At 44.4% G+C, this 50390-nt stretch carries 36 protein-coding genes, 1 pseudogene and 1 riboswitch (1 of these 38 cut by a window edge); of the genes and pseudogenes, 16 read left to right on the forward strand and 21 right to left on the reverse strand.

Going from position 1 to position 50390, the window contains the following annotated elements; all coding sequences use genetic code 11:
• The 5 genes from tmk to AB6E30_RS02175 form a co-directional block, all read left to right on the forward strand.
• Positions 1 to 208: the 3' portion of a dTMP kinase gene (tmk, locus tag AB6E30_RS02155; protein WP_017062148.1), read on the forward strand. The gene continues 425 nt to the left of window position 1, outside the view; the window shows 208 of its 633 coding nt (coding positions 426–633); its start codon lies off the left edge, out of view; it ends in the stop codon at positions 206 to 208.
• 6 nt (positions 209 to 214) lie between these two features.
• Positions 215 to 1180 (forward strand): DNA polymerase III subunit delta', encoded by a 966-nt coding sequence (locus AB6E30_RS02160; RefSeq protein ID WP_017062147.1) that lies wholly within the window; start codon positions 215 to 217, stop codon positions 1178 to 1180.
• The gene (locus tag AB6E30_RS02165; RefSeq protein ID WP_136978354.1) at positions 1171 to 1938 is read left to right on the forward strand and encodes a TatD family hydrolase; all 768 of its coding nucleotides are present in this window, start codon (positions 1171 to 1173) and stop codon (positions 1936 to 1938) included. Before AB6E30_RS02160 ends, AB6E30_RS02165 begins: the two co-directional genes overlap by 10 nt.
• 445 nt (positions 1939 to 2383) lie before the next feature.
• The gene (gene ptsG, locus AB6E30_RS02170; protein ID WP_017062145.1) at positions 2384 to 3814 is read left to right on the forward strand and encodes a PTS glucose transporter subunit IIBC; all 1431 of its coding nucleotides are present in this window, start codon (positions 2384 to 2386) and stop codon (positions 3812 to 3814) included.
• Positions 3815 to 4043: 229 nt separating this feature from the next.
• Positions 4044 to 4448, forward strand: a complete 405-nt coding sequence (locus AB6E30_RS02175) for a hypothetical protein (protein WP_017070535.1) — start codon at positions 4044 to 4046, stop codon at positions 4446 to 4448.
• Positions 4449 to 4540: 92 nt separating this feature from the next.
• On the opposite strand, the gene AB6E30_RS02180 is transcribed toward AB6E30_RS02175, so the two are convergent.
• On the reverse strand, positions 4541 to 5134 hold the full coding sequence (locus AB6E30_RS02180) for an outer membrane beta-barrel protein (RefSeq protein WP_017067207.1): 594 nt from the start codon (positions 5132 to 5134) through the stop codon (positions 4541 to 4543).
• Between the two features lie 145 nt (positions 5135 to 5279).
• Between AB6E30_RS02180 and AB6E30_RS02185 the strand changes: the two genes are divergently transcribed.
• A complete protein-coding gene (locus AB6E30_RS02185) occupies positions 5280 to 5369 on the forward strand; it encodes a YnhF family membrane protein (protein WP_100214626.1) in 90 nt (29 codons plus the stop codon).
• 41 nt (positions 5370 to 5410) lie between these two features.
• Positions 5411 to 6625, forward strand: coding sequence for a patatin family protein (locus AB6E30_RS02190; RefSeq protein WP_136982864.1), 1215 nt, complete (start codon positions 5411 to 5413; stop codon positions 6623 to 6625).
• 159 nt (positions 6626 to 6784) lie between these two features.
• Here AB6E30_RS02190 and pyk read toward each other — a convergent pair whose 3' ends face one another.
• The gene (pyk, locus tag AB6E30_RS02195) at positions 6785 to 8233 is read right to left on the reverse strand and encodes a pyruvate kinase (protein WP_017062141.1); all 1449 of its coding nucleotides are present in this window, start codon (positions 8231 to 8233) and stop codon (positions 6785 to 6787) included.
• Positions 8234 to 8552: 319 nt separating this feature from the next.
• Between pyk and AB6E30_RS02200 the strand changes: the two genes are divergently transcribed.
• Complete coding sequence (locus tag AB6E30_RS02200) at positions 8553 to 9770, forward strand: ROK family protein (RefSeq protein ID WP_372102507.1); 1218 nt, start codon at positions 8553 to 8555, stop codon at positions 9768 to 9770.
• A 168-nt stretch (positions 9771 to 9938) separates the two neighbouring features.
• Positions 9939 to 10880, forward strand: coding sequence for a chemotaxis protein CheV (locus AB6E30_RS02205; protein ID WP_017062139.1), 942 nt, complete (start codon positions 9939 to 9941; stop codon positions 10878 to 10880).
• 333 nt (positions 10881 to 11213) lie between these two features.
• Here the strand turns inward: AB6E30_RS02205 and AB6E30_RS02210 are convergent, their stop codons facing one another.
• The 4 genes from AB6E30_RS02210 to AB6E30_RS02225 form a co-directional block, all read right to left on the reverse strand.
• Positions 11214 to 14306 (reverse strand): error-prone DNA polymerase, encoded by a 3093-nt coding sequence (locus AB6E30_RS02210; protein WP_372102509.1) that lies wholly within the window; start codon positions 14304 to 14306, stop codon positions 11214 to 11216.
• Positions 14307 to 14379: 73 nt separating this feature from the next.
• Positions 14380 to 15849, reverse strand: a complete 1470-nt coding sequence (locus AB6E30_RS02215; protein WP_136978350.1) for a DNA polymerase Y family protein — start codon at positions 15847 to 15849, stop codon at positions 14380 to 14382.
• A 3-nt stretch (positions 15850 to 15852) separates the two neighbouring features.
• Positions 15853 to 16560 carry a translesion DNA synthesis-associated protein ImuA gene (imuA, locus tag AB6E30_RS02220; protein WP_136978349.1) on the reverse strand — a complete coding sequence of 236 codons (708 nt, stop codon included), beginning with the start codon at positions 16558 to 16560 and terminating at the stop codon, positions 15853 to 15855.
• A 317-nt stretch (positions 16561 to 16877) separates the two neighbouring features.
• The gene (locus AB6E30_RS02225; protein WP_017062135.1) at positions 16878 to 17618 is read right to left on the reverse strand and encodes a YciK family oxidoreductase; all 741 of its coding nucleotides are present in this window, start codon (positions 17616 to 17618) and stop codon (positions 16878 to 16880) included.
• Positions 17619 to 17761: 143 nt separating this feature from the next.
• Between AB6E30_RS02225 and sohB the strand changes: the two genes are divergently transcribed.
• Positions 17762 to 18823: a protease SohB gene (gene sohB, locus AB6E30_RS02230; RefSeq protein WP_004737399.1), complete on the forward strand. Its 1062-nt coding sequence runs from the start codon at positions 17762 to 17764 to the stop codon at positions 18821 to 18823.
• Between the two features lie 197 nt (positions 18824 to 19020).
• Here the strand turns inward: sohB and AB6E30_RS02235 are convergent, their stop codons facing one another.
• The 3 genes from AB6E30_RS02235 to AB6E30_RS02245 all read right to left on the reverse strand — a co-directional run bounded on the left by AB6E30_RS02235 (position 19021) and on the right by AB6E30_RS02245 (position 23928).
• The gene (locus tag AB6E30_RS02235) at positions 19021 to 20583 is read right to left on the reverse strand and encodes a SpoVR family protein (protein WP_017062134.1); all 1563 of its coding nucleotides are present in this window, start codon (positions 20581 to 20583) and stop codon (positions 19021 to 19023) included.
• Between the two features lie 11 nt (positions 20584 to 20594).
• Entirely contained in the window at positions 20595 to 21866 is a 1272-nt protein-coding gene (locus AB6E30_RS02240) for a YeaH/YhbH family protein (RefSeq protein WP_017062133.1), read from the reverse strand.
• Positions 21867 to 21993: 127 nt separating this feature from the next.
• Positions 21994 to 23928: a PrkA family serine protein kinase gene (locus AB6E30_RS02245; protein ID WP_017062132.1), complete on the reverse strand. Its 1935-nt coding sequence runs from the start codon at positions 23926 to 23928 to the stop codon at positions 21994 to 21996.
• Positions 23929 to 24307: 379 nt separating this feature from the next.
• Between AB6E30_RS02245 and AB6E30_RS02250 the strand changes: the two are divergent.
• A pseudogene (locus tag AB6E30_RS02250) lies at positions 24308 to 24448 on the forward strand (MipA/OmpV family protein); the annotation flags it as partial.
• A gap of 108 nt (positions 24449 to 24556) precedes the next feature.
• Here the strand turns inward: AB6E30_RS02250 and AB6E30_RS02255 are convergent.
• From AB6E30_RS02255 to AB6E30_RS02275, 5 genes are all read right to left on the reverse strand, one after another.
• The gene (locus tag AB6E30_RS02255) at positions 24557 to 25057 is read right to left on the reverse strand and encodes a YfbU family protein (RefSeq protein ID WP_017070032.1); all 501 of its coding nucleotides are present in this window, start codon (positions 25055 to 25057) and stop codon (positions 24557 to 24559) included.
• Positions 25058 to 25281: 224 nt separating this feature from the next.
• Positions 25282 to 26022, reverse strand: a complete 741-nt coding sequence (gene pflA, locus AB6E30_RS02260) for a pyruvate formate lyase 1-activating protein (RefSeq protein ID WP_010437353.1) — start codon at positions 26020 to 26022, stop codon at positions 25282 to 25284.
• Positions 26023 to 26186: 164 nt separating this feature from the next.
• Complete coding sequence (locus tag AB6E30_RS02265; RefSeq protein ID WP_372102510.1) at positions 26187 to 27188, reverse strand: lipid A deacylase LpxR family protein; 1002 nt, start codon at positions 27186 to 27188, stop codon at positions 26187 to 26189.
• Positions 27189 to 27388: 200 nt separating this feature from the next.
• Positions 27389 to 29665: a formate C-acetyltransferase gene (gene pflB / locus AB6E30_RS02270; protein WP_017066931.1), complete on the reverse strand. Its 2277-nt coding sequence runs from the start codon at positions 29663 to 29665 to the stop codon at positions 27389 to 27391.
• A 307-nt stretch (positions 29666 to 29972) separates the two neighbouring features.
• Complete coding sequence (locus tag AB6E30_RS02275) at positions 29973 to 31514, reverse strand: DUF3360 family protein (RefSeq protein ID WP_372051810.1); 1542 nt, start codon at positions 31512 to 31514, stop codon at positions 29973 to 29975.
• A 799-nt stretch (positions 31515 to 32313) separates the two neighbouring features.
• Here AB6E30_RS02275 and AB6E30_RS02280 point away from each other — a divergent pair.
• The 4 genes from AB6E30_RS02280 to AB6E30_RS02295 all read left to right on the forward strand — a co-directional run bounded on the left by AB6E30_RS02280 (position 32314) and on the right by AB6E30_RS02295 (position 35492).
• Complete coding sequence (locus AB6E30_RS02280; RefSeq protein ID WP_004736532.1) at positions 32314 to 33084, forward strand: ABC transporter ATP-binding protein; 771 nt, start codon at positions 32314 to 32316, stop codon at positions 33082 to 33084.
• A 137-nt stretch (positions 33085 to 33221) separates the two neighbouring features.
• Positions 33222 to 33992 carry an ABC transporter substrate-binding protein gene (locus AB6E30_RS02285; RefSeq protein ID WP_017062125.1) on the forward strand — a complete coding sequence of 257 codons (771 nt, stop codon included), beginning with the start codon at positions 33222 to 33224 and terminating at the stop codon, positions 33990 to 33992.
• Positions 33993 to 34071: 79 nt separating this feature from the next.
• Positions 34072 to 34812, forward strand: a complete 741-nt coding sequence (locus tag AB6E30_RS02290; RefSeq protein WP_017062124.1) for an ABC transporter permease — start codon at positions 34072 to 34074, stop codon at positions 34810 to 34812.
• Between the two features lie 2 nt (positions 34813 to 34814).
• Positions 34815 to 35492 carry an ABC transporter permease gene (locus tag AB6E30_RS02295; protein WP_017062123.1) on the forward strand — a complete coding sequence of 226 codons (678 nt, stop codon included), beginning with the start codon at positions 34815 to 34817 and terminating at the stop codon, positions 35490 to 35492.
• 163 nt (positions 35493 to 35655) lie between these two features.
• Here AB6E30_RS02295 and AB6E30_RS02300 read toward each other — a convergent pair whose 3' ends face one another.
• From AB6E30_RS02300 to emrD, 6 genes are all read right to left on the reverse strand, one after another.
• Complete coding sequence (locus AB6E30_RS02300; RefSeq protein ID WP_372102512.1) at positions 35656 to 38526, reverse strand: hypothetical protein; 2871 nt, start codon at positions 38524 to 38526, stop codon at positions 35656 to 35658.
• Between the two features lie 30 nt (positions 38527 to 38556).
• Positions 38557 to 38639: riboswitch (cyclic di-GMP riboswitch) on the reverse strand.
• A 9-nt stretch (positions 38640 to 38648) separates the two neighbouring features.
• Entirely contained in the window at positions 38649 to 39989 is a 1341-nt protein-coding gene (locus AB6E30_RS02305; RefSeq protein ID WP_372102514.1) for an HlyD family type I secretion periplasmic adaptor subunit, read from the reverse strand.
• Positions 39982 to 41667 carry a type I secretion system permease/ATPase gene (locus AB6E30_RS02310; RefSeq protein WP_017062120.1) on the reverse strand — a complete coding sequence of 562 codons (1686 nt, stop codon included), beginning with the start codon at positions 41665 to 41667 and terminating at the stop codon, positions 39982 to 39984. The genes AB6E30_RS02305 and AB6E30_RS02310 overlap by 8 nt, the downstream gene beginning before the upstream one ends.
• A 156-nt stretch (positions 41668 to 41823) precedes the next feature.
• The gene (gene xthA / locus AB6E30_RS02315; protein WP_017070028.1) at positions 41824 to 42630 is read right to left on the reverse strand and encodes an exodeoxyribonuclease III; all 807 of its coding nucleotides are present in this window, start codon (positions 42628 to 42630) and stop codon (positions 41824 to 41826) included.
• Between the two features lie 169 nt (positions 42631 to 42799).
• On the reverse strand, positions 42800 to 44890 hold the full coding sequence (locus tag AB6E30_RS02320; RefSeq protein WP_372102522.1) for a S9 family peptidase: 2091 nt from the start codon (positions 44888 to 44890) through the stop codon (positions 42800 to 42802).
• Between the two features lie 348 nt (positions 44891 to 45238).
• Positions 45239 to 46444 carry a multidrug efflux MFS transporter EmrD gene (gene emrD / locus AB6E30_RS02325; protein WP_372102516.1) on the reverse strand — a complete coding sequence of 402 codons (1206 nt, stop codon included), beginning with the start codon at positions 46442 to 46444 and terminating at the stop codon, positions 45239 to 45241.
• Positions 46445 to 46952: 508 nt separating this feature from the next.
• Here emrD and AB6E30_RS02330 point away from each other — a divergent pair.
• Positions 46953 to 49070: a methyl-accepting chemotaxis protein gene (locus AB6E30_RS02330; RefSeq protein ID WP_065585119.1), complete on the forward strand. Its 2118-nt coding sequence runs from the start codon at positions 46953 to 46955 to the stop codon at positions 49068 to 49070.
• Between the two features lie 112 nt (positions 49071 to 49182).
• Here the strand turns inward: AB6E30_RS02330 and AB6E30_RS02335 are convergent, their stop codons facing one another.
• Positions 49183 to 50316 carry a cupin domain-containing protein gene (locus AB6E30_RS02335; protein WP_017066710.1) on the reverse strand — a complete coding sequence of 378 codons (1134 nt, stop codon included), beginning with the start codon at positions 50314 to 50316 and terminating at the stop codon, positions 49183 to 49185.
• Between the last annotated feature and the right edge of the window lie 74 nt (positions 50317 to 50390).

Genomic DNA, 50390 nt, shown 5'->3' on the forward strand with positions numbered 1-50390 from the left:
TAGAGTAGGGCTAGAGCGTGCTAGAGGCCGTGGTGAGCTTGATAGAATTGAAAAGATGGACATCTCATTTTTCGACCGCACGCGTGAGCGCTATCTAGAAATTGCAGAACAAGATGATTCTGTACTTGTGATTAACGCGCAGCAAGAAATTGAGCAAGTAGCCGCTGATATTAAAGTCGCGCTAACTGCTTGGCTCGACAAACAGTAGGTAGTCATGGCTGAAGTGTATTCTTGGCTCACACCGGTATGGAGTGAGTGGAAAAAAAGTCTCGATGCGGAGCGTTTTCCTAACTCTGTGATTGTTAATGCACCGGAAGGGCTCGGCGTTGATGCTTTGATTAGCCAACTTACCGACGCATTGATGTGCACGAACTATGAAAGCGAGTCGTGCGGGTTTTGCCACAGCTGTGAGTTAATGAAGTCGGGCAGTCATCCTGATTTTCATGTGATCTCACCCGAGAAAGAAGGTAAGTCGATCACGGTTGATCAAGTGCGTGCCAGTAACCGCTGGGCTCAAGAGTCTTCTCAGTTAGGTGGTTTGCGCGTTATTTTGCTTAACCCTGCTGAAGCAATGAACGAATCGGCTTCCAACGCACTATTGAAAACTCTGGAAGAGCCATCAAGCAAGTGCATCTTCATTCTGTCTACTCGTAACAGTAATCGCTTAATGCCGACTATTATTAGCCGTTGTCAGCAATTCAATGTGGTTAGTCCGCAGTTAGAGACAGCATCAGCGTGGTTAGATGGTGAAGTGGGCAAAGCGGTACCGCAGTATATTTTAGCACTCAATGACAACGCGCCTTTAAAAGCAAAAGCGATGTTTGAGCAAGGTGGCGTTGAAGCTTCAACAAAAGCGCTCGATGGCTTTGTGAATGTGATAAAAGGCACTCAACCTGACATGCTAAAGTTCTCTACAGAGCTTAGCAAAGACCCTTTGATTCAACTTGGCTGGCTTTGGCATCTATTGTCAGATGTACAGAAGCTGCATTTTGGTTTGGCGAATCAGGCTTTCACTCCGAGTGCGAAAGCACTGTGTGAGGCGATGTCTTATCAAAGTGCTTATGCAGCATCGAATAAACTGCTGACATTGATTGAGCAGTTAAAGCAACACCCTGGGCTCAATACGGAGCTACTCATAATGAATTGGCTGATAGCCACTTGCGAGGAAACATGTTCGTAGATTCCCACTGTCATTTAGACAAACTGGATTACCAAGATTTACACACCAGCGTAGAAGATGTGGTTAACAAGGCGAAGGCTGCTAATGTAGACCAATTGCTTTCTGTCGGTGTGACACTCGATTCGTTTGAAAATATGCTCGAGATGATCTCGCCGTTTGATAACGTTAAAGCCTCTTGTGGCGTTCACCCTCTCGATGTTGAAAGTGATTTCAGCCTAGAGACAATGCGTGAATACGCGAGCAACCCTAAGGTTGTGGCGATTGGAGAGACAGGTTTAGATTATCACTACCAACCAGAGACGGCAGAACTACAACAGATCAGGTTCAAGCAGCACGTTGAGTTGGCTGTTGAGCTTAATAAACCTTTGATCATCCACACGCGTAACGCGCGTGAAGATACGTTAGCTATTTTACGCGATGGTGGAGCAGAGAAGTGCGGTGGTGTGATTCATTGCTTTACTGAAGATCAAGCGTTCGCCGAAGCGGCAATGGAGTTAGGTTTTTATATCTCGATCTCAGGTATTGTGACCTTTAAACAAGCCACAGAACTTAAAGATGTTGTGAAAAACCTACCCCTAGATAGGTTGCTGATCGAGACGGATTCGCCATACTTGGCTCCGATTCCATATCGAGGTAAACAGAATCAGCCTGCATATGTAGTCGAAGTGGCGGCTTATATCGCGCAGCTGAAAGGGCTGTCAATGAAAGAGGTTGCTGAACAAACAACCAAAAATTACCGAAAACTTTTTTTGCGATAAAAAACTAACTAAACAAATAAAAGGGAGCAAAAGCTCCCTTTTTGTGTTTTTGATCACCAAAAATACGTTTTTTTTTAATGTTTACGAATTATGTTGAACTTGAGAGCGCTAATTATAACATTTGTAATTTTGTTACTAAAAATAACATTCGCTCCTATTTTATTTACCCAGTAAAATAATAGGGCTCTTGAAAAATACTCATATATTTCAATGCATTAAACACTTGTAAAGCATTGCATTTCTAGATTTGACATGTGATCCAAGACGTGTTTTGGAACTAAATTTCGTAAGTGACTAGAAAGTTAGTTCCCCATCAATATATATTTAGCGGCAGAAAATATAATGCAATACATGGTTACATTTTCGCAGGGTGCTAACATATAGGCTACGGGGGTGTGCCGTTAGAACCCAATATAATTATTTTATCTTTATCAGGAGCATAAACATGTTTAAGAACCTTTTTGCTAGCCTGCAGAAAGTTGGTAAGTCTCTGATGCTTCCAGTATCAGTTTTACCAGTTGCGGGTATTTTGCTAGGTGTCGGTGCAGCAGATCTTCCTTTCATTCCAGAAATCGTTTCAAACTTAATGGAACAAGCTGGTGGTTCAGTATTCGGTCAAATGGCACTACTGTTCGCAGTAGGTGTTGCACTTGGCTTTACTAACAACGATGGTGTAGCGGGTCTAGCTGCTATCGTTGGTTATGGCATCATGACTGCTACACTTGGCGTAATGGCTGGTGTAATGGGCGTTGATAAAATCGATACTGGTGTACTAGGTGGTATCCTAGTCGGTGGTGTTGCTGCTTGGGCATTCAACCGTTTCTTCCGTATTCAACTACCAGAGTACCTTGGCTTCTTCGCTGGTAAGCGTGCTGTGCCAATCATCACAGGTTTCTCTGCGATTGGTCTAGCAATCCTACTATCTGTAGTATGGCCACCAGTTGGCGGCGCTATCTCTGCGTTCTCTGATTGGGCTGCTCACCAAAACCCACAAGTGGCGTTTGGTATCTACGGTATCGTTGAGCGTTCTCTAATTCCATTTGGTCTTCACCACGTTTGGAACGTACCTTTCTTCTTTGAAGCTGGTACTTGTGTAAACGCTGCTGGCGAAACTCAAAACGGTGTTCTTACTTGTTACCTAGTTGCTGATGACGCATCTCGTGCAGCGGGCAATGGCTTCGGTCAGCTAGCTGGTGGTTACATGTTCAAGATGTTCGGTCTACCTGCTGCTGCAATCGCGATTGCACACTCAGCTAAGCCTGAAAACCGCGCTAAAGTAATGGGCATCATGGCTTCTGCTGCGTTGACTTCATTCCTAACGGGTATCACTGAACCAATCGAATTCTCTTTCCTATTCGTTGCTCCAGTACTGTACGCAATCCACGCTCTACTAGCTGGTTCTGCATACGTTCTTGCGAACACTCTAGGTTTTGTACACGGTACATCTTTCTCACACGGTCTAATCGACTTCCTAGTTCTATCTGGCAACGCGTCTAAGATGGGCCTAATGGTTGTATGTGGTATTGCTTACGCTGCAATTTACTACATCGTATTCCGCACTGTGATTAAAGCTCTAGACCTTAAAACTCCAGGCCGTGAAGACGAGACTGAAGAAGAGTCAGTTGCGACTGGTTCTGAACTTGCTGGTGAGCTAGTTGCTGCATTCGGTGGCAAAGCGAACATCACTGGTCTTGACGCTTGTATTACTCGTCTACGTGTTGCAGTAGCTGATACAGCTCTTGTTGACCAAGACAAGCTGAAGAAACTAGGCGCTGCAGGTGTTGTAGTAGTAGCGGGTGGCGTACAAGCTATCTTCGGTACTAAGTCTGACAACCTTAAGACAGACATGGATGAGTGGATCCGTAACAACGGTTAATTCTCTGATTCAATAAATTGAAAGGAGGCCGAAAGGCCTCCTTTTTTGTTTTCTGCTCTATGAAAGATCTATTGTGCTTAATCTCCATTAACTCAGATACTTATCATTCAACTCGATCAGTTGATGGTTGCTCTTAAATTTTTCGTGTCTTTTATCTTTTACCCAGCGATGACACCTTTTGCTGAGATTCCAGTAGACTTCCGTTTTTTAAATACAGTCTGAGAATATTATGAAACATCGTTACTTGATCGGCCTTATGTGCTGCAGCGGAGCCTCGTTTGCTCACGCTTCTGAAGCTCCAGCTTTGGAAGTTGGACTTGCCATTGACCAAGACCTGAGTGTCGTTGTGGAATTTGATCAGAAATACCGTGCTACGATTGGCAATGACGGCGCTGCCTTTGATTACATTTTGAAGCGTGGTCAGTTCGAGACTGAAGCTCCGTTGAGCTGGTACGTCGGTGCTGGTGCTTGGGCTGAATGGAATGACGACTTTGGCTTACGCTTGCCGTTAGGCGTGAAAGTGAATTTCTACGAAGGTTGGAATGCTTACGCTCAAGTTCACCCTGAACTCGATATGTATAAAGGTGTTGAGTTGCAAGTGGGCGGCGCTTTAGGTGTTACCTATAAGTTCTAACCTGAACTAAAACCGTTTTAATAATGAAAAAACCAGCATTTAGCTGGTTTTTTAGTTTGGGCCGATCTTATATTTTTGCTTCATTGAGCCGCTTAGAAAGTAAAACTCAGTCCGACATTGGCTTGGAATTGGTTCATCCAGTCGGTATCAAAGCGAATGATGCACTCTTGCCCGTTATTTGGGATATTACAAACACCGGAGGTATCGTTGTCGACAACCGTGCCTAACCAACGTACTTGTGTGTTCAACGCTAGTCGGTCACTAAATTTGTACTCTAAGCCACCAAAGATAGAAGTTGAGAATCCATACTTATCTTTTGCCCAGTCTACATCGACGTAAGAAGCACCCAGGCCTAGCCCTAGATAACCCGACAACACAGGCGAAGCAGGGTAGTAGATGCTGCTTTGAAGGTGCAGGTATTGGATGGAGGAGCTTAGGTTGAGCGTTTCTAATTCCGAGCTCTGATTGGAGTAGAAGAAGCCGATGCGTCCTTTTTCAAGTGGCGTTTCAATGGCAAAGGTGTAATTTTCAGAGCCTTTCATGTCATAGGTTTTACCGTCCTGGTCTTCGACACTGCCACCGCCGGTATAACCTACCATAGGTGTAATGATGATCTCCGGCGAAGCATACGCGCTTGAAACGGAGAGAAGCGTAATCAGTGCCATCATATTTGCTTTGTTATTCATGAGTATATCCTTATCCATACACTTACTAATTGTGATGGTTACATCAATATTGTGCGACTAATTTCGACGATTCTTGAAGATACTTCACACACCTGATAGTACTTAAATAGAGACTCGACAAATTAATAATAAGCCAGAGGTGTCTATGGACCATAATCTGAAAAATGCCCTACAAATTACCGTGTTTATCTACATGATCATTCTTTCATTTGGCTTTATTGCGATTGGTAGTTAATACCATCTATTGCGAGGCTGAGTTTTGATACTCAGGGAATAATGAATAGTGGGATTATAACCAATATTGATACAGCAATAGACTTGGATTATTACGCTAAGTTTATTGCTGGAAAAACAGCACTGGTCGCTCAAGGTGGCGGACAGAGAAGTATTTTTACTTCTGGAGTGCTGGATGCCTTTCTTCTCTCAAATTTTGACCCCTTCGACGAATTTTTTGGTACCTCAGCAGGTGCTCTCAACTTATGTGCTTATCTGTGCCGTGATAAAGGCCTTGGACGTTCTTTTGTTCTCGACCTCACAACCTCACCAGAGTTCTTCAATCTCTTTTCCTATATACGACACAGAAAGAACCTAGGATTAGAATGGGCGCTAGAACAAATCATGGCTTACCCATATAAGCTCGATCTGGATTTAGGGCGACAAACGCTAGGCGATCGCCACTTCTATGCGGCTGTAACGGATTCCAAAGACTTACGAGACCACTACTTCCCATTATTGGGCGAAGATTGGTACAAGGTGATGATTGCGACCTGTGCTATTCCTCGCTTGTACAATGACGAAGTCTTTATTGGTGACAGTGCTTATGTGGACGGTGGTGTATCGGCGTGTATCCCAGTTCAGGAAGCGTGGCGAAGACAAGCTCGTTCTATTGTGGTGATTCGTACTGAGCCAGTGGTGGAGGAAGGTAATACCCATTTGGTTGAAGCACCAGTTAAGGGATCTTCAGTCAAAGCGCCTAAACCTATATCTGCAGAAGAACTGGAGTGGTTCCGCGAATCTTTCGACAGTGTTCAAGGCCATTGGCAACAGAAAGTGGAACAGTGGAAAACCGACTGGACCTCTTTCTTCCAACAACAAATTATGCGCTCAAAAGAGCAGAAGCGTGACCGTGGGCATTTAGACCTGCTGAACGGTGGTCGCTGGCTATTTGGTGCAGATGATATTTATCGCTTAAGTCATTTAATCGGAGATAAGTTTGATTCAGGGTTGGCTGACATGCTGATGGTGCATTATCAGACCTACTCATTGACTCAGGATTTTTTGAATTCGCCACCAGACGACGCGTTTGTGGTTCAGATAGCACCTAGTCAAACGCTTAAATCGAGCTCATTAATGAGTCATAAAGATGATTTACTGCATGATTACGAATTGGGTTTAGAAGCCGGTTACCGATTTGTGGAGACCTATACCTCAACGGAAAACGCGCGCAATTCTCATATGCCACAGTTAGCCACCATTGCTGCTGGCAAGTAATTCTCGAAGTTGATGAGCTAGCATACTGTGAGCTCGTTATGCTGTTTAAGCAGATTGTAGTGAGTCGTGTTCTGAAATGAAAAAGGGTTATTGAACTTGGTTCGATAACCCTTTTAAGTTTTTGAGATTAGGCGAATCGTTTCGCCTTAAGGTCAAATATCAGGTGACAGGCAAGATTCTCATACAGTTGGTTGACCCTGCTACATCCATAATGTCGCCTTGAGTGACGATCACTAGGTCACCAAACTTAAGGTGTCCTTTCTCTTTCAAGCAAGTGAGTGTAGATAGTGCAATGTCAAAGCTGTCTTCGGCTTCTGTCTCGAAGTAGATAGGTGTCACACCTCGGTATAAGGTACAGCGATTAAGCGTTCCTTCGTTACGAGACAGCGCGTAGATCGGCATGTCGGCACTCAGGCGAGACATCATCAGTGCGGTGCGGCCTGACTCGGTGAGAGTGACAACGCCTTTAATGCCTTCCATATGGTTTGCAGAGTAGATGGTCGCCATCGAAACGGTTTCTTCGGCAGTAACAAAGGTGCGGTCAATACGGTAATTGGATTGGTTATTAATGCCTGCCATTTTTTCCGCACCAATACAGACTTCAGCCATCGATTTTACGGTCTCGACTGGGTAGTCACCAGCTGCAGTTTCACCAGACAGCATCACAGCATCGGTGCCATCGAGTACGGCGTTGGCAACATCCATAACTTCGGCACGGGTTGGCATTGGCGCAGAAATCATTGATTCCATCATCTGAGTTGCGGTGATGACAGTTCGGTTAAGCGCTCTGGCACGGCGTATAAGCTGTTTTTGTACTCCGACTAACTCAGGGTCGCCAATTTCCACTCCGAGGTCACCACGAGCCACCATGACCACATCTGAGGCCATTATGATGTCATCCATGTTCTCAACTGTAGCTACTGTCTCTGCTCGCTCCACTTTTGCGACGAGGTGAGCTTCTAAGCCGGCTTCTCGTGCAAGCTGACGAGCATAGTGCATGTCTTCACCATTACGAGGGAAAGACACCGCTAGGTAATCCACTTTGATTTGTGCGGCGGTGACGATGTCGCGCTTGTCTTTTTCTGTTAGCGCTTCTGCGGAAAGGCCACCCCCTTTTTTGTTGATGCCTTTGTTATTTGAGAGTGGGCCGCCAATGATGACTTCGGTATGAACGCGACAGCCTTCCACTTTGGTTACTTTGAGTTGAACACGACCATCGTCAAGCAACAGTATATCGCCGGCGGATACGTCGTTAGGCAGTTCTTTGTAATCAAGGCCAACGGCTTCTTGATTGCCTTCACCTAAACCTAGGCTGCTATCGAGAGTGAACAGGTCGCCTACGGCAAGTTGGATTTTGCCATCTTTGAATGTCGACACACGAATCTTGGGACCTTGTAAGTCTCCGAGAATGGCGATTTGAGTACCGTGTCTTTTTGCTATTGCTCTGACTTTTTCTGCGCGTTGTATATGGTCGTCGCTGGTGCCGTGAGAGAAGTTCATACGAACAATATTGGCACCGGCTTTGATGATCTCTTCAAGCACGTTACCTTTATCAGTAGAAGGGCCTAGCGTTGTGACGATTTTCGTTTTTCTTAATTCGGCTGTCATGAATACTCCTAGAGTGAGGCCAAGTAATCTTTTAAAAGACTGAATTAAGTATATGCATTAATTGATAATTTATTGGGAGCTAGGAGGATATTTCTTGATTTGCCTTTAATTATTGAATTCAGGGCTCAAATGCGATGTTTTATTCTGAAAATTAAGTCGCAAATTATCGATGTGGGTGTTAATTTTCCTCGAACTATTTGACTCGATACACAAAGATTCATGTATATACGTGATACTGGTCACGGCGATATACCAAGTGACTTCACAATTACTTCGCAAAGTAAAAAAATTACCTCGTTGATGATTTCTGGAGCGTAAAATGTACATGGCTCAACCGGGCCATATTGATCATATCAAACAGGTCAATGCTGGTCGTGTATATAAACTAATTGACCTTAAAGGTCCTATTTCTCGTATCGATCTGTCCAAGCAAAGTGAGTTGGCTCCGGCGAGTATTACTAAAATTACCCGTGAACTCATTGAAGCTCACCTTATTCACGAAACGACGGTTCAAGAAGCCACGACTCGTGGCCGTCCTGCTGTCGGTCTGCAAACCAATAACGAAGGTTGGCAATTTTTGTCGATGCGTCTTGGTCGCGGATACTTGACGATCGCGCTCCATGAATTGGGCGGCGACGTGCTTATCGATACCAAGATTGATATCCATGAACGTGATCAAGACGATGTGCTTGCGCGTCTTCTCCATGAAATCGATGAGTTCTTCCAAACCTATGCCGAGCAACTCGACAGGGTGACGAGTATCGCTATCACACTGCCAGGTCTGGTGAATTCAGAGCAAGGTATTGTGTTGCAGATGCCGCACTATAACGTTGAAAACTTAGCGTTGGGGCCGGAGATCTACAAAGAAACCGGTTTGCCAGTTTTTATTGCCAATGATACCCGAGCGTGGGCATTAGCAGAAAAGCTGTTTGGTAACTCACAAGACAACGACAACTCTGTTCTTATCTCGATTCACCACGGTTTAGGTGCCGGGATCATTCTTGATGGTCGCGTTCTGCAAGGACGTCACGGTAACATCGGTGAGTTGGGGCATATCCAGATCGACAAGGAAGGCAAGCTTTGCCACTGTGGTAATCGAGGCTGTTTAGAAACGGTGGCGAGTTCTCAGGCAATCCGTGAGCAAGTCAAAGAGCGATTGGTAAATGGTGAAGAATCAACGCTAACGGTGTTTGAAAACGTCACTATTGAACAGATCTGTGCTGCCGCTGCTAATGGGGATCCGCTGGCTGTCGAAGTGATTGAACAGTTAGGCCGTTATCTAGGTTCTGCGATTGCGATTGTGATTAACCTGTTCAACCCAGAGAAAATCTTGGTGGGTGGTGTTATCAATCAGGCGAAGAGCGTGTTATACCCGGCGATTCAAAAGTGTATCGAAGAGCAGAGTCTATCGGTTTACCATAAAGACTTAGAGCTGGTGGAATCTCGTTTTTATAAGCAGGCAACCATGCCAGGTGCTGCGCTCATCAAGCAGGCCTTATACGATGGCCAACTGTTAATGAAAGTTATTGAAGGTTAACCCCTTTTTCTCGTCTTGTAGCCTTACCTTGAACCTTTCCATGTACTTAAGCTTTGTATAACATCATTTGTTGTACTTAGTTTAAGCATTCTGTGCATTGGCGCTTTGCTTTAACCTATTGAAGTAGGCTATTGTAGCCACAGTTATTATTTGTCACTAAGGTGTTGTATGTCTGGCGTTTTAAATTCGGTTGATCAGAGAACCAAACTGGTCGGTGAAAACCGTCTGGAACTCTTGTTATTCAGCTTAAATAGTCGTCAACTATTTGCGATTAACGTATTTAAAGTGAAAGAAGTCCTCAAAGTGCCAGTACTCACTCGCTTACCGGGCTCTCATCATCATATTACGGGTGTTGCGTCTTTACGTGGTGAATCGGTGCCTGTTATCGATTTACGCAGTGCCATTGGCTTTCCGCCATCTCGTGCGGAGTCTCAAGAGAGCAACCTGATTATTACGGAATACAACCGAACCGTACAAGGTTTCTTGGTTGGGCAAGTTCGTAATATCGTGAACACGACATGGACAGAAATCCAGCCGCCGCCAAAGACAACAGGCCGTGCAAACTACCTAACCGCTATTACGCATATTCAAGAAGAAGAGCAGCACAAGATCGTCGAGATCATCGATGTTGAGAAAGTGTTGGCTGAGATCATTGATTACGATGTCTCGATCTCTGAAGGCGTTTTAGATGAACAATTAGCTCAGGAGATGATAGGACGCAATGTGCTTATCGTTGATGACTCTTCAACAGCGCGTAACCAGATCAAAGGCACCTTGTCGCAGTTGGGTTTGAACATTATTGAGTGTTGTGATGGCTTAGAAGCACTGACCTTACTTAAGGGCTGGTGTGATGAAGGCAAAGACATCAATCAAGAAATATTGTTGATGATCACCGATGCTGAAATGCCTGAAATGGACGGCTACAAGCTGACACACGAAGTACGTACTGACCCAAGAATGCATGACCTATTCATCACGCTAAATACTTCATTAAGTGGAAGTTTTAATGAAGCTATGGTTGAGAAAGTAGGGTGTAACCGCTTTATTTCTAAGTTCCAGCCAGACCTCTTGGTTGAAGTGACTCAAGAGCGAATGCGTCAGATTTTATAATTAATGCTGCTGTACGGTTTGTTTTGAGTGACCTTATAGAAAACGCTTGCTAATATTCACGCAGCATATTTTTCTTAACGAAATATGCTCAACTACTAGCGTAATTTTTCACACACAATCTAAGGTAGTTCCTCTTAATGATATGGTTAACGTCTAAAGTCGTCATGACTTTGAGCTTATTACTGTATAGGGAATTTAAGAAAAGACGTACGGAAGCTGAAGTTGAGTCATAACTCAACAACTGGAATTGAAGGGAAGCGGATGCTTCCCTTTTTCGTTTTTCTTTCTCTCTTTTCTTTAGCCAATGATCGATTGAGAACAGTTGGTACTTCGCTAATGAAAATCCCGAGATTTGGTTTTCAAGCCAACAATTTCATCGGTAATATCGATAAGTTTTCCCGCGATAACATGCACGACTTCACCTTCTTTTTCTAATATCCCTTGTACTTTTAACGCCTTGGCTGTGAGATAAGCTTGCTGTTGAGCGCGTGCGGTTGCTCCCCATACCACGACATTAATATTGCCAGTGCTATCTTCCAGCGTAACAAAGGTGACACCTGCCGCGGTGCCGGGAGATTGTTTACCTGTGACTAATCCGACAACGGTGACCATAGATTTGTGTCTTTGCTGTATTAAATCTTTCATGTGTGTGAATCGACCTAATCGTCCTGCTTCTTCGAGCAAAGTGATGGGGTGCTTGTTCAATGAAATTCCGACACTGGTGAAGTCTTCGAGTAGATCTTGCATCTCATTGGGCTTGTGCAGTACATGTTCGTCATGTCCTGCCTCAGCATCGTCATAGGCTTGGCTAAACAGAGGTAAATCCGACGCCGAGTCCATGATCGCCCAGCGAGTCTGGAAGCGGTCTCCAGAAACGTTATGTAGCGCATTGGCCGATGCCAGTAGCTCGATATCTTTCTTATTCATCGATAACTGTTTCACCTGACTAGGGTGGCGATAACCGGATGGTGGACGATTGGCGAGCACGCTTTGAATTCCATGCTCGCTGAATCCTTTGATTTGTCGCAGCCCTAAGCGAATCGCTAGACCATTCTGATGAGGGGCAACCGTGTGGTCGTTTTGAGAAGCGTTCACACATACCGGAAGTATCACCACATTGTGTCGTTGTGCGTCTTGTACTAACTGTGAAGGGCTATAAAACCCCATCGGTTGGCTATTCAACAAAGAAGCGTAGAAGCACTCTGGGTAGTAGCATTTCAACCAAGCGGAGCAATACGCTAACACCGCAAACGAAGCGGAGTGGCTTTCAGGAAAACCGTACTCGCCAAAGCCGCATATCTGTTTAAAGATCTGCTCAGCAAACTCTGTCTCATAGCCGCGCTTTTGCATTCCTTCGATGAGTTTGTTTTTAAACTTAAAGACGTTGCCATTTTTCTTCCAAGCGGCCATTGCCCGTCTGAGTTGATCTGCTTCTCCGCCTGTGAACCCTGCAGCGACCATCGCGAGTTTGATCACTTGCTCTTGGAATATCGGTACACCTAAGGTGCGCGACAGTACTGATTCCACGTCTTTAGATGGATAACTGATTGGCTCAATGCCATCTCGACGCTTGAGAAACGGATGCACCATATCACCCTGAATAGGGCCTGGGCGTACGATAGCGATTTGAATCACCAAGTCGTAATAAGTCTTCGGTTTAAGCCTTGGCAGCATGCTCATTTGTGCGCGTGACTCAATTTGGAATATCCCGACTGTGTCTGCTCGCTGAATCATGCCGTAAACCTGAGGATCGTCCTTAAGGCGAGTGATCTCAGCAATGGTCAGTGATCGCCCGTGAATACGTTTGATCAGGTCGAAACATTTACGAATCGCAGAGAGCATACCCAACGCGAGCACATCAACTTTCAGCAAGCCTAAGGTTTCTAGATCATCCTTATCCCATTGGATAATGGTTCGATCGTGCATCGCTGCATTTTCGACGGGAACCAGCTCATACAAAGGCCCTGAGGATATGACAAAGCCACCGACATGTTGAGATAAGTGACGTGGGAAGCCGATAATCTCATTAACCAAGTGGATAAACTGCTGCCCCTTCAAAGAATCAGGTTGTAGCCCTAATTGAGTGAGCTGAGCCTGCCAACCTAAGCTTTTGTCCCTGCGATTGGTGTTCTTGATGAAGTAGTCGAGCTGAGTTTCTTGTAGCCCTAATGCTTTCCCCACATCTCTCACCGCACTTTTGAAGCGATAAGAGATGACTGTTGCAGCAAGTGCAGCCCGTTCTCTACCGTATTTTTTATAGATGTATTGGATGACTTCTTCACGACGTTCGTGTTCAAAATCGACATCAATATCAGGCGGCTCATCGCGCTCTTTACTGATGAAACGCTCAAACAGCACCGAGATCTGTCTTGGGTCGACAGAGGTGATTTCTAAGCAGTAACAGACCACGGAATTGGCCGCTGAACCTCGACCTTGGTAAAGAATGCCTTGGCTTTTAGCAAACATCACGATGTCGTGGATAGTGAGAAAAAAGAAAGGGTAGTCAAGCTCGCCAATTAACCCCAATTCTTTCTCTATGATCTGTTGGATGTCGTTAGGTACACCTTGTGGGAAGCGAGCTCGTTTTCCCTTTTCGACCAACATGCGCAGATAACTCATGGGTGTTTCACCTTGAGGGATCAGCTCACTGGGATATTCGTAGCGCAAGCTATCTAAATCAAATTCACACAACTCGGAGATTCGGTTGCTCTCTTCTAGCCACTCAGCTTTGAAAATATGGGAGAGCTTATTGATACTTCGCAAACAACGCTCGGCATTAGCGAGTAAGTGACTGCCCACTTCGGTAATTGGCTTTTGATATTTTATCGCAGTAAGTGAGTGCTGCAAGGGTAAGCGATTCGCGTTGTGCATCAACACACCACCACAAGCTGTTATTGGCAGTTGATGATGTTGTGACAGCTCAACGCAGTAATCTGTGTACTGCTGGTCGGTTTGCTTTAGGTGTCTTTGTAAGCCAATCCACAACCGACCTGAATGATGCTGGGATAGCCATTGCCCCCAGTGCACGTCTTCATTTTTCTGTTGAGGAAGCCAAAGAATAAAGCAGTGTTTAGCCGACATGATATCCCACTCAGAGAGCTGATAATGTCCCTTGCTGCTACGACGTCTCGCGTTGGTAATTATACGGCACAGCTCGGCGTAGGCTTGTCTGTTTGGGCATATCAAGACCACTTGGCACTCTTCATTTAGCCAAAACATGCTCCCGACAATTTGCTTGAGTGATAGTTTATGTTGCTTGATCGCAGAGTGAACCTTAACTATGCCCGCGACTGAGCACTCATCAGTAACCGCGAGTGCTTTGTAACGTAAGAAGTCGGCCTGTAAAACAAGCTCTTCTGCATGCGAAGCTCCCTCTAGAAAGGAGTAATTGCTTTGACAGAAAAGCTCTGAGTATTGCTGAGACATAAAGTAATCTCACTTAACCATTGCGAGTGAACATGATTGAAAAGGGACGCTGAAATTGAATCAGTAGAACAGACTAGCTAAATAAGCCGTGCAAAAACCACTGCTTATCTGGCGTTCTAAATATCCAGAGCCACCGACCGTTTTCGCTGTGAGCAATAAAGTAGTCACGAATGACCTTCTCTCCGTCCCACCAGCCAGAGACAATGCGCTCTGGGCCTTGAGATAAGGTGACGCTTTCGGTTAAGGCTTCGGGCTCTGGCAGTAAAATACTGGGCCGGAGTCGTTGTTGATTGACGCTGAGAGCTATGGTTTGTTGCTCGATCCCTGGGGGTGTTTGCTTTTTTGCTACAGACTTACTCAGTGTTGGGAGCGAATACTGATTGGCCTTTTCTGGCCTTGGGTCGTGCTGTATTTTCGGTGTTTGAATGCAGGCTTGCCCAAGCTTTGCTTGCAGTAGTGAGAGCAAATCTAACGCGGCAAGTGTTCCGGTATTACCATCAAAAAGATCATGGTAGGCCATTTGGGGTTCTCCATGACGAATCAAGCTGAGAGTTAGCCCCTGAACCGGTGCTGTGAGCTTTAGTGACTCTAAGGTGAGATGAGTAAGGTTCGCCCATTTTTCAGCAAGGTAATCACCTTGTGCCGAATAAAAAGAGACAGGGTGATCGTCTTTATCTCTTAGGTGCAAAGTCAGAGTTAACTCGAAAGCCACTCGGTCGCGCAGCTTCAAAAAACACTCGAGTTGATTCAGTAATTTCAGCAACGGCTTTTCGATGAACAGGATGTTTTCAATATCAAACAACAGCTCCAAATATTGCTGGAAATTCTCTGGTGGGTGATAGAAATCAATCGGGTGCTTGAACTGGCCGTTAAGGCGACCGACATAATTCACCAAGTCGATATCAAAGCGGCGTGCGACCTCTTGCAAAGGCAGCTTTAATAGGTCTTCAACGGTATTGATACCGACACGGTTCAGGCGTTCTACTTGCTTGGTCGGTAGCTCACTGGAATTCAATGCTTGTTGATTGACCCAAATTTTCATCTGCTCAATATTGTTTGTTGCTTGGTTGATCGCTTGCTTACCCAAAAGGATCGCAGAAAGCGGCGAATAACCCGTAGCGAAGCTGAACTGGATATTGAGCGTTTTTAAGTGGCTTTTGAGCTCATGCCAGTAGTTATCTAGCCCGTCGTAAAGTGACAGCATGTTAGAGGCTTTAATCAACAAGCCATTAGGTGGCAATAACGCCATGTCGGAAGTGACCAGATACGCCCATTGAGCGATCTCTTTGAGCTTACTTTTCTCCAGTTCAATACTGTAAGGGTGTACGTGTAAGTTGTGACACAGCGCCGCCGCAGACCCTAAGCCCATACCAAGTGAAATTCCCGATTGCAGCGCAGCTGGGTTCGCTTGCAGTACACGGTGATCTTTTTCATCCACGATGATAATAGGTTGTTCGCGTGAGTCTTCGTTCGAACCCAATTCATTAGAGTTAAACAAGGTATCCAACTGTAGAGATGGAAAGTGCAGATAAAGCCACAACATACGTTAGCCTTGCTTCGCAATAGGAAAAGCCAGCACAGTGTTACCAGACAAAGCGCGGTCTGAATTGTCTTCATAAACGGCTTTCTCTGTGAGTAACGGCCAGTAGTGTGTCATGTCTAGAATAAAGCTGCCATACGACCAGCTGCCTTTTCTCTTAGTCACTTCAACCTTTAATCCCTGCGCGTGAGAAGACAGCTTCATGCTTAAAGAAACGGGTAGGGATAGTTGATTATGGCTGGTGGCTTTAAAGTGAAACTGCAGGCACTTACCGGTTTCACTGGCTGCTTGTAGGCGCTTGGTTTGGTGTATTTCTAGATCGGCTCCCCATAGCAATACAGAGTGACAAGCGCCGCTTTTGAGGCACTGCTCAGCTGCCCACAACGCATCGAGATCGCGTTGAGGCTGGATAACGAGAATGTTCTCTAATTCAATGCCTTGGCTGTTAAAAAACTCGGCACAGATCTTCCCTGGCGGGTTAATGAATATGGCCAGTTTTTGCGTGTTTTGTTGAGATAAATAGGGCGTAAGTAGGCGAAGCTCGCCGATCCCTTGTTGTGATTCAACCTCAATAACGCCGTGCGTCGGGAAGCCGCCATCAAGCTGTTTATCCAGTTGAGGATAGCCTGTTGAAGTGGTACTTCCTTGCGTTGTTGATTGTAACCCTTTCCAGATTAGCTGGCGGTCTTGTAAGTTTTTTATTAGTTCATGCATAATTAAATACCTGTATATTTATACAGTATATTTAACAATGAAAAAGATGCAAAGCAAAATGACGAAAATTAGGGGAATAATACCAATCACAGTAAGTAAGTGATCATAAATAGCGCAGGAAAAATGCTTGAGAACAAGGCAGAAATTTTCGATAAGTAGTTATTCTACAATCAAAATTTCTAACGCCGTTATCGAGTGTTTTAACAAGCTAGGATGACCAGTTATTTACTACGATTGGTATCAGTGTTAGTTGATTGATTTAGATACAAAAAAAGCCGCTATGGAAGCGACTTTTTACTATTGGTCAATGATATCAGTTACTTAGGTTGAGCATCGATACATTGGCCATTAATGTCTGTCACACTTGGGTTCATTAAGTGTAGGTACAGTGGGATGATGTCGAGTGGCGTTTTTAGCTTATTCGCATCTTCTCCTGGGTACGCTTTTGCACGCATACGTGTTTGAGTGCCGCCTGGATTGATTGCGTTAACACGGATGTTCGTGTCTTCAAGCTCGTCCGCTAGGATCTGCATCATACCTTCGGTAGCAAACTTAGAAATTGCGTAAGTGCCCCAGAATGCACGACCAGAGTGACCAACCGTTGAAGAGGTAAATACGATACGACCTGCTTCTGCTTTTTTAAGTGCAGGTAGCAGAGCTTGAGTCATCAAGAACTCAGACTTCACATTGATCTGCATAACATCATCAAAGGTTTCTTCATCAATCTGCTCAAACGGGCTCAGAGTGCCAAGAACGCCAGCATTATGAAGTAGACCGTCTAAACGACCGAACTGTGATTGAATGGTTTCAGCCATATCAACGTAGTTCTGCTTTGTCGCACCTTTTAAATCCAATGGGATAATCGCAGGTTGTGGGTAACCAGCGCTTTCGATTTCATCGTAAATGAATTCAAGGTTTTTAACATTGCGGCCTAACAGAATGACAGTTGCACCATGTTGAGCGAAGCTTAGTGCTGCTTGGCGACCAATGCCAGCACCGGCACCTGTAACCAAAATTACTTTATCTTTGAGGGCATCTGTAGAGATTGGGTAATCCACTGTGCTTATCCTTCTTTCTTTTATTATGTTCGTCATTCCATTGATGTTTAATCACACAGATAACCGCAGGAATGATGAGAAATTCTTGGTAATCGTGACAAGATGGTTACAATACACTAATTCATACAATAGGGGATATGACATTGGAATTTTTGTTGGACTACGGCTTGTTTTTAGCCAAGATTGCGACCGTTGTAATCGCCATCATCGCAATTTTAGTGATTGCTAAATCTGTGGGTGGGAAATCAAGCGCGATTAAAGGTGAGCTGGAAATCACGAACCTATCTGAACATCATAAACAGACGATTGAACAACTAGAGCACCATCTACACGATGATGCTTTCATCAAAGCCCGTGATAAAGCAGAAAAGAAAGCGGAAAAAGAGAAAGTAAAATCACGCGGTAAAGAAGTGAAGAAAGCAGCGAAAGAGGGTGAGCTTGATAGTAAGCGTGAACCACATCTATTCGTTCTTGATTTTAACGGCAGCATTGATGCGAAAGAAGTGGCTTCATTACGTGAAGAGGTAACGGCGGTTCTGGCTGTGGCTCGTGAAGGTGATGAAGTATTGCTGAAACTTGAGTCTGGCGGTGGCATGGTTCACGGCTATGGTTTAGCGTCTTCTCAACTTGATCGTATCAAAGCGGCAGGTTTGCCTCTGACTATCTCGGTAGACAAAGTGGCGGCAAGCGGCGGTTACATGATGGCATGTATCGCAGACAAAATTGTATCTGCACCGTTTGCTATTGTTGGCTCTATTGGTGTTATCGCTCAACTGCCAAACTTCAACAAACTACTTAAAAAGCACGATATTGAGTTCGAGCAGCTAACGGCGGGTGAGTACAAGCGCACACTGACTATGTTTGGTGAGAACAGCGATAAAGCACGTGAGAAGTTCAAAGAAGAGCTAGAAGAGACACACGGCTTATTCAAAGACTTCATTCGTGACCATCGTCCAGCGCTAGACCTTGATAAGGTTGCAACGGGTGAGCACTGGTTTGGTACACAAGCACATGAACTTGGGCTGGTGGATGAGATCCGTACTTCTGATGACTTAGTTGTTGAAGCATGCAAAGACAAGACGGTTCTAGCGATTCACTATGTACAGAAGAAAAAGCTGTCAGACAAGCTAGCTGGCGTGGCAGGTAAATCTGCAGACAGCGTGCTGATGAAGCTGATTGAACGCGGTCAAAAGCCGATTGTTTAAGCTTATTGAGTTCTAGTTCTAGTTCTAGTTCTAGGCTTGGTGCCTTACGTTCATTTACAGACGTTTGAGCCTTAAAAAGAAAGCGCATAAGTCATCAGACTTATGCGTTTTTTTATTGCTCCACTTCCGAGCGGGTGACCACTATGTTGTAGGGGGAGCGGAGTTTTATACCAAACACTGACTTACTGTGATTGATATTAAATCTTGGCTCCATAATCATTACGTTTTGGACAAGTCGTCAGGATTTCTCGATGACCCGTGTCTTTGAGCTCTTCCAAAATCACATCAAAGCCCCACAAGCGATAGAGATGCTTCATCACTTCGTCGTAGCCTTTATCAAGCGGGATGCGGTCGTGAGGCACATATTGCAGTGTCATTGAGCGGTCACCACGAACATCGACATTAAACACCTGAATGTTTGGTTCAAGGTTACTTAGGTTGTATTGCGCCGCAAGCTTCTCACGAATCAGGCGATAGCCCGGATCATCATGAATAGCACTCACCTCAATGGTATTTTTACGGTCGTCGTCGAGTACAGAGAACAGCTTAAAGTCTCGAATGATTTTTGGAGAAAGGTATTGGCTGATGAAACTTTCATCTTTGAAGTTGTGCATCGCAAAGTGCACCGCTTCTAACCAATCACTTCCGGCTAACTCAGGGAACCACTCTCTATCTTCATCGGTTGGCTCTTCACAGATGCGTCGGATGTCTCTAAACATCGCAAAGCCAAGCGCATAAGGGTTTATCCCGCTGAAATAAGGACTGTTGTAGGCAGGTTGTGCGACGACACTGGTATGGCTGTGTAGGAATTCTAAGATGAACTTATCACTCACCAAGCCTTCGTCGTAAAGGTGGTTAAGAATGGTGTAATGCCAGAAGGTTGCCCAGCCTTCGTTCATCACTTGAGTTTGTTTTTGAGGGTAGAAGTATTGGCTCACTTTGCGAACGATGCGAACACACTCTCGTTGCCAAGGTTCAAGCAGTGGTGCGTTCTTCTCGATAAAGTAGAGAATGTTTTCTTGAGGCTCGCTAGGAAAGCGGATCTTGGTCTCTTCTTCCTTACTTTTATTTTGAGGAACGGTTCGCCATAGCTCATTCACTTGAGATTGCAGATAAGCTTCGCGTTCTTCTTGTCTTGCTGTCTCTTCTGCAATGGAAATCTTCTCAGGGCGTTTGTATCGGTCTACGCCGTAATTCATCAGTGCGTGACAAGAATCAAGGAGCTGCTCGACTTCAGCAACACCATATTTCTCTTCACAACCACTGATGTACTTCTTAGCAAACAACAAGTAATCGATGATGGAACTGGCATCGGTCCATGTTTGGAACAGGTAGTTGCCTTTAAAGAAAGAGTTGTGGCCATAACAAGCGTGAGCCATTACCAGCGCCTGCATTGTGACCGTGTTCTCTTCCATCAGGTAAGCGATACACGGATCGGAGTTGATTACGATTTCGTATGCCAAGCCCATTTGGCCATGCTTGTAGTTTTGCTCGGTTTGAATGAATTTCTTACCAAAAGACCAGTGGTTGTAATTGATAGGCATACCAATGCTCGAGTAGGCATCCATCATCTGTTCTGAAGTAATCACTTCAATCTGGTTTGGGTAAGTATCTAAACGGTAATGCTGCGCAACACGTTTGATTTCTACGTGGTATTTCTCCAAGAGGTTGAACGTCCAATCTGGACCATCAGGCAGCATCTTGTCGTTTTTCTTTTTTGCAGCTTTGTTTTTCTCTGCAACGTTTGATTTCGCTGTCATGGCAAACTCCCTTACGCTGTCTCTTTCTGGAACAGTTCTCTAAACACAGGAAAAATATCATCCACCGTTTTAATGTTTTTCATGGCGAAGTTGTCAAAGCTACTCTCGAGTTTTTCGTATTCGTGCCAAAGTGTTTGATGAGAGCGGCGTGTTATTTCGATGTAAGAGTAATATTGGCAAGTTGGCAGAAGCGTATTGACCAGTAACTCTTTACAGCGAGGAGAGTCATCAGCCCAGTTATCGCCATCAGAGGCTTGTGCTGCATAGATGTTCCACTCATTAGCAGGGTAGCGGTCTGCGACAATTTCCTTCATCAGTTTCAGTGCGCTTGAAACAATGGTGCCACCCGTTTCTTGTGAGTAGAAAAACTCATGTTCGTCGACCTCTTTAGCCTGAGTATGGTGACGAATAAACACAACATCGACGTTTTCGTAGGTGCGATTTAAGAACAGATACAGAAGAACATAAAAGCGCTTCGCAATATCTTTTGTGGCCTGATCCATAGAGCCCGATACATCCATTAGACAGAACATCACGGCTTGGCTAGATGGAATAGGGCGCTTCTCGTAGTTTTTAAAACGTAAGTCGAAGGTGTCAATGAACGGCACGCTTTCAATCTTTTTACGTAACTCGGCAATCTCTTCTTTGAGGCGACCTTCCTCAAAAGGTTGTGCCGGCTCCGTCATTTTAACTTGGTCAAGCTGTTCCATCAGTAGGTTAAGCTCGCGCTTTTTACCTGCTGTCATCGCGGTTCTACGAGCCAGAGATTGCTGTAGTGAACGAACGATAGCGATGTTGGATGGAATCCCCGCGCTTTGGTAACCAGAGCGGTGAGTTTTCCATTCGGTGATTTTGTTGACCTGATTTTTCTCTAGATTAGGTAGAGCTAAATCTTCAAAGAGAATATCAAGATACTCATCTTTTGAAATTTGGAAGGTAAATTCATCTTGGCCTTCGCCATCAGGGCTTGCGTCGCCTTGGCCTGAGCCACCACCTTGACCACCACCTTTAGGGCGTTCGATTTTATCGCCAGTGATGAACTGATCATTACCTGGGTGAACGCGCTCTCTTACGCCGCCTTGACCTTGGTGAAAGTTCGGCTCTTTGATGTCTTTATGGGGAATAGTGACGTCTTCACCTGTTTCTGTATTGGTGATTGAGCGTCGGTTAACTGCATCGGCCACAGATTCTTTGATTTGCTCTTTATGGCGTCGTAAGAAACGCTGTCTATTCACAGCACTCTTATTTTTGCCATTGAGCCTCCGATCGATAAATTGTGCCATAAGAACTCCCTCTCAGCTGATGTCGCGATCCTACTTTTTATTCGGGTATAAGAGTTATTGATTTACTAAGGTATAAAAGTTATTGGTTTATACGAGCTGCTCAGTTGAGCAGCTCAATACCGTTTAGTTATGAGGATTTACGAACTCTTAGGTACCACTCAGATAGCAGTCTCACTTGCTTCTCGGTGTAGCCTTTTTCCATCATACGAGCAACGAAGTCGTCATGTTTTTTCTGATCATCCGTTGAGGTCTTAGCATTGAACGAAATAACAGGAAGTAGCTCTTCTGTGTTAGAGAACATTTTCTTCTCAATCACAGTGCGCAGTTTCTCGTAGCTCGTCCACACTGGGTTTTGACCGTTATTGTTGGCTTTGGCACGAAGCACAAAGTTCACAATCTCATTTCGGAAGTCTTTAGGGTTACTGATACCGGCTGTCTTCTCGATTTTCTCTAGTTCACCATTCAGAGAAGCACGGTCAAATAGTTGGCCTGTTTCTGGGTCGCGGTACTCTTGGTCTTGAATCCAGAAATCTGCGTAGGTGACATAGCGGTCGAAGATATTCTGACCGTACTCAGAGTAAGACTCTAGATAAGCGGTTTGAATTTCTTTACCGATGAACTCTACGTAGCGTGGCACTAGGTATCCTTTCAAGAACTCTAGGTACTTCTCGGCGGTCTCTTGAGGGAACTGCTCCCGTTCGATTTGCTGCTCAATAACGTAGAACAGGTGCACTGGGTTCGCGGCCACTTCGGCTTGGTCGAAGTTAAACACACGAGACAGGATCTTAAAGGCGAAACGCGTTGATAGCCCAGACATGCCTTCGTCAACGCCAGCATAATCTCGGTACTCTTGGTAGCTCTTCGCTTTTGGATCGGTGTCTTTTAGAGTCTCACCATCGTAAACACGCATCTTAGAGAATAGAGATGAGTTTTCAGGCTCTTTTAGTCTCGAAAGAATGCTGAATTGCGATAGCAGATCGAGTGTGCTTGGTGAGCAAGGCGCTTGGGATAGCTCACTGTGCTCAAGCAGTTTCTTGTAGATCTTAACTTCTTCAGACACACGCAGACAGTAAGGGACTTTTACAATGTACACACGGTCGAGGAATGCTTCGTTGTTTTTGTTGTTACGGAAGGTCTGCCACTCAGATTCGTTCGAGTGAGCGAGAATCATACCGTCAAATGGCAGTGCAGAAAGCCCTTCGGTACCGTTGAAGTTACCTTCTTGTGTTGCCGTAAGTAGAGGGTGTAATACTTTGATTGGCGCTTTGAACATCTCCACGAATTCCATCACACCTTGGTTGGCTTTACAAAGCGCACCAGAGTAGCTGTAGGCATCAGGATCATCTTGAGAGAAGTGTTCAAGTTTACGAATATCAACTTTACCAACCAGAGACGAGATATCTTGGTTGTTTTCATCACCTGGCTCCGTTTTCGCGATCGCAACTTGATCGAGAATAGAAGGGCGCAGTTTGATGACTTTGAATTTGGAAATATCACCGCCAAAATCGTGCAGACGTTTCGCTGCCCACGGAGACATAATTGAGCGAAGATAGCGTTTCTCAATGCCATATTCATTCTTCAATAAGTCGCCGTCTTCGTTAACGTCGAATAGACAGAATGGGTGATCGTTTACTGGGCTTCGTTCACCGTCAGCAGACAATACATAGATTGGTAGTTTCTGCATCAGGGCTTTGAGTTTTTCAGCGAGAGAAGATTTACCACCGCCCACAGGGCCAAGTAGGTAAAGGATTTGTTTACGTTCTTCTAAACCTTGCGCAGCATGTTTTAAGTAAGAAACAATCTGTTCAATCGCATCTTCCATACCGTAGAAATCTTTAAATTCGCTGTAGCGTGAGATGACACGGTTTGAGAAAATACGACTCAGTTGAGGGTCTTGAGCAGTGTCAATAACCTCTGGTTCGCCAATGGCTAGTAATAAGCGCTCGGCAGCATTAGCGTAAGCACTTTTATCGTCTTTACACAGCCCTAAGAACTCCTGCAATGTCAGCTCTTCTTCCTTGGCTGCTTCATAACGTGATTGATAGTGGTCAAAGATACTCATAGTCACATTCCCCTTGTTAACCAGTCAAAACTGACGAGCGATTGAAAAATAGGCTCTCCCTACATTTTAAGGTTAGACCCGCTTCCACAATTTTGCTTAACAATTATGTATTTATTTACAATTTTGCGTGTGAAAAACGTGGCGAGCGCAATAGGCAACTTGAGGCGCGTAGAATCAAATTATTTTACATTCGAGGGGATCTGGCCGTTTGTTTTGAGATTTTAGGTCGCTTAACAATACTCACAATGGATTTATGTGCATTAGATGTATAACTGGGCTCTATTGATTTTTGGAATGGAGTACCATATAATGCGCTAAGTTATCAAAAATTGCTCAATAAATAGGTAGATGTAGTGAAGAATAATGGGTTCAAAATAGTGGCTATCTGCATGTTACGCCAAATGTTCGAGTAACTGGTGGCGTTCGTTATACCAACCTTGAAGGTGATATAGAGAATAGCCCAATACTTGAAAGTGGTATCAACATGGCCGCGAACGTTGGTGTTGCTTACGTTTTCTAGTTGCTTTGGTTTTTCTCTTTGTGTGCGAACATTAAAAAAAGGGTTACTCATGATGAGTAACCCTTTTTCTTGAAACTTTTTAAAAGTTATCGCTGATCTATTAACGAATTAAGCGCTAAAGATTTGAGATAGCTCTGTCGCACATAGGTGGTACTGACGAGGGCAGTTGCGCCATGTTGTTAGCATGCGACGGTACTTCTCTAGCATTGGCATCTGGCTATTGAAGTGGTGATCGGCTTTGTCGAATTGAGGGTAAAGACCTTCAGAATCAACAAGGAAACGCACGTAGTGTACGATCTGCGCTTCAGAAGCGATATCAAAACCTAAGAACTGCAGGCGACGTTGGTCTACTTCAGCACGCTCTTGTTCTGCAAGCATTTTGTTCGACTCTTGCATTGCATGGTACATCTCCATGATGTCGATAATTTCGCGACATTCTGCTTCAGTCAAACAACCAAACTCTTTGTTAAGTTCACGCATTTGGAGTTCGTAACCACGTTCTACAATCGTTTGTAGACGCTGGTATTTCGCCGAGTTCTCAGGGTTCATTTGAGACATTAGGTAGTATTGATTTGATAGAATTAGACGCTGAGCATTGGTCATTTCCATGGGATGAGCCTCACTAAAAAACTAAATGTTATATTCTTTTGTTGCAGTAAGAGTAACAGCATTCCTACGCGTGGAAACATGATCTCAACACGGATTTAATATGATTTTTTTAATTGATAAACAAAAGTTGTAAAGAAAAGTGAAAGGATAGTTAGCGCTAGAAAAGAAAACGCCCCAATCGAAATTGAGGCGTTTAAAATAGAGGTTGAGCATCGTCTGCAGTATTAGTATTTTACGTTTGAATGATACTGGCTAAGAACAGCAACAATCTCATCCATTTTCTCTTTGCTTGGCGGATTTGTACCTTCAAGAGGGTAGTCAAAACCAAGTGCTTCCCACTTATGTGCACCCAGCTTATGGTATGGAAGCAGCTCTACTTTCTCGATGTTATCCATGTCTTTGATGAATTCACCTAGCAGATGAGCATCTTCAGGCGTGTCCGTGTAGCCAGGGACAATCACATAACGAATCCACGTCTTCTTACCGATTTTGTGTAGGTAGCGCGCAAAATCCAGAGTACGTCTGTTTGATACACCAATGAAATCGTGGTGAATCTCATCTCGCATGTGCTTAAGATCCAACATAACTAGATCAGAGGCTTCTAGGACTTCATCAACCACTTCAGTGTGCTTACGAATGTAGCCATTAGTATCAAGACAAGTGTGGATGCCTTCAGCTTGAGCTGCGCGGAAAAAGTCACGAACAAACTCAGGTTGTAGCATCGCTTCACCACCAGAACAGGTGATACCACCGCCCGATGCTTTCATGAAATGACGGTATGATTTTGCTTCGTTGATGATCTCTTCGACCGTTACTTCCTTTCCGTCATGAAGATCCCATGTATCACGGTTATGACAGTACATACAACGCATTAAGCAGCCTTGAAGAAACACAATAAAGCGGATACCAGGGCCATCGACAGTACCACAAGATTCGAATGAGTGAATGCGACCAGTTGTAGACATGAGCTATTCTCGTAGAGGAATTTATACCGTTTATTTTATTACAAAAACGGTACATAAAATAGGGTCAAATGGTAACGAGACCTTTAAAAATAAAGGCAACCACCTGTGAAGATGATTGCCTTTATTAAACTTGAAAAGTAAAGGACGAAAGCCCTTACTGGTGGCTAGAAGAAAGCAAACATTGTGATACCGCCAGTGGTGTACACTGACTCTTTCGCTTCTTCGTAATCCGGTGTTTTTGCGGTTAGCGCGAAAGAGGCACCAACGTATCGGTTATACCAAGCGACACCCAATACAGCAGTTGCTTGAATGTTCTCTAAAGTCACATCGTAGATCGCTGGATCTTCGTTGTTTTTATTAGCGTACTCATCAACACCTGAGCGATCGCCTTCGATAGTCAGGTCGTTGAATCGGTAGCGACCTTCGAGGCCTGCATAGGTAAACCAACCAGCGTTTGATGCGCCGATCATGCCAGGTTTGAATGGGTTTTCTGTGGTGATGTTAGCTGCACCAAAGTTACCGCCTAAGTCCGTACCCCAACGGAACATAAAACCAGTCGAGATATCACTTCTAAAGTTACCGACGTTGATTTCAGAAACGTTAGAGATTTCGTAGTCAGTATTCGCAAGAGCTTGATTACGCATTAGGTTGAAATGGCTTAGGTAACCAACGCTTCCCGCCCACTCATCATCAACTTGGTATTCCCAACCCATCGGCTCATCTGATTTTGTGATCGAGTGAACCAGCTTTTGAGCATCTTCAGACAGTGCACGTTCGCCCGTAGTACCAAACGTGATATTAAAACGCTGGGCTTGCTGTGGGTTTAAGCTGATGTAATTGAATTCAGTGTGAAGGTAACCTGCGTATGGGCGATCATTAGGCGATGGCGTTTCTAACTCAATGTCAGAAGGCGTATACATCTTGTGGCCAATGGTGATTTCCCACTTGTCTAGAGAGCTTGCGCCCCAGTAGGAAAGACTCAATGGTTTTACCCAGTTATATGGCGCAATACTTGATGATGTGTAACCCAGAAATAAGCCGTTGGTATAGTCTTGGTCGACACCAAAAATACCATCATTATCTAAAGCAAAAGTTAACGTAGAACGCTCAGAGGCTAAAGATGAGAAAGAGAGAAGAATCAGGGGTAAACAACGCAGGTATTTCATGGAGCAGTTACTCTTAAATTATGAACCGCGATATTACCGTAATTTGACAGAATTTGTGGAAAAAAAGTGAATGGCAGGGTGCTTTTTTGCTCAACCTAACATTTCGCGGGATAGGTGAGTGTAGTGCGATTTATTTCAGATATAAAAAAGCCCCGCACATTGGCGAGGCTAATATTATTTACTGTCTATTGAGCGTGAGCTTATAGAGACTCAGTAAATGTACGTGCGATTACGTCAGCTTGTTGCTCTGCAGTTAGAGAGTTAAAGCGAACAGCGTAACCAGATACACGGATTGTTAGCTGAGGGTATTTCTCAGGGTGCTTAACTGCGTCTTCAAGAGTTTCGCGGTTAAGAACGTTAACGTTAAGGTGTTGACCACCTTCAATGCCAGCTTCGTGGTGGAAGTAACCATCCATTAGGCCTGCAAGGTTAGCACGTTGGCTGTCTTGTTCTTTACCTAGTGCGTTTGGCACGATAGAGAACGTGTAAGAGATACCATCTTGTGCGTCAGCAAATGGTAGTTTACCTACAGACGTTAGTGATGCTACAGCACCTTTCTCATCACGACCGTGCATTGGGTTTGCACCAGGAGCGAAAGGAGCGCCAGCACGACGACCGTCTGGAGTGTTACCAGTTTTCTTACCGTATACAACGTTAGACGTGATAGTAAGAACTGACTGTGTAGGGATAGAGTTACGGTAAGTCTTAAGCTTACGGATCTTGTTCATGAACGTAGAAACTAGTTCACAAGCAATATCATCTACACGAGAGTCGTTATTACCGTATTTAGGGTAATCGCCTTCAATTTCGAAGTCAGTTGCAATGCCATCTTCGTCGCGGATTGGTTTAACAGTCGCGAACTTGATTGCAGACAGTGAGTCAGCTGCAACAGATAGACCAGCAATACCACAAGCCATTGTACGACGAACGTCACGGTCATGAAGAGCCATTAGAGACGCTTCGTAGCTGTACTTGTCGTGCATGTAGTGAATGCTGTTTAGTGCAGTCACGTATTGCTTAGCTAACCAGTCCATGAATGTGTCTAGGCGACCCATTACGTCATCGTAGTTAAGAACTTCGTCAGTGATCTTGTCTGAAACAGGACCAACTTGCATCTTAAGTTTCTCGTCCACACCGCCGTTGATTGCGTAAAGCATTGTTTTAGCAAGGTTAGCACGAGCACCGAAGAACTGCATTTGCTTACCAACGATCATTGGAGATACACAACAAGCGATAGCGTAATCATCAGACTCTAGGTCAGGACGCATTAGGTCATCATTTTCGTACTGGATAGAAGAAGTATCGATAGATACCTTCGCACAGAAACGCTTGAAGCCGTCAGGTAGTTGCTCAGACCAAAGAACAGTGATGTTTGGCTCTGGAGAAGGACCCATAGTGTATAGAGAGTTTAGGAAACGGAAGTTCGAACGCGTTACTAGCGTACGACCGTCGATACCCATACCACCCATAGACTCTGTTGCCCAGATTGGGTCGCCAGAGAACAGCTCATCGTACTCAGGAGTACGTAGGAAACGAACCATACGCAGTTTCATTACGAAGTGGTCGATCATTTCTTGTGCTTGTTCTTCAGTGATCTTGCCAGCAGCGATATCACGCTCGATGTAGATGTCTAGGAAAGTCGAAGTACGACCTAGAGACATTGCAGCACCGTTTTGAGATTTAACAGCAGCTAGGTAGCCGAAGTAAGTCCACTGGATAGCTTCTTGAGCTGTTTGAGCTGGCTCAGAGATATCGAAACCGTATTTCTCAGCCATTTGCTTGATTTGACCAAGAGCACGATGTTGCTCAGAGATCTCTTCACGCAGTTGCATTGTTTCTGCTAGGTTTTCACCGTTTTCGAATTGCTCTTGAAGAGAAGCAAATTGAGCTTGCTTGTCTTTCATTAGGAAATCAATACCGTAAAGTGCAACACGACGGTAGTCACCAATGATACGACCACGGCCGTAAGCATCAGGAAGACCAGTCAGAACACCAGACTTACGACATTTTAGGATATCAGGAGTGTAGATATCGAAAACGCCAGCATTGTGTGTTTTGCGGTATTCTGAGTAGATTTTTGAAACCATTGGGTCAAGAGTTTCACCGTATGCTTTACAAGAACCTTCAACCATACGCACACCACCGTTAGGGATGATTGCACGTTTTAGTGGCTTCTCAGTTTGTAGACCAACGATAGTCTCAAGATCTTTCTCAATGTAACCTGCATCGTGAGCAGTAATGGTAGAGATAACAGAAGTATCGAAATCTACAGGTGCTTTAGTTGCGTTTTCCTGTTTGATACCTTCCATTACCGAAGACCAAAGCTTGTTAGTTGCTTCAGTACCCTCAGAAACTAGGAAAGACTCGTCGCCTTCATACGGCGTGTAGTTCTTTTGAATGAAATCACGAACGTTTACTTCGCTTTGCCACTCACCTGCAGCAAAATCTTCCCAAGCTTTAGCAAATTGCTCTGCCATGACATACCTACCTTTTTAGTAGAAAAAATACGTACATTAACACTGTTGAGCCAGCGCCCCTCGTAAGGGTAGTACACTCTTATTAATAACAATATATATGAGCATATAAGCATCATATGGTTATATATATTGTCACTACCTTTTATATGTTGTCTTTACTCTATGTATTCAAGACTACGCTAAAAAATTTCTGCAAACCTTAAACTAAATCAATAAATGCCAAAAAAAGTTGAAAAAATTTGAGTGGCAGGGGTTGCCACCCAAACTTTTTTTTAATCCTAATACTACTTTTGTGTAGTAAGGACTATTATAGCCAAGCTTTTAGACCATACTGACCTTCTAGCATACCAACTGCAAGCATTGCCACTAGACAGATAACTAAAACGCCAACAGGGATAACAATCTTATCTACAAATGATAGACGCTTTGCACGCTCTTTATCACCAATTAGACCATTATTATCAAGAAGCATAGTTAGTGCCCATGCTAATACTGGGTTAACAACCGCTGAACCAAAGATACAGATACCAGCCGCTTGAGAATCTTTTGAATCCTTAACCATTTGCATACCTGCTTCAAGTAGAGGTAGAGATACACCTACAAGTAGCGCAACACGCATCACTGGTGGCCATACTGCTACGTCCATCGGGAAACCAAGAATCGCAACAATAATACATAGAGAACCAAGCAAGATTGCGCCGCCAGGAATTGGACGTTTCGCGATTGCTGCTGGGATCATGTAAGTACCCCAAGAAGATGTGATGTTACCACCACCAACTGCAGTACCTACCATTTGACGAACAGAACACATAGTCATTGTGTCATCAACATCCATCAGAACTTTTTCAGAGCGTTTAGGGTAGTTCAGTTCTTGGAAGATACGGTGACCTAGGAAGTCAGGAGACCACATTGCTACAGCAAGGATTGCAAATGGTAGAGATGCGATGAAGTGTTCAACGTTTGGCAAGCCAAGCATCCAACCTTCAGAAGTAGAACCCCACCAGTAAACTGGGTTTAGGTTTGGAATACCCATTTCAGTTTCGAATACGATGTCGAAACCAGCACCTAGAACTAATGCAATAGCAAGGCCTGTGAATGCACAAACAGGGATAGCTAACCAACGCTTGTTCACTTTTGCTAAGAAAGCGTAGATAGCAATAGTAATAGCAAGAACGATTAAACCAACGTAACCCATGCTGCCCGCTTCAACGGTAGAAGATTGAAGACCAACCGCCCACTCTTGAATTGAGTTGATTTGGCTCATGGTACCGGTTAAGCCTAAGAATATGAGCAAGCCACCTGCTGTACCTTCAGAAGTTAGGTTAACAAGTTTAGATCCGCCTTTTAGGAAACTTAGGATGAGACCGAACACACCGATCAGGATGGCCAATGCAAGAGGGTGAGCACCAGCGAGAGCGATGGTACCGATAAGAGGGATCATTGGGCCGTGGTTGCCGGCAAGGTTTGCTTTAGGGTTAAAGAAACCAGAAGCAAGGATACAAAACAGTAGTGCAGGAATAAGCATTTCTACACGAGCGACTTCAATTGCGAAGTCTTTACCTAGGTTTACGTGATCCCAAGCTTGAGTTAGGCCATCAGCCCACGACATCATTACTGCAGAGTACATCGCAATGATACCAATAGTACCAGCAAGTGCAGGAACAAGATCTTCAAGTTCAAAGCGGAAGTCACGACCTGGAAGGTTTAAACCGAAGCGGCGAGGCTTCATGATTTGAAGTTCGTGATCTAGATAATCTGAGCGGCTCTCAAATTCAGAAGCAGGACGGTGTAGCTCTTTATAGCTTTTCTCTTCTACTTCAGAGTTCGCATTATTGACAACGTCTGACATAGATTCCTCATATTTTTTGTTAGTAATTCTAAAATTGAATTCTATAAGTTCGCGTAATTGCGTAATTGCGTTATTTCTTAGTTATAACTCATTAACATTATGTTGCACGGTTTTGCTGTGCTTTATGCAGCTAAGTTAAAAGAAATGTTTGGCATTTTTAATGCCTTATTCTTTGCTGAGGAGTCTAACAAGCTTACCCTTTAGGGTGATTGATCTTGATCACTTTATGAGTATATGTGAAAGAAAGCTACAAAACGCAGCGATTCATTAACTTCCCATTGATGAATCGTGTAATTAGTTTTCACAAATTGACGTTTACCTATCTTCTTCGAGCCTTTGTCGTCATGGCTCGAGTTCAATACTCAATTCTTACTGAGTTATTTCACTATTACTTGCTTCCCAACTGTTCCGAGTGAAATGTTTACAATGTAATAACCTTAAAATAATTGTGCCTTACGGTGTGTATGTAGTGTTGAGCGTGCAGATTATATTTTGCAGATCTCGGCGTATCTAAGTTCACAAAACTTGTTTTTCTTGTGAGACATCAAGCTACGTGAATCTCATTTTGATTAACTTTATTTAAACAATGTAAGGGGTGTAATTGCAGCTTATTGATAGAACTCATTCATTAAATTGAGGCGAAAACGCTACCTTTTGCATAATAAGTCAGAGTGAATCGCTATTTATTCCAATTTATCAGGTTAATAATTTGTTGCATGTTGTTTCGTGTGGTGCTAGTTTGTATCGCATGAAAAGGTCGGAGTACCTTGCATTTTCACAAACTTGGGAGAGAAAGCGCATGAAAGATGTACCAGCGCTGGACATAAAGGATCTACACAAAACGTTTGGTCAAAATGAAGTTTTAAAGGGAATTTCACTTTCTGCGCATAAAGGCGATGTTGTATCGATTATCGGATCTTCAGGGTCGGGTAAAAGTACTTTCCTTAGATGTATCAACCTTTTAGAGACACCAACTGCAGGCGAGATTTGGGTTAATGGCGAATTAATTCAAATGAAAAACAACCGCCAAGGCGTATCTGTTCCTGCCAACGAAAAACAAGTACAGCGTATCCGTTCACGCTTAGCGATGGTTTTTCAAGGCTTCAATCTTTGGTCTCACCTGACCGTTCTCGAAAATGTTATCGAAGCACCCGTTCACGTATTAGGTGTACCTAAAGCTCAAGCGATTGAAAATGCAGAACTACTACTTAAAAAAGTAGGCTTGTATGAGCGCAAAGATTACTACCCAGGTCATTTATCCGGTGGACAACAACAACGAGCGGCAATTGCTCGAGCGTTAGCGGTTGATCCGGAAGTGATGCTGTTTGATGAGCCAACATCAGCACTTGACCCTGAGTTAGTAGGGGAAGTACTCGGTGTAATGCGAGATCTAGCAGAAGAAGGAAGAACTATGCTTGTGGTAACACATGAAATGGCTTTTGCTCGTGACGTATCAAACCATGTGATGTTCCTGCACCAAGGTCTAGTGGAAGAACAGGGCGATCCAGCTAAACTGTTTACGGAACCTGAATCTGAACGTTTACAACAATTTATCTCATCGATTTACTAATCAGAATTGAAACGCCGTTGCCAACGGTAAACAGCGACGGTGTGAACAATAAAACACAACAAGTAAGTTAATAAGCAACAACAAACACAATATTAAAACTAGCAAAACATAAAAACCTAAATCACAGGAGTAGGGATATGAAAAAGTGGTTATTAGTCGCGGCACTTGCTGCAACTGCTGCAACGGGCGTAGCTCAAGCAAAAGAATGGAAAACAGTACGCTTTGGTATTGAAGGTGCTTACCCTCCATTTAGCTGGACAGAAGCTGACGGGTCACTGAAAGGCTTCGATGTCGATATGGCTAACGCACTTTGTACTGAAATGCAGGTGCAGTGTAAGATCGTTGCACAAGACTGGGATGGTATCATTCCTTCTCTACTTGCTCGTAAATATGATGCGATCATCGCGGCAATGTCTATCACGGAAGAGCGTAAGAAAAAAATCGACTTCACTGGTAAATACGCACTTATCCCAAACAAGTTCATCGCTAAGAAAGGTGCAGGCCTTAACTTTGATGATCTAAGCGGTCAAAAGATTGCAGTTCAACGTGCAACAACTCACGATAAATACCTAACAGACAACTACGGCGATACAGTAGAGATCGTTCGTTACGGTTCATTCGACGAAGCTTACCTTGATCTAGCAAACGGTCGTGTTGCTGCTGTACTAGGTGATGCATCTGCTCTAGAAGAAGGCGTGCTGAACAAAGCTGGTGGTGAAGACTACGAGTTTGTTGGCCCCTCTCTAACGGATCCTAAGTGGTTCGGTGAAGGTATGGGTATTGCTGTTCGTAAGCAAGACAAAGATCTGACTAAGCAATTAGATGCGGCAATCCTTTCACTACGTGAAAAAGGCATCTACCAAGATATCGCGGCTAAATACTTCAACTACGACGTATACGGTCAGTAATCTTTAGCGTCAATTCTTAAGGGAGAGGTTCTCCTCTCCCTGTCTTACCAACTTTTTCGCAGTTCTGTTGGAATCCATTATGTTTGATTTACAAGGATATGAAGCGTCGATCCTGAAAGGGGCGGTGCTCACAATCGAAGTTGCCTTGCTGTCGCTAATTTTAGCTATGGTTCTTGGTATGCTAGGTGCCTTAGCAAAACTCGCGCCTTATCGCTGGGCTCGTGCTATTGCAACCCTCTACACAACCGTCATTCGAGGCATTCCAGATCTCGTACTGATGATGCTGATTTTCTTTGGTGGACAAATCCTTTTAAACAACAGTTTGTATTCCATCAACGAGTGGCTCAACGAGTGGTTTGCATCCAGTGATCCTAACCACGAATGGACCGCTTACTTACCTGATTATATTGATGTCAGCCCATTTGTTGCTGGTGTCTTAACCATAGGCTTTATTTTCGGTGCCTATATGGCAGAAACGTTCCGTGGTGCCATCATGGCTGTCGACAGCGGTGAAATGGAAGCGGCAAAAGCTTATGGTATGAGCCCTGTAAAGGCGTTTCACCGCATACTGCTACCGCAGATGATTCGTCACGCATTACCGGGTTTTGGGAACAACTGGCTGGTATTACTTAAAACCACTGCGTTGGTTTCCATTATTGGCCTAGAAGATATGGTGCGTGTTAGCGCACTGGCAGCGGGTTCAACCAAAATGCCATTTACCTTCTATATGACAGTGGCGATTATCTTCTTATTCTTCACCAGTGTTTCAACGGGCCTGCTTAAGCTGGTTGAACGTAAATTCAGTATCCACGCGAGGTAGTTATGGACTTTTCATTGATAATTGAAAGCCTACCGATTTACCTTGGTGGTTTATGGACAACGGCTTGGATGGTTTGTGTCGCTTTGATTATTGGCTTATTCGTAGCCATACCATTAGCGATTGCTCGTAACAGCCCAAATATGCTGATTAACGCTCCGGCTTGGTCGTTCATTTATTTCTTCCGTGGTACACCGTTATTGGTTCAGTTGTATCTGATTTACTACGGTATGGATCAGTTCTTCCCAGTAAAAGACACGCTATGGGAAAACGCTTGGTTCTGTGCTCTAGTAGCATTCATTCTTAACACATCAGCATATACGGCAGAGATCATTCGCGGTGCCATTAACGGCTTACCTAAAGGTGAAGTTGAAGCAGCAAAAGCGTACGGCATGAGCACACCAAAGACTTACCGCCGCATCATTTTGCCAAGTGCTCTACGTCGTGCATTACCGGCTTACAGTAACGAAGTTATCTTCATGCTTCACGGCTCTGCGGTAGCGGGTATCGTAACCATTATGGATCTAACCGGTGCAGCTCGTTTGGTTAACTCTCGTTACTATGCCCCATTCGAGTCTTTCCTAACGGCAGGTCTGTTCTACATGGCACTAACGTTCATCATCATCGCGATTTTCAAATTCGCAGAGAAGCGTTTCCTTGCTTATCTAAGACCCCTTAGCTAATTGCACGGTATTCACACAGTTAACAAAACGGCGCTCATTGAGCGCCGTTCTTATTTAGGGTTTGTATAGGAATTAGTTGAGTAGCTCTTTGAAGCAAAAAGGACTTATTACACAAGCAATAAGTCCTTTAACTTTGCTTCTGATTTACTAGTTCAAAAAGCAATTAAACTTCATTAACGCCAATGAAATCACCATCAAAGGATGCATCAGTGTAGATGATGACTTCTTTGCCTCCTTTGGTGAAGCTATAAGCGGTAATCGTTTCAGTTCCATCGAGTCCAAGTTTATCTTGCATATCTTGGTCTAGCGTCACTGATGTTGCGGTTTGGTATTGGAATCCTTGAAGATGACTTGCGTCGATATCTTCAATTCCTAAAGCAAAGAATTCAGCAACTTGGTCGTCGTTCTTTGCTCTATTACCATCAAGGTCATGGTTTTGATTGAAGGTTTTACCTAGAGAAATAGTCAGTTTGTCATTAGCTGAGTCTCCCCCTATGACTGCTTCAAACCCATTGATGTTTGACCCCTTCGACATGTCGATATCGACACCACCAGGGTCATTGGCGACCAGTACATCGAACCCTTTACCACCATGAATTAGAGTATCCTCTGCATCAAAGGCTACTGTATCGTTGCCTTTACCCCCACGGATTTCGTCTGCACCACCACCACCAATGATGATGTCATCGCCTTTACCGCCTTTGATATGGTCGATTCCGTCTCCGCCATCAAGCCAATCATCGCCTTTACCACCAAACAATTGCTCTGGTTGGTCGTCGATTTCAACGGTGGTTACCACATCATCGAAGTCACCATCACCGCCAGGGTTGTCATTCCAGAACTGATTTCCGAGTTCTGTACCCGGATTGAAGTTGTTAATGCCGCTAACATCTAAGGTAAGGTTGCCGTTACTACCGACTAAATTTTGTACGCCCAGCAAGAAGGGGTGGTCACTATTGTTAGAGCTGGTCGCTTGTTGAGTGTTTAAGTCAATTGCGATACTTTCGCCTGAGACGAAACCGTCATTCCCGCCATCTGGGATAATGAAGAACCCGAGCGTATCAACGCAATCATCACAGTGCCCCAAATCGAGACTAAAGCTGTTGCCAGCTTCAGAGTTTGGAAGGTGATCTTTCACATTCCCCCAAATGACTTCAGCGTTTACATTGCCTTCACTGTCTTTTGTGAAGTAACCAAACGAATTTTCGAAGCCCGCTTCGGTGCCTTCCATAGTGACGTCAATAGTCCCTCTGAAGCTACTTACATCGTAGTAACCCGTCTCAGGATCGAGTTCAGGTATGCCACCTTTGGCGTTGTCACCACCAAGAATGACATCGTCCCCACGACCACCGCGCAATATATCGGTTCCGTCACCCGTTAGGCCATCGGTGGTAACAGAAGTGACGTAGTAGTCACTTGAATCGGCATTAGCGTCTCCGTTTTTGTCAAATGCAGGACCAACGGCAGTAAACTGAAGTTCATCAAAGGCTTTAAAGCCAGTGTCATCAGGACCGATGTTTAGATAACCGCTGTTGTTATTGCCATCCGCTAAATCGCTCGCAATGAAATCGCCCTCAGCGACCAGAATACCTTCCCGATATGCTGCCCAATGGCCTGCCTCATCTACGCCATTGTCGCCTTCATTTAAGTAGAGGTTGGAAATGCCGACTTTAGCAATCATTGTATGTTCGTCTAAGCTGACGGAAAACATCTCTGATGCACCTTCACCGGTAACGCCGTCGTAGCTGAAGCCAATTTGAGCAAGCACGCCAGCCTCTGCTGCGCCATCTACCCCATAACCTGTACCGCCAGAACTTGCATTACCTGTATCAACGGTACCGACAGATCCATCAGCGTTGTAGGCGGTTGAATTTGCTGATAGGTCGACGGATGTCGTTGGCTCCGCTAATTCAAACTCGCCGGTTCCTTCGTTAAACGACAGCGCTTCAAAGTTATCGCCGATAATTACGTCATTCCCTTTACCGCCTCGAATCAAGTCGTTCCCAGCGGCGCCTTCATTTGCAGCGTCTGGCCCGTTATCACCAATGAGCACATCGTTATGCAGTACCTGCTTCAATGACACATTATCAATCAGAGCCCCAAAGGTGTCTTCTGCGCCGTCGGCAATAAAATTGAGTGAGTAATTTCCTGAAGAGAGATCGACATCTTCGCTAAACAGATCCCAATCATCATCGACGCCGTCAATGTCTTGGAAAGACTTCTCGAATACAACGTCGGTGCCCGCCATTATTTGGACTGTGAAAGGAGCGGTGGTGCTATCGCCTCCTTTATTACGGAAAGCGTAGGAAAAATCGAGTTGATATATACCGTCGTCATCGACCGTAAATGTTTGGGAGACGGTTGAATTTGAATTCGCGCCATGCGAGTCTAATTCTAGGAAGTGACCACTGGCGATATCAGTCCCGTAACCATCAGCTGGGACACCGCCATGCAGTTGTTCTTGAATCTCGATACTGCCAACCTCGGCGTTCCATGCACCGGCGCTTGGCGCTGTTCCCCATGTATTGCCAAGGTCAAAAGCTTCAAAATCACCATCGCTGATTAGGTTTTCGCCAAATTCTGCACCAGCGCCTCTGTCACCATAAATAATGTCATTGTTCGCACCGCCTTCAACATAATCATCACCGGCACCTGCAACCACAATGTCGTCAACACACTCTTCTCCTAGCGCTTCTAAATCTTTATCGCGTGCCGCGCTTAAATCGCGGTTAACGCCGGCTTCATCACCAGCATTGAGCGAATGATTCCAAGCTTCAACCACATCGTTTCCGGCACCTGCTTTAATTGTGTCCGATCCACGTCCAGCAGCGATAAAGTCATCGCCGCTGCCGGCATGCACAATGTCGTCGCCTTTACCGGCTCGTACTTCGAGGTTATCGCCGCTGAGGTTAGAAAGGTCATTGTTGACATCTCTAGATTCTGGGGTGGGGAGGTTAGGACCATCTACTAGTATATTGGTATCATTGCTACCATTACTTTTCAGTCCTGCTGCTGTATTGGTTACTTCTGCCATCGTTTTTTCCTCACATATCATTCGATACATAGAGGCAGCCCAGCCATCTCGCTTCATCCTTGAGATCTGCGGCTTTCCGTCCTCACCTCACGATGAGTTTGGCTTTTTCTTCTCGCGCTTGGTTAAATTTCTCTCATTGCCTTATAGGCGCTCACAGAGAGTGGATTGAGTAGATACTCGAGCGGTGTTTGTTGCTCAAGTAAAATCATCACTTCTGCGGGCATGCCCGGATACAATGAGATGTTTTCTAATGCTTCTAGCTCAGACTTATCTAACGATACTCTCGCTAAGTAAGCAGAAGATCCTGTGGCTTGATCGCTAATGCGGTCAGCCGAAATATGGACTAACTTTCCACGAATCGGTGGTGTTTTACGGAAACTGTATGCGGTCAGTCTTACTTGGGTATCCAACCCAATTCGTAAGGCTTCAATGTCTTCTGGCTTGACTAACGCTTCTACAATCAACTCGTCATTTTGCGGAACCAATTCCATTAAGGTTTCACCGGGTGGAACAATGGCATTTTCGGAGACCACATTAAGTCCAACCACCACACCACTTTGAGGTGCTCTTATTTCAACCCGGGTAAGAATATCTTGAGCATTGACCATAGCCTCTCTGGTTTCATTCAGCTTTCTTTCTAAATCTTGTATCTCTTCGCCGAGCGTTTTGGCGTAAGTATAATCGGCGTTAATCAGCTCTAATTTCGCTTCGGCGATGGTGCGTTTGGCGTGGCCAATCCTAGCTTTGAGGTCAGCAACGTTACCTTGTAATTGAGAGCGTTCTCGCTGTAAATCCAATAACCGAGATTTGGATGTGTTACCGGAAACAAGCAAATCTTGGTGCATTTGTACCTGTTCTTCTAAATACTTCAGGCTTCGGTTTCCGGCTAAGAATCGTTGTTGGAAGCCTTGCAGATCAAGTTTTGATTGCTCGACTTTTTGCTGTAACACATCGGATTCACCTGATTTTAACGATTGTCTTTTGCTGAAAAGCTTACTCTGCGTATCAAGTAAGCTTGATACGTTTGGGTCGCTCATGAGGGAGAGTAATCTCATATCAAATTGAATTTCTTGATGGCTCGCTAACTCTGATTGTAAGCGGTTCAGCCGCGCTAAATCACTTTGCCACTGAGCTCTTAGCCTTAGAAGCGATGCTTGAGCTTGTGTGTGACTTAACGTGATGAGTAGTTCGCCTTTTTGAACATGATCGCCGTCAGAAACATGGACGATTTCTACAATCCCGCCTTCTAAGTGCTGAATGGGTTTTCGCTTTGATTCTACGATAATCACGCCTGGCGCAATGGCAGCAGAAGAAAGCGGGGCTAGGTATGCCCAAGCAGCAAAGCCACCAAGAGTAGTCACAAGAACTAACCAGATGAACACCTGTATTTTGAATGTAGAAAAGATCAGTTTTCTACCATCGTCGAAGTGAATACCTTTATCGTCATGATGAATACTAGCCATTCGACACCTCCGAGGAAGCGACATTGAAGAGCGACCGGACAACTTTACTCGCTTCGCCTGCTTGCGTTATCTGGCCGTTTTTCAATTCAACAACCCAATCGACATGTCTGAGTAAGCTTGGGTTATGCGTTACCATCACGACAGAAATGGATTTCTCTTTCGCCAATTGTAATAGCGAAACAAGAAACTCTTCGCCTTCTTTGTCGAGATGGGAATCAGGCTCATCAAGCACGAGTAGCTTAGGTGAGAAAACCAATGCTCTTGCGATGGCAAGTTTCTGGGCTTGTCCACCAGATAACTGATGACCAAAAGAACCGATAATCGTTTCATATCCATTCGGTAAGGCGACAACAGCATCATGCACACCGGCTTGAATAGCGGATCTGACGATTTGGCTATCCGTAACGTTGGAATCAAATCGGGCGATATTTTGTTTGACAGTGCCATGTAAAAAGTCGATGTGCTGAGGAACATAACCGACGGTGTGTTTGAACTGATTCAGATTCCACAACTCAACATTGAGTCCATCGATAGAAATGCCACCTTTTGAGGGCGATATGCCGTTAGTGATCATTTTGCAGATGGAAGACTTACCTGACCCGCTAGGGCCTATCAATGCGACTCGATTTCCTGATTCCAGTCTTAGCTTCAAACCATTAAGAGTCGGCTTGTTAAGTTTTTCAGACGCGAACCATGTGACGTTGTCGATGACCAGATCACCTTTAATTGTTTCCAACTCGGTTCGCTCGGTATGTTTAGTATGAGAAGCAAATTCCTTAGCTAAGCGTTTGTTTGCATCCAAACCAGTTTTCCATGCTTGAATACCACTAGAGAGCATCTCAATTGGCTGGAGTGCTCTCGCCATTAGGATTGAACCCGCAATCATTCCACCAGCAGACATGGCATTTTGAATGACTAGACTTGCTCCGACAGCCATGATGATGAGTTGAAGGACCATACGTATGTAACGAGAAAATGCACTCAGTGAACAGGTGGCTTGATCTAAATGGCTTCGAGACCAGCTCTTCTCCGCCAATATTTCTTGGTAGGTCTGACTTAAACCTTGTTGTTGATGTTGGCTAAAGATCGTGGCGTGTTTTTGAAAGCACTCGTCGTTTTTTCTTTGTGTTGCGAGCTGGCTTAAGTAAGTGGTTTTAAAGTGCTTAGATTTAACCCAATGAGAAAGCAATGTTGTCATGAGAATAAAAACAACGGCACCCACACCGACTAATCCTATATATGGATGAATCGCAAACATAATAATAAGAAAAAGGGGAGTGAATGGCAGATCAAACATGACAAAGTAGGCTGGAGAAGAGAGTAGGCTCTTTACCTCACTTATATCGTTGAACAGATGTTTTTCTTTTGATTTCGATGAGAAGGAGGTTTGTTCAAATAGCTGCTGAGACGCGATAAATTCAAATTTGATCGCTTTCTTTTGTGCATACTTGGCTCTAGACGCGTCAAGGAACGCTTGGGCTGTAAGTAGGAACACAGCAATGAAAGCCAAGAATAGAAGCGTATCTAAACTTTGACTTGAGAGGACTCGATCAAACACTTGAAGGCTGAATAAGGGAACGACTAACATCAATACGCTGATCGCTCCGCTGACCACCATCATCGGAAGTAAACTACGCAGATTAATTGGATTTATACCGGCCCAAGGCTTTGCGTCCATACAAAACTCTCTCCATTGGTTGTCCAAATAGTATAGATGGGCAGTGGCGAGAATGTGAACTATCTCAAGCTTTTTGAGTGGATTTGAGCTAAGTAAAAAAAATGCACAAGCTAAACAAAAGCTTGTGCATTTTTGATTTGAAATTTAATTTGGATTTTATTTAAACGTCGACCAAATCGGAGCGTGATCTGACGGTTTTTCAATGCCGCGTAGCTCGTAATCGATGCCAGCTTCAGTACACTTATCGGCAAGCTTTTGAGTCGCTAGGACTACATCAATACGCAGGCCGCGGTTGTCTACGAAGCCTTTTGAGCGGTAATCAAACCACGAGTATTGATCATTCACTTCAGGGTGCAGCAAGCGGAAGCTGTCTACAAAGCCCCAGTCCATCAATGTTTTCAACCATTCTCGCTCTTCTGGTTGGAAAGAGCATTTACCTGTTTTTAACCAACGTTTCGCATTAGGTTCACCAATGCCGATGTCTGCGTCGATAGGGCTGATATTAATGTCGCCCATCACAATCACTTGCTCATCTTTGTTGTGATAATCGTTTAAGTAAGTCATTAAGTCTTTATAGAACTGGCGTTTGTACGGGTATTTTGTTTCATGCTTGATGTTATCCCCTTGAGGGAAGTAGCCATTTAGCACGGTAACCTTTTCACCATCTTCATCTTCAAACGTCGCCATGATCATGCGTTTTTGATGGTCTTCATTATCTGTTGGGAAACCCTTCTGCACAGAAATAGGCTCTTGCTTACACAACATTGCCACACCGTAGTGGGCTTTTTGACCGTGGAAGTAAACCTTATAGCCCATTGCTTCAACATCAGCAATTGGGAAGGCTTCATCGTGCACTTTTATCTCTTGCAGACCAATCACGTCGGGTTGGTGTTTGTCGATAATAGCTTGCAGTTGGTGAAGGCGGGCTCTAAGACCGTTGATGTTGAAGCTAATTACTTTCATTTGTTTTTATACCTCTCGTAAACCTTTGGCACTACTTGTTTTTAAAGGTTTTTGATTTGGTGGATTTCATGGTTCATCGTATTTAACCATGCTTAATAATTTCTGTCGCCACTTTGTAGAGACAAAATGGCGACATTAAATGATGTGAATACTTACAGTTACGTAGAATCTATTGAGTCTTTAGTAAATCTAAAAAGAACGCGTATTCAAGTGCGTCTTCTTTCAATCGTTTAAATCGACCAGAAGCGCCACCGTGACCGGCTTCCATATCGGTTTTGAACAGCAACACGTTGTTGTCTGTTTTCATCTCCCGTAACTTTGCGACCCATTTCATTGGCTCAAAGTATTGCACCTGTGAGTCATGGAGGCCTGTTGTCACCAACATGTTCGGGTAGTTTTGTACCTTAATGTTGTCGTACGGTGAGTACCCCAGCATGTAATCGTAGTAGGCTTTATCGTTCGGGTTACCCCATTCGTCATACTCGTTGGTGGTTAGAGGAATCGATTCATCGAGCATGGTTGTCACAATGTCTACAAACGGAACATGTGCACCAATACCACGGTACAGTTCTGGTGCTTGGTTGATGATTGCCCCCATCAATAGACCGCCAGCAGAGCCACCAACGGCGAACACTTTATCTTTTGCGCCGTAGCCTTCTTCAACAAGCTCTTTGGTTACATCAATAAAGTCGTTGAACGTGTTTTGTTTGGTCAGTTTTTTTCCATCTTCATACCAAGGGCGACCAAGCATTTCTGAACCGCGGACATGTGCGATGGCATAAACAAAACCTCTATCCAGTAGGCTTAGGCGAGTTGAGCTGAAGGTAGGTTCAATCGTAGAGCCGTAAGACCCATAGCCGTATTGGTAGATTGGGTTAGTGCCGTCTTTCTTAAATAAGTCTTTACGATAAACCAAAGAGACAGGAACTTGCTTACCATCGCGAGCCGTAATCATGATTCGCTCTGATTGGTAGTTATCCGCTTCGAAATCACCTAATACGGGTGTTTGCTTCATGAGCTCGGATTCACCTGTACTTAGGTCGAAATCATAGTAAGTACCTGGCGTGGTTAAGCTGCTGTAATAGATACGAACTTTTGCGTTATCTAATTCATAGTTACTCGTTAGGTAAGCGGCAAATGCGGTGTCGTTAAATTCAAGTGGAAACTCGTGGCCTGTTGAGAGTTGGCGAACTTTCACTGTAGACAAGCCATCCGCGCGTTGCTCGTAGACAAGATGGTCATCAAACAACTCGAAATCTACAAGCTGAGTATTATCGTCTGCTGGGATGACATCGACCCATTTTGAGCGATCATGCATCTCTTCAGCTGTGACTTTCATTAAACGGAAATTGACCGCTTGGTAGTTGGTGTAGATGTAATACCAATCACCTAGCTTAGCGATGCTGTACTCTATGCCGGTCTCTTTTGGGTAGAAAGCCTCAGCTGTAGCCTTTGGGTTGTTGGCATCGATGACTGAGACACCGCTGGTTTCTGTGCTCGAATGCCAAATGTAGACCTGTTCACCATCTTTGCTTTTACTCAAAGAGGTGTAGTAAGCACTATCGGTCTCTTCGTAGATTAACTGATCGCTTGCTTGAGCGCTGCCTAAAACGTGGCGGTAAACTTGATAACCTAGCAATGTTTGTGGATCTTTTTTGATGTAGTAGAAGGCTTGGTTGTCGTTTTGCCACGCGATAGCACTTGAAGCGCCTTCAATTTCATCTTTTAGGTATTCACCTGTTGTGAGGTCTTTGATCTTGATGGTGTAAATTCGTCGGCTCAGCGTATCTTCGCCATAGGCCAACAAGTTTTCGTCTGGGCTGATCGTTAAGCCACCAATACTGAAGAATTCATGCTCTTTTGCTAGCTCGTTAACATCTAAGATGACTTGCTTGTCTGTGCCTAAAAAGTTTTTTTCACGCAGGTGAACTGGGTATTCGTTGTCGCCTGTGACCTTATTCGAGTAGTAGTAACTGCCTTTGCGAACCGGTACCGAATTGTCGTCTTTTGCGATTCGGCCTTTGATCTCTTGAAATAATTGTTTTTGTGCTGCTTCTGTATGTTTTAACACTGTATCTGCGTACTGATTCTCTTGCTCAAGCTGTTGCAAAATCTCTAGATCTTGGCGTGCATCATCGCGCATCCAGTAGTAATCATCGATTCGGGAGTCACCATGAATCGTCATTGCGTGAGGGACTTTCTTAGCAACGGGTGCTTGGGTTTGCTGAGCGACGAGCTGTGATTGAGAGTAGTGGTTCATGGTTGATATTCCTTGATTGCTGCATCCGGCGACAAGCGCTATTGATACGACTAATGTGGTTAAAGCGATACGCATCTATATATCCCTAGTGTGTACCTTACTCGTTTTAATGCCAGCATCCTTTGTTGTGAGAGTTCAGGTACGTTGGTGTTCTTCCAGTGATATTATTTATAATTGGATTCTGGATATGCACCTTCATCGTAAGTGTCTGTTATTGTTTTCAAAAAATCAAAGCAATGTTAAATGAAATTACTGATACGTGAGAGTGGAAGGAATAAATGTGCAACAAAAAGGGACACACTTTTCAGTATGTCCCTTTCCTTTGTTTAGCAAGATTCGAGTTTTACGTTAAATAGCCAATGGCATTTCGTTTGAGTGGTCAGGTTTACGATTAACCCAACGTAAACCAAGCATAGCGATGAATGACATAGCAATCATCAGGCAACCGAGTGGCAGTTGGTCTTGAGCTGGGAAGAACGATGCCAATAGTGTTGCGATGCCAGCACCTAGGTTTTGCATACCACCTAAAATCGCACCTCCAGTACCAGCGTGGTACGGGAATGGCGAAAGTGCCCCTGTTGTTGCTGCTGGGAATAATATGCCAGCGCCCAAGAAGTAAATTGTGGCACCGCCAATCAAAGTTAATGCTGTTGTTTGACCAAACAGACCCGGTATCAATACCACTGTTGAGCCTACCAATATCGCAACCAGACCAACATTCAATGCACGGCGCTCAGAGCGACGTTGTGCGATGTAACTAGATAAGCCTGCACCGACTAAGTAACCTGGAATAGGCAAGACAAACAGCAAGCTTACTGTGGTTGCCGGTAAGCCAAGTACGCCACCAAGCAACACACCTGCCGCTGCTTCAAATACGGCTACACCAGCAAAGGTTGCGACTAATACCAATAAGAAACCTTGGAAACGTTTATCAGACAGAACGAACTTGTAGCTGTTGGCAACCGATTCATGCTTGCGTCGTTCTTTCGGCAGTGTTTCCATCATGCTCGTCATCATAGTGATCACAACAGCAATACCAAACAGCGCAAGGAATAAGTAGCTAGAACGCCAGCCGAAAACTTCTGTTAGGTAACCACCCAGTACAGGAGCCATCAATGGTGAGAAAATCACACACATGCTAATCAAGCTGTTTGCACGGTGCAGTTCTGCGCCTTCAAAACAGTCGCGAGTCAATGTACGAGACATCGCACCGCCACAACCGATGCCTAGACCTTGGATAAAGCTACCTGCTAAGAACCATTCATATTCGTGAACGAACAATGCTACCAAAGTACCGATGATGTAGATGATCAAACCAATCACGATGATCGGTTTACGACCTAGGCGATCAGAAAGTGGGCCGTAGACAAATTGCGACAGACCATAAGGGATCAAGTAACACGCCATCACCGCTTGCAGTGAAGATGCCGAAACTAAGAACTCACCTGCCATATGACCGATAGAAGGCACGTACATCGTTTGAGTCATTTGACCTACGGCAGTGAGAATAGCGATTAAAAAGGTAAGTTTCGCTAATGGAAACGAGGCGGACATTTGCGTATCTCTCCAAAAATTAAGACGTAAAAAGCCTTAGCGCTCCATTAAAGGAGAGCCAAATGAATAAAGTGATCAGGGAATCTAGGCGCGAGATATTAGAGCTTGATTGCGGGCTTAGCAATCAAAGAGTGTGAAGTTGAGCAAGATAAAAATCCATAACTTGGATTATAAAAACTAATCCGAAATCGCTACATTTTAAAGAGGGAGAGGGTGGAGTAGGCTTCCTTTAAATATCGATGTTCTGGCTATGTCCGCTATGTCCAAAGCGCTAAAACCTAAGCAACACAGCTAATGATTATATGAGTACATCATTTTAAATCACAGAAAAAAGGAAGAAAACACGCTCTATTAACATTTGTATAAACTTTCGTTTTATATGTAAGCAATTTGTGCTGTAATTATCCGCTAAGCTATTCGTCTAACTTGTTTACATTTTGTACAGCAATTCGTTGTCGATGTGATAGTTATGGTTATGGAAGTCTTTTGGCTTAAATAAGGATATTAAATGCGCTCTCTATCGGTACAGTGGAAAATAACCCTCTTAGCAGGTTGTTGTTTAATCATTACGTCACTGTCTCTTATTGGTTTCTCGATCTACAACGCAACGAGCAATCAACAAGTCATCAAATCTCAAAGTTCAGAATCAGTTATCAATAAAACTCAGCAGCTGCTGGCGTCTGTTTCTCAGCTTAATGCTCAAGAAACTCAACGTTATGTAGACGAAGCTATTTACCGCGCAGAGATGCTTGCGGCCAGTGCTCAGTTTCTAAAAAACAATGCAGACGAAAACTTTACACCAAGTGAAGAGCTTCGTACCGCCTTGGATGAAATGGTTCGTCGCTCGGTTTTAAACTTCGACTCTATTCAAGGAGCGTATCTAGTTTTCAAGCCTGACTTGCTCGATAGTGAAGATGCGAATTATGTCGATGCTGATTATGTTGGTTCTAACGAAAAAGGTCGTTTTGCTCCTTACTGGAAGGTGGCAGATAACGGTGAAAATGTTCTAGCGAACGTTCTTTCAGAATCTATCTTGAATGATGACAGCAATAGCGAACGTTTTTACTGTCCTTTGTCTTCAGGGCAAACGTGTATTAGTACGCCGAGAGTCGTGAACAGCGGTGGTGTAGCACTACTTACGTCCTCTATTTCAGTCCCTATTTTGGTTGACGACGTTGCTATTGGTTTTCTTGGTATTGATCTAAGACTTGATGGTTTAACCAGTGTGATTACTCAATCTGACCAGAGCTTGTTTAACGGTGCGGGTAAAGCTTACGTGGTTAGTCTAGATGGTTCGGTCATCGCTTCTGATGATTCAAGCATTGCAGTCGGTTCAACTTTCCAAAGTGGCAATACAAACAGTGATTTAATGACCGACTTTATCTTTGGTGGTGAAGTGACAACGCAATGGAGCGAGAACGGTGAGTGGTTACTTGCCTTTGCACCTGTTGTTGCAGCTAACCAAACTTGGGGGGTGTTGTTTGAGATCCCAAGAGACAGTGTCGTCGCTGACGCAAATAAATTGGATTCCATCATTAGCACTAAGCTAAGTGAAGGCATCAAAACAGAAGTGATCGCCGGTACAGTGTTTATTATCTTTGGCTTAGCCATTATCGCGTTTGCCTCGTTGTCTATTGTGAAGCCGATTCGTCAGGTTGTGGAAAGGTTGAATGACATCGCTTCAGGTGAAGGTGATTTGACGCAGCGCTTGGAAGTGAAGTCTCAAGACGAAATTGGTCAGCTATCTAAAGGGTTCAACTTATTCTTAGACAAGTTACAACACACGATCAAAGAAGTTATTCACACCACTGAACAAGTGGCGAGTACGACAAGCCAGGCTAAAGCATCGGCATCAAGCACCAGAGAAAGCAGTGAATCTCAATTTAAAGAAGTCGATCTTGTGGCGACAGCGGCCGAAGAGATGACTCAAACTGCGGGCTTAGTGGTACAAAATGCAGAAGTGGCCGTTGATGCAGCGTGCGAAGCGAATCGTTCTGCTCAACAAGGGCAACAAGTCATCGAACTTTCAGCAGGTGAAATGAGAAAGCTGGTGGAGCGTATGTCGAGTGCTGTTCCTATTGTTGAAGAATTGGCAAAAAATAACGGAAACATCACCGAGATCTTAAGTGTGATTGAAGGGATCTCTGAGCAAACTAACTTACTGGCATTGAACGCGGCGATTGAAGCGGCTCGTGCTGGCGAACAAGGTCGAGGTTTTGCTGTTGTTGCGGATGAGGTAAGAAACCTCGCAAGTCGCACCCAGTCATCGGTTGGTGAGATCAGAGCGGTGATCGACAAGGTTCATGCTGGAACTCAAGATGTCGTTGAAGCAATACAAGAAGGCAATATCCTAGCTAACGATACAGCACTACACGTTCAGAAAGCAGTTGAAGATCTGGGGTCGATCTTTACTTCTATTGAGGCGATCAGTGATATGAACAGTCAGATCGTTCGAGCAGCCGAAGAGCAACAATCGGTTTCCGGTGAAGTAAATCAAAGCGTGGTTAATATTCGCGATTTGAGTGCGAAGATCTTGGAGCAAGCCGCGGCTTCTGAGCAAGTCGGCAATGAAATTGACCAACTGTCTCAACAACAACAGAAGTTGGTCAATCAGTTCAAGGTATAAGCATTAAGCCTTAACCAGTTCTTGAATAGAAAAAGGGACAAATGAAGATTTCATTTGTCCCTTTTTTAATTGTTTATTTAGAGGCTAGGCAATAACCAGCGGTTGACGTTGCTTACTCTTCGATAAACCAGTAGCCTTTGTTGACCAATTCAGTCACGACAGTTACGCCCGAAGGAGATAGGGCAGTAGCCGAGGTAATCATGGTCTCATCGCAAAGTATGTTGAGTAACGAAGAATCCGCTTCATCAACCTTAACCACTTCGCCATTGATGTAAGCCGTGTTGCTTTCATTTTCGTGGTAGAGCGCTTTTAAGCCTGATACTCGGTGAATTTCACCTTCAGACTCTATGTGTTGAGCGATCTCTTCTTGAGTCCATAGTGGCTCTGGAGCAACGATATCAAGCTGGTGGCGTGATTGGCTTAGCAGACAACCCATGAATTCACTGATGGTTTCAGGTTGCTCTAGTGCAGATTTCAACATGCCTGTGAGATTACTTAAATCCGATGAACGAATTTTTCCGTAGCCTTCTTGCATTTTGAATTCTGGATCGTGCAGGTGTACGTCACCCATATCATGAGCAAGCACAAAATCGGCAAAGTTGCTGATCAGTTCTTGTTCTTTAGGCGAGCGGTAGCCAATAGAGTAGCTCATTGACGGCTCTAACGTGCTCCCTTCATGTGGGAAACCTGGTGGGATATAAAGGATATCGCCCGGCTCTAAAGTTTCATCAATGATTGGGTCAAAACCTTCAATTTGACGAAGTGCAGACGCTTGAACAGTCTCTTTGTATTGGCCAACATCTTTAGCGCCAACCTTCCATTGACGTTTGCCTTGACCTTGAATGATGAAGACATCGTATTGATCAATATGTGGGCCTACGCCGCCTTCAGGTGCTGAGTAGCAGATCATGAGATCGTCGAATAACCAGTTTGGTAACGCTTGGAACGCCTCAGTCAGCTGATTTGCGCCTTGGTGCCAGTGGTTCGCTGCTTGAACGATCAGTTGCCAATGAGTTTCGGTTAATTCGCCAAACTTTTCTTCAGAGAATGGGCCGTGTTCTGCAGTCCACTGATTGTCGAGGTTAGAGACAAAGCGAGAATCCACTTCTTCTTCCATCGATAAACCAGCAAGTTCTTCCGGCGAAATTGGGTCGACGAAGTTTTGGAAGCCACCCTTTAAGATGGTTGGTTTTTTATGCCAGTAGTTTTCAAGAAACTCGGGCATAGAAAAGCTGAGTTGGTACATGTGAATCCTGTATATTTTTATGCTAGATGCTAGATGCTAGATGCTAGATGCTAGATGCTAGATGCTAGATGCTA

This window comes from Vibrio sp. 10N.247.311.12 (assembly GCF_041467515.1).
GTDB classification, from domain to species: domain Bacteria; phylum Pseudomonadota; class Gammaproteobacteria; order Enterobacterales; family Vibrionaceae; genus Vibrio; species Vibrio crassostreae_C.

Bases quoted from the DNA above. Each gene is read 5' to 3' on its own strand.
- AB6E30_RS02160 (WP_017062147.1), top strand. From the start codon at position 215: ATGGCTGAAGTGTATTCTTGGCTCACACCGGTATGGAGTGAGTGGAAA.
- AB6E30_RS02165 (WP_136978354.1), top strand. From the start codon at position 1,171: ATGTTCGTAGATTCCCACTGTCATTTAGACAAACTGGATTACCAAGAT.
- ptsG (WP_017062145.1), top strand. From the start codon at position 2,384: ATGTTTAAGAACCTTTTTGCTAGCCTGCAGAAAGTTGGTAAGTCTCTG.
- AB6E30_RS02175 (WP_017070535.1), top strand. From the start codon at position 4,044: ATGAAACATCGTTACTTGATCGGCCTTATGTGCTGCAGCGGAGCCTCG.
- AB6E30_RS02180 (WP_017067207.1), bottom strand. From the start codon at position 5,134: ATGAATAACAAAGCAAATATGATGGCACTGATTACGCTTCTCTCCGTT.
- AB6E30_RS02185 (WP_100214626.1), top strand. From the start codon at position 5,280: ATGGACCATAATCTGAAAAATGCCCTACAAATTACCGTGTTTATCTAC.
- AB6E30_RS02190 (WP_136982864.1), top strand. From the start codon at position 5,411: ATGAATAGTGGGATTATAACCAATATTGATACAGCAATAGACTTGGAT.
- pyk (WP_017062141.1), bottom strand. From the start codon at position 8,233: ATGACAGCCGAATTAAGAAAAACGAAAATCGTCACAACGCTAGGCCCT.
- AB6E30_RS02200 (WP_372102507.1), top strand. From the start codon at position 8,553: ATGTACATGGCTCAACCGGGCCATATTGATCATATCAAACAGGTCAAT.
- AB6E30_RS02205 (WP_017062139.1), top strand. From the start codon at position 9,939: ATGTCTGGCGTTTTAAATTCGGTTGATCAGAGAACCAAACTGGTCGGT.
- AB6E30_RS02210 (WP_372102509.1), bottom strand. From the start codon at position 14,306: ATGTCTCAGCAATACTCAGAGCTTTTCTGTCAAAGCAATTACTCCTTT.
- AB6E30_RS02215 (WP_136978350.1), bottom strand. From the start codon at position 15,849: ATGTTGTGGCTTTATCTGCACTTTCCATCTCTACAGTTGGATACCTTG.
- imuA (WP_136978349.1), bottom strand. From the start codon at position 16,560: ATGCATGAACTAATAAAAAACTTACAAGACCGCCAGCTAATCTGGAAA.
- AB6E30_RS02235 (WP_017062134.1), bottom strand. From the start codon at position 20,583: ATGACAGCGAAATCAAACGTTGCAGAGAAAAACAAAGCTGCAAAAAAG.
- AB6E30_RS02240 (WP_017062133.1), bottom strand. From the start codon at position 21,866: ATGGCACAATTTATCGATCGGAGGCTCAATGGCAAAAATAAGAGTGCT.
- AB6E30_RS02245 (WP_017062132.1), bottom strand. From the start codon at position 23,928: ATGAGTATCTTTGACCACTATCAATCACGTTATGAAGCAGCCAAGGAA.
- AB6E30_RS02255 (WP_017070032.1), bottom strand. From the start codon at position 25,057: ATGGAAATGACCAATGCTCAGCGTCTAATTCTATCAAATCAATACTAC.
- pflA (WP_010437353.1), bottom strand. From the start codon at position 26,022: ATGTCTACAACTGGTCGCATTCACTCATTCGAATCTTGTGGTACTGTC.
- AB6E30_RS02265 (WP_372102510.1), bottom strand. From the start codon at position 27,188: ATGAAATACCTGCGTTGTTTACCCCTGATTCTTCTCTCTTTCTCATCT.
- pflB (WP_017066931.1), bottom strand. From the start codon at position 29,665: ATGGCAGAGCAATTTGCTAAAGCTTGGGAAGATTTTGCTGCAGGTGAG.
- AB6E30_RS02275 (WP_372051810.1), bottom strand. From the start codon at position 31,514: ATGTCAGACGTTGTCAATAATGCGAACTCTGAAGTAGAAGAGAAAAGC.
- AB6E30_RS02280 (WP_004736532.1), top strand. From the start codon at position 32,314: ATGAAAGATGTACCAGCGCTGGACATAAAGGATCTACACAAAACGTTT.
- AB6E30_RS02285 (WP_017062125.1), top strand. From the start codon at position 33,222: ATGAAAAAGTGGTTATTAGTCGCGGCACTTGCTGCAACTGCTGCAACG.
- AB6E30_RS02290 (WP_017062124.1), top strand. From the start codon at position 34,072: ATGTTTGATTTACAAGGATATGAAGCGTCGATCCTGAAAGGGGCGGTG.
- AB6E30_RS02295 (WP_017062123.1), top strand. From the start codon at position 34,815: ATGGACTTTTCATTGATAATTGAAAGCCTACCGATTTACCTTGGTGGT.
- AB6E30_RS02300 (WP_372102512.1), bottom strand. From the start codon at position 38,526: ATGGCAGAAGTAACCAATACAGCAGCAGGACTGAAAAGTAATGGTAGC.
- AB6E30_RS02305 (WP_372102514.1), bottom strand. From the start codon at position 39,989: ATGGCTAGTATTCATCATGACGATAAAGGTATTCACTTCGACGATGGT.
- AB6E30_RS02310 (WP_017062120.1), bottom strand. From the start codon at position 41,667: ATGGACGCAAAGCCTTGGGCCGGTATAAATCCAATTAATCTGCGTAGT.
- xthA (WP_017070028.1), bottom strand. From the start codon at position 42,630: ATGAAAGTAATTAGCTTCAACATCAACGGTCTTAGAGCCCGCCTTCAC.
- AB6E30_RS02320 (WP_372102522.1), bottom strand. From the start codon at position 44,890: ATGAACCACTACTCTCAATCACAGCTCGTCGCTCAGCAAACCCAAGCA.
- emrD (WP_372102516.1), bottom strand. From the start codon at position 46,444: ATGTCCGCCTCGTTTCCATTAGCGAAACTTACCTTTTTAATCGCTATT.
- AB6E30_RS02330 (WP_065585119.1), top strand. From the start codon at position 46,953: ATGCGCTCTCTATCGGTACAGTGGAAAATAACCCTCTTAGCAGGTTGT.
- AB6E30_RS02335 (WP_017066710.1), bottom strand. From the start codon at position 50,316: ATGTACCAACTCAGCTTTTCTATGCCCGAGTTTCTTGAAAACTACTGG.